General features: G+C 56.8%; 50 protein-coding genes and 1 pseudogene (1 of these 51 running past the window's edge). 35 read left to right on the forward strand and 16 right to left on the reverse strand.

Features of this window, described 5'->3' with window-relative positions; genetic code table 11:
• Nucleotides 1-468: 468 nt before the first annotated feature.
• On the reverse strand, nt 469-1932 hold the full coding sequence (locus GDH07_RS00005; protein WP_152896419.1) for an SEL1-like repeat protein: 1464 nt from the start codon (nt 1930-1932) through the stop codon (nt 469-471).
• 245 nt (nt 1933-2177) lie between these two features.
• Between GDH07_RS00005 and GDH07_RS00010 the strand changes: the two genes are divergently transcribed.
• The gene (locus GDH07_RS00010; RefSeq protein WP_152896420.1) at nt 2178-2408 is read left to right on the forward strand and encodes a hypothetical protein; all 231 of its coding nucleotides are present in this window, start codon (nt 2178-2180) and stop codon (nt 2406-2408) included.
• Between the two features lie 10 nt (nt 2409-2418).
• Here the strand turns inward: GDH07_RS00010 and GDH07_RS32205 are convergent, their stop codons facing one another.
• The 11 genes and pseudogenes from GDH07_RS32205 to dnaA form a co-directional block, all read right to left on the reverse strand.
• Nucleotides 2419-3465, reverse strand: a complete 1047-nt coding sequence (locus GDH07_RS32205) for a hypothetical protein (RefSeq protein ID WP_178124001.1) — start codon at nt 3463-3465, stop codon at nt 2419-2421.
• Nucleotides 3466-3563: 98 nt separating this feature from the next.
• Nucleotides 3564-4265, reverse strand: a complete 702-nt coding sequence (locus GDH07_RS00020) for a hypothetical protein (protein ID WP_152896421.1) — start codon at nt 4263-4265, stop codon at nt 3564-3566.
• 244 nt (nt 4266-4509) lie between these two features.
• Nucleotides 4510-5220, reverse strand: a complete 711-nt coding sequence (locus GDH07_RS00025) for a YgjP family zinc-dependent metalloprotease (protein ID WP_152896422.1) — start codon at nt 5218-5220, stop codon at nt 4510-4512.
• A 13-nt stretch (nt 5221-5233) separates the two neighbouring features.
• Nucleotides 5234-8518, reverse strand: a complete 3285-nt coding sequence (locus GDH07_RS00030; RefSeq protein WP_152896423.1) for a type I restriction endonuclease subunit R — start codon at nt 8516-8518, stop codon at nt 5234-5236.
• A gap of 3 nt (nt 8519-8521) precedes the next feature.
• Nucleotides 8522-8674 (reverse strand): annotated as a pseudogene (locus GDH07_RS00035) (LOTUS domain-containing protein); the annotation flags it as partial.
• A gap of 49 nt (nt 8675-8723) precedes the next feature.
• Nucleotides 8724-10034: a restriction endonuclease subunit S gene (locus GDH07_RS00040; protein ID WP_152896425.1), complete on the reverse strand. Its 1311-nt coding sequence runs from the start codon at nt 10032-10034 to the stop codon at nt 8724-8726.
• Nucleotides 10031-11641, reverse strand: a complete 1611-nt coding sequence (locus tag GDH07_RS00045) for a type I restriction-modification system subunit M (RefSeq protein WP_152896426.1) — start codon at nt 11639-11641, stop codon at nt 10031-10033. Before GDH07_RS00045 ends, GDH07_RS00040 begins: the two co-directional genes overlap by 4 nt.
• 258 nt (nt 11642-11899) lie before the next feature.
• Nucleotides 11900-14317 (reverse strand): DNA topoisomerase (ATP-hydrolyzing) subunit B, encoded by a 2418-nt coding sequence (gyrB, locus tag GDH07_RS00050; RefSeq protein WP_053137799.1) that lies wholly within the window; start codon nt 14315-14317, stop codon nt 11900-11902.
• Nucleotides 14318-14321: 4 nt separating this feature from the next.
• Nucleotides 14322-15425, reverse strand: coding sequence for a DNA replication/repair protein RecF (gene recF / locus GDH07_RS00055; protein WP_022638828.1), 1104 nt, complete (start codon nt 15423-15425; stop codon nt 14322-14324).
• 20 nt (nt 15426-15445) lie between these two features.
• Complete coding sequence (gene dnaN / locus GDH07_RS00060) at nt 15446-16549, reverse strand: DNA polymerase III subunit beta (RefSeq protein ID WP_022638827.1); 1104 nt, start codon at nt 16547-16549, stop codon at nt 15446-15448.
• 38 nt (nt 16550-16587) lie between these two features.
• Nucleotides 16588-18129: a chromosomal replication initiator protein DnaA gene (gene dnaA / locus GDH07_RS00065; RefSeq protein WP_053137797.1), complete on the reverse strand. Its 1542-nt coding sequence runs from the start codon at nt 18127-18129 to the stop codon at nt 16588-16590.
• Nucleotides 18130-18695: 566 nt separating this feature from the next.
• On the opposite strand from dnaA, the gene rpmH reads away from it, so the two are divergent.
• The 31 genes from rpmH (at nt 18696) to GDH07_RS00220 (ending at nt 50120) form a co-directional block, all read left to right on the forward strand.
• Entirely contained in the window at nt 18696-18830 is a 135-nt protein-coding gene (gene rpmH, locus GDH07_RS00070) for a 50S ribosomal protein L34 (protein ID WP_003213577.1), read from the forward strand.
• A gap of 16 nt (nt 18831-18846) precedes the next feature.
• Entirely contained in the window at nt 18847-19248 is a 402-nt protein-coding gene (gene rnpA / locus GDH07_RS00075) for a ribonuclease P protein component (RefSeq protein WP_343038207.1), read from the forward strand.
• Nucleotides 19241-19486: a membrane protein insertion efficiency factor YidD gene (yidD, locus tag GDH07_RS00080; protein WP_083235628.1), complete on the forward strand. Its 246-nt coding sequence runs from the start codon at nt 19241-19243 to the stop codon at nt 19484-19486. Before rnpA ends, yidD begins: the two co-directional genes overlap by 8 nt.
• A 2-nt stretch (nt 19487-19488) precedes the next feature.
• Complete coding sequence (yidC, locus tag GDH07_RS00085; protein ID WP_085594006.1) at nt 19489-21189, forward strand: membrane protein insertase YidC; 1701 nt, start codon at nt 19489-19491, stop codon at nt 21187-21189.
• Between the two features lie 79 nt (nt 21190-21268).
• Nucleotides 21269-22639: a tRNA uridine-5-carboxymethylaminomethyl(34) synthesis GTPase MnmE gene (mnmE, locus tag GDH07_RS00090; protein WP_022641995.1), complete on the forward strand. Its 1371-nt coding sequence runs from the start codon at nt 21269-21271 to the stop codon at nt 22637-22639.
• A gap of 627 nt (nt 22640-23266) precedes the next feature.
• Nucleotides 23267-25159 carry a tRNA uridine-5-carboxymethylaminomethyl(34) synthesis enzyme MnmG gene (gene mnmG, locus GDH07_RS00095; protein ID WP_343038043.1) on the forward strand — a complete coding sequence of 631 codons (1893 nt, stop codon included), beginning with the start codon at nt 23267-23269 and terminating at the stop codon, nt 25157-25159.
• Nucleotides 25156-25800: a 16S rRNA (guanine(527)-N(7))-methyltransferase RsmG gene (rsmG, locus tag GDH07_RS00100; protein ID WP_022641993.1), complete on the forward strand. Its 645-nt coding sequence runs from the start codon at nt 25156-25158 to the stop codon at nt 25798-25800. Before mnmG ends, rsmG begins: the two co-directional genes overlap by 4 nt.
• Nucleotides 25801-25818: 18 nt before the next feature.
• Complete coding sequence (locus tag GDH07_RS00105; RefSeq protein WP_031320775.1) at nt 25819-26616, forward strand: ParA family protein; 798 nt, start codon at nt 25819-25821, stop codon at nt 26614-26616.
• Nucleotides 26617-26625: 9 nt separating this feature from the next.
• Nucleotides 26626-27498, forward strand: coding sequence for a ParB/RepB/Spo0J family partition protein (locus GDH07_RS00110; RefSeq protein WP_022641991.1), 873 nt, complete (start codon nt 26626-26628; stop codon nt 27496-27498).
• 148 nt (nt 27499-27646) lie between these two features.
• Entirely contained in the window at nt 27647-28054 is a 408-nt protein-coding gene (locus tag GDH07_RS00115) for a F0F1 ATP synthase subunit I (protein ID WP_152896427.1), read from the forward strand.
• 16 nt (nt 28055-28070) lie between these two features.
• On the forward strand, nt 28071-28943 hold the full coding sequence (atpB, locus tag GDH07_RS00120; RefSeq protein ID WP_053137789.1) for a F0F1 ATP synthase subunit A: 873 nt from the start codon (nt 28071-28073) through the stop codon (nt 28941-28943).
• A 132-nt stretch (nt 28944-29075) separates the two neighbouring features.
• Nucleotides 29076-29333 carry a F0F1 ATP synthase subunit C gene (gene atpE, locus GDH07_RS00125; RefSeq protein ID WP_002555987.1) on the forward strand — a complete coding sequence of 86 codons (258 nt, stop codon included), beginning with the start codon at nt 29076-29078 and terminating at the stop codon, nt 29331-29333.
• A 57-nt stretch (nt 29334-29390) separates the two neighbouring features.
• A complete protein-coding gene (locus GDH07_RS00130; RefSeq protein WP_053137783.1) occupies nt 29391-29861 on the forward strand; it encodes a F0F1 ATP synthase subunit B in 471 nt (156 codons plus the stop codon).
• A 12-nt stretch (nt 29862-29873) separates the two neighbouring features.
• Nucleotides 29874-30410, forward strand: coding sequence for a F0F1 ATP synthase subunit delta (locus GDH07_RS00135; RefSeq protein WP_053137780.1), 537 nt, complete (start codon nt 29874-29876; stop codon nt 30408-30410).
• A 21-nt stretch (nt 30411-30431) separates the two neighbouring features.
• Nucleotides 30432-31976, forward strand: a complete 1545-nt coding sequence (gene atpA, locus GDH07_RS00140) for a F0F1 ATP synthase subunit alpha (protein ID WP_053137777.1) — start codon at nt 30432-30434, stop codon at nt 31974-31976.
• Nucleotides 31977-32026: 50 nt separating this feature from the next.
• Nucleotides 32027-32887: a F0F1 ATP synthase subunit gamma gene (gene atpG / locus GDH07_RS00145; RefSeq protein ID WP_031320767.1), complete on the forward strand. Its 861-nt coding sequence runs from the start codon at nt 32027-32029 to the stop codon at nt 32885-32887.
• Nucleotides 32888-32914: 27 nt separating this feature from the next.
• Nucleotides 32915-34291, forward strand: coding sequence for a F0F1 ATP synthase subunit beta (atpD, locus tag GDH07_RS00150; RefSeq protein ID WP_047290153.1), 1377 nt, complete (start codon nt 32915-32917; stop codon nt 34289-34291).
• 45 nt (nt 34292-34336) lie between these two features.
• Nucleotides 34337-34762: a F0F1 ATP synthase subunit epsilon gene (locus GDH07_RS00155; RefSeq protein ID WP_011064380.1), complete on the forward strand. Its 426-nt coding sequence runs from the start codon at nt 34337-34339 to the stop codon at nt 34760-34762.
• A gap of 114 nt (nt 34763-34876) precedes the next feature.
• Entirely contained in the window at nt 34877-36244 is a 1368-nt protein-coding gene (glmU, locus tag GDH07_RS00160; protein WP_152896428.1) for a bifunctional UDP-N-acetylglucosamine diphosphorylase/glucosamine-1-phosphate N-acetyltransferase GlmU, read from the forward strand.
• 146 nt (nt 36245-36390) lie between these two features.
• The gene (locus GDH07_RS00165; protein ID WP_022641984.1) at nt 36391-37164 is read left to right on the forward strand and encodes a DeoR/GlpR family DNA-binding transcription regulator; all 774 of its coding nucleotides are present in this window, start codon (nt 36391-36393) and stop codon (nt 37162-37164) included.
• A gap of 10 nt (nt 37165-37174) precedes the next feature.
• Complete coding sequence (gene glmS, locus GDH07_RS00170; protein ID WP_152896429.1) at nt 37175-39007, forward strand: glutamine--fructose-6-phosphate transaminase (isomerizing); 1833 nt, start codon at nt 37175-37177, stop codon at nt 39005-39007.
• Nucleotides 39008-39744: 737 nt separating this feature from the next.
• Nucleotides 39745-41271, forward strand: coding sequence for a B12-binding domain-containing radical SAM protein (locus GDH07_RS00175; RefSeq protein WP_152896430.1), 1527 nt, complete (start codon nt 39745-39747; stop codon nt 41269-41271).
• Nucleotides 41272-41358: 87 nt separating this feature from the next.
• Nucleotides 41359-42267: a GHMP family kinase ATP-binding protein gene (locus GDH07_RS00180; RefSeq protein WP_343038046.1), complete on the forward strand. Its 909-nt coding sequence runs from the start codon at nt 41359-41361 to the stop codon at nt 42265-42267.
• Nucleotides 42268-42269: 2 nt separating this feature from the next.
• Nucleotides 42270-43223, forward strand: a complete 954-nt coding sequence (locus GDH07_RS00185) for a GDP-L-fucose synthase family protein (RefSeq protein ID WP_152896431.1) — start codon at nt 42270-42272, stop codon at nt 43221-43223.
• Nucleotides 43216-44049 (forward strand): transketolase, encoded by an 834-nt coding sequence (locus GDH07_RS00190; protein WP_152896432.1) that lies wholly within the window; start codon nt 43216-43218, stop codon nt 44047-44049. Before GDH07_RS00185 ends, GDH07_RS00190 begins: the two co-directional genes overlap by 8 nt.
• Nucleotides 44046-45017 (forward strand): transketolase family protein, encoded by a 972-nt coding sequence (locus GDH07_RS00195; protein ID WP_218584723.1) that lies wholly within the window; start codon nt 44046-44048, stop codon nt 45015-45017. Before GDH07_RS00190 ends, GDH07_RS00195 begins: the two co-directional genes overlap by 4 nt.
• Nucleotides 45018-45052: 35 nt before the next feature.
• Entirely contained in the window at nt 45053-46207 is a 1155-nt protein-coding gene (locus GDH07_RS00200; protein WP_152896433.1) for a DegT/DnrJ/EryC1/StrS family aminotransferase, read from the forward strand.
• Between the two features lie 3 nt (nt 46208-46210).
• On the forward strand, nt 46211-46924 hold the full coding sequence (locus tag GDH07_RS00205; RefSeq protein WP_152896434.1) for a sugar phosphate nucleotidyltransferase: 714 nt from the start codon (nt 46211-46213) through the stop codon (nt 46922-46924).
• Between the two features lie 81 nt (nt 46925-47005).
• The gene (locus GDH07_RS00210; RefSeq protein ID WP_152896435.1) at nt 47006-47944 is read left to right on the forward strand and encodes an NAD-dependent epimerase/dehydratase family protein; all 939 of its coding nucleotides are present in this window, start codon (nt 47006-47008) and stop codon (nt 47942-47944) included.
• A 36-nt stretch (nt 47945-47980) separates the two neighbouring features.
• The gene (locus GDH07_RS00215; protein WP_152896436.1) at nt 47981-48790 is read left to right on the forward strand and encodes an ABC transporter permease; all 810 of its coding nucleotides are present in this window, start codon (nt 47981-47983) and stop codon (nt 48788-48790) included.
• Nucleotides 48780-50120: an ABC transporter ATP-binding protein gene (locus tag GDH07_RS00220; RefSeq protein WP_152896437.1), complete on the forward strand. Its 1341-nt coding sequence runs from the start codon at nt 48780-48782 to the stop codon at nt 50118-50120. Before GDH07_RS00215 ends, GDH07_RS00220 begins: the two co-directional genes overlap by 11 nt.
• Nucleotides 50121-50144: 24 nt before the next feature.
• Here the strand turns inward: GDH07_RS00220 and GDH07_RS00225 are convergent, their stop codons facing one another.
• From GDH07_RS00225 to GDH07_RS00240, 4 genes are all read right to left on the reverse strand, one after another.
• Entirely contained in the window at nt 50145-51101 is a 957-nt protein-coding gene (locus tag GDH07_RS00225) for a hypothetical protein (RefSeq protein ID WP_152896438.1), read from the reverse strand.
• Nucleotides 51098-53248 (reverse strand): glycosyltransferase family protein, encoded by a 2151-nt coding sequence (locus GDH07_RS00230; RefSeq protein ID WP_152896439.1) that lies wholly within the window; start codon nt 53246-53248, stop codon nt 51098-51100. The genes GDH07_RS00225 and GDH07_RS00230 overlap by 4 nt, the downstream gene beginning before the upstream one ends.
• A gap of 128 nt (nt 53249-53376) precedes the next feature.
• Nucleotides 53377-54483 carry a CgeB family protein gene (locus GDH07_RS00235; protein WP_152896440.1) on the reverse strand — a complete coding sequence of 369 codons (1107 nt, stop codon included), beginning with the start codon at nt 54481-54483 and terminating at the stop codon, nt 53377-53379.
• Between the two features lie 45 nt (nt 54484-54528).
• Entirely contained in the window at nt 54529-55500 is a 972-nt protein-coding gene (locus GDH07_RS00240) for a hypothetical protein (protein ID WP_152896441.1), read from the reverse strand.
• Nucleotides 55501-56189: 689 nt separating this feature from the next.
• Here GDH07_RS00240 and GDH07_RS00245 point away from each other — a divergent pair.
• From GDH07_RS00245 to GDH07_RS00255, 3 genes are all read left to right on the forward strand, one after another.
• Complete coding sequence (locus GDH07_RS00245; protein ID WP_022641983.1) at nt 56190-56510, forward strand: hypothetical protein; 321 nt, start codon at nt 56190-56192, stop codon at nt 56508-56510.
• Between the two features lie 70 nt (nt 56511-56580).
• Nucleotides 56581-57483 carry a LysR family transcriptional regulator gene (locus tag GDH07_RS00250; protein WP_053137766.1) on the forward strand — a complete coding sequence of 301 codons (903 nt, stop codon included), beginning with the start codon at nt 56581-56583 and terminating at the stop codon, nt 57481-57483.
• 126 nt (nt 57484-57609) lie between these two features.
• Nucleotides 57610-57671, forward strand: the beginning of a protein-coding gene (locus GDH07_RS00255) for a glutathione S-transferase family protein (protein ID WP_152896442.1). 568 nt of this gene lie beyond the right edge of the window; the window shows 62 of its 630 coding nt (coding positions 1-62); it begins with the start codon at nt 57610-57612; the stop codon falls past the right edge of the window.

A 57671-nucleotide genomic window follows, 5' to 3' on the forward strand; every position in this document is an offset into this window, starting at 1 on the left:
ATGCTGCTGGAACAGAACGACGAGTGGTGCCTGCAACGACGTTACATGCAACTGGAGGCCTTCGAGGCGGTCAGCGATAATCCACAGGCCAAGCTGTCGGCCGTGATCAACTAAACGGCAAACTCAGCGGTCAAGACCATGATGAGTTACACCACTTCCTGGGACACGATCCGCCCAGGCGAGAGATGGGCGGAACACACCGGCTAATTCGGCGACACCCAACCATTCCGATGACCGAAAACTATCGTTGATCAAGCCATCCGACCCACGCAAGCGCACCGTCCAGCGCAGCCCGAAGAAGAACACTGAGCGCCTGCCGAAGACCACGACCATGGCTTTAGCCTTTCGCAAGGCGAAGGAACGCCAAGGCCATTCCTCCTGACCTATAGTTTCAATTGAAAAGCCCCGTTCCAGTCATGCAGACGAGAGGAACGTGGTGAGATCGCTCATTGGAACCTGCAGAAAACCTTATACTGCTGCAGAACGTACGGTTCTATACAACTCCAAGTATTCTGCGATGGTGCTTTCCGCTGATTCTAGCTGCAACGCCGAAAGCTTCTGGGCTACCACGTTAAGCAGCTTACCGAATCCTTTCATATAGCATCGATTCTTCACAGAGAGCGAGAGCCAGATATAGGCGCTCTGATAATCCTGCGGAACCCCCTCACCGTTCTTGTACAAACCTCCTAGGACGTACTGAGCATGGGCATTCCCCTGCTCAGCGGACTTGCGGTACCACGTTGCCGCCTCTGCAAAGTCCTGCGGCACGCCTCGCCCTTTTTTGTAAAGACGCCCAAGCGTGTACTGAGCATACTCATCTCCCTGCTCAGCAGCCTTTCGGTACCAGACGGCAGCCTCTACGAAGTCTTGCGGGACACCTCGACCTTTCGCATACAGCGCCCCAAGAGCATCTTGGGCGAGTTCACTTCCCTGCTCAGCAGCTTTACGGTACCAGACAGCGGCCTTTGAAAAATTCTGGTGGGTAATTTTGCCGCTTTCGTAAACATCGCCTAGCGCATACTGAGCCCAAGCCGATCCCTGTTCGGCAGCCTTGTGGTGCCAAACAATTGCCTCTGCGAAGTCCTGAGGCACACCTTGGCCATCTGAATACAAGCGTGCCAGCGCGTCCTGAGCCGAAGCATGACCTTGCTCTGCCGCTTTGCGATACCAGGCTGCCGCTTCCGCGAAGTCCCGTGAACAAGGTTCACCTTTTTCGTATAGACGGCCTAGCGCGTATTCGGCCGAACAGTTCCCCTGGTCAGCGGCTTTCTTATACCAACCCTCCGCCTTCACCGCGTTCTGCTTGACGCCATCGCCTTTCTCGTAGAGCTTGCCGAGGGCAAGTTGGGCCCAGCTGTATCCTTGCTCGGCGGCTTTGCGATACCAAGCACCCGCTTTTTCAAAGCTTTGTCGAACACCGCCTCCTTTCTTGTACATGTCACCGAGGGAGTGCTGGGCAAAAACATAGCCTTGTTCTGCGGCTTTACGGTGCCAAGTAGCTGCTTTCAGCAGATCCTGCGCGACGCCTTCACCCTCTTCGTAAAGGCAAGCCAGGGCATGCTGCGCCTCCGCAAGGGTCTGTATGGCGGCCCTCTGGTACCACATTGCCGCCGTTTCAAGATTTTGTGAAACGCCTTCGCCCTTGGTGTACAGATCGCCCAATGCATACTCGGCCCAGTCGACGCCCTGCTCGGCGGCCTTGCGGTACCAGCTGGCCGCTTTCGCCAAATCCTGCGGCACACCTTGCCCGCTCTCATAAAGGCGCCCCATGGTGTATTGAGCCCAGCCATGGCCCTGCCTTGCGGCTTTGCGGTACCAGCCAGCCGCTTTCTCAAGGTCTGGCGCGACACCTTCACCACATTCGTACAAGCTACCTAGGCTGTATTGGGCAGCAGCATCCCCCTGTTGGGCGGTTTGGCGAAGGCTGTTCACGAATGATCGCTCCCTGATCCGATTAAAAGGTGCTCTCGCAAAGGCTCAAGCGACAAGTCGCAAAATGCTATCACGCGTTTGGGGCGTTGGCGTCGAATGCCGGCGTGTAATTGGACGTTATGGTTAATCCGCCCACACACCTGACCCAAGATCGGTGACCACTCGGACTATGGTGGTCACCGTCCTCCAGCCCTGCGCTATACCAGAACCCTGGCGATTGGTTTGACGCGAGAGCAGGGAGTTCCATGAAAAGAGCCATCGAGCAGGACACGTTGCAGGCACTGGCCGAGACGGGTGCCGCACAAGAATTTCGCGTACTGCGTGAGGGCGAGACCTGGCGCCTGGAGCTGCGCCTCGGGGTGAAATGGCTGCCGGTGCGCTCGCGGCGCGAGCCGGTGAGACTCTGGCGCTCTCTGACGGCAGTGGGGCGGTTCTGCGCGGGGTTGGGGATCAAAGCGCTGACGGTGGAGCTTTGATCCAGCGACGCTACCGCTGGCGTGCCCGCCAAAGCTCCTCGATGTCGAGATTGTCCATGGCCTCGCGCATACGTCGGAAAGCATTGTCCGAAAAGCGCGGGATCTTGGTAGATCCAAACTCGAAGACGTGACGACAGGTCACGTCCGCATCTATCCCCAAATGAGCTCGCAACACCCGAGCCTTAGGCTGGGTTAGCCCAAGCTTCTGAGCCAAGTCGGCTGCCCCCAGGTAGAACTTCTTCTGGAGATCCAGCTCACGCACAGCAGCCGCGTCGGCAGGGTCATCACCGCCGATATAGCGCACAGGGGCGCCTTCCTTCCTGGAGAAATGAACGACTAGGTTCACCCCTTCACCATCAGTGCGCGTACCCACAGTGGAGAGTCGAGGAAAAACCTCAAGGATGTCTTGCCCTGCACGCACTGCCCGCTCGATACGGTCGATGTCGCGCTCGGATATGAAAACCTCCTCCACAGCAATCGACTCCATGGCGAGCAGGGAACGAATCCGTGCACGAGCTTCGTCGCGATGCCGCCGACCAGGCTCTAGCAACTCCCGGATCAAGCGATATTCACGATCTACCAGGAACTCGAAATCTCCTGGGGGCATGGTCGAGACCGGCAGAACCCGAGCGGGGATGTGCTTTATCAGGACATCCTCCAGGGCACGCTGAAGGTAGGCATCAAAAGCCGTGATCAATGCTCGCGTGTTGAGATACAGCAGATCCTCGGCGACGACGACGAACCAATGCTGAGCCGCATCGCGCAAGCTATCAATCGCACGCATTGCACCGGCTTCCTCTGCCGTCAGACCAAAGTGCGCGGTGCAGAGCCCAAGGCATTTATCGAAACTAATCGAACGCCCTGCCTCTTTGTCGAAGACCTTGGCTTGGTTCTGCACCAGCACGGCCTTCAGCAACATCTCGCAAGCATGCTGGAGGTGCAGCAGTACCGTAGTGATACGCCCATCGTCATCGAAGCTATTAAACGCCTGCATTCCCGTACGGAGAGAGCAGAGAGCCTTGCCTTTCAGAGTGCGTGCATCCCGAACAAGCTTCATCGTCCATTCCTTTGAGCTGTTATGAACTCACCTAGGCTTCAGCTTTGCCTAAAGTTATTATTTTCTGGCGTTCATCATCAGCTGTAGAGATTATCCTGCTAAGTTCTTTGCCTGAATGTATCCGTCATTTTTCTGATGAGCTGATAGTATTCTCCTCGCCCAACAACTGCTTCTTGGGATAGATCAATCTCTAGATTTGTTAGCATAATCGCTGGATCTATTATGTAATGGCTGGCCTCCATATATCTTCTGATAGCCGGAATAATCCAAAAAGCCGGATAGAAATGGATAATACTGTTACCAGCTTTCTGAATCATTCCTACCCATTCAACCTGGTTGGCCTTAGGCATCAGGTTTGACACTATTCCGCCACTCATACCATTTAGCATGGCGTGCGTCTTCTCTCCGTGGAAGCGCAGAATGGGGGTTGAACCATCGAAATCACAGCTCCCATAGGTGATGTGCTTATTGAGCACCGTAGAGCAGTTGTAGTCATCACCATAAGGGTACTCAATCGGGTTCTCGTCTATCGGATAACCGGAGACAACAAGAATCATCCCCTCGTATAAATTTCTTACTGGAACACCTTTCGGTGCATTAGGAGAGTCGAGATCAATAAATGTATTTGGATAACGGAAGAGTGATGCCAACTCGATCAAAACAATATCTTGCATGTCGATATTTGGTATATCTTCTTTGATTAATTCCCCTATGCGCCAGCCTCGCATTGGAAACCCAAGATCCTCGGAACCTGCCCACCCTCTGTCAGAATAAAGATGGGTAAAAAAAAGGCGATTCATTCTGTGCGATCTCGTAGTGAGCATCTATAACGTGCTGCGCCGTCAGCAGAAAGAATTTCTCATGGTATTTAATAAGAATACCTGTCCCACCAAAATTGTAGACGGTATCTGCATAATAACGGCCAAGCTCCTCCATGGACTGAGAGCAATGGGTGAAGATCAATCTTCTAGCGGACTGAACCACATTGCTATGTGTAGTCTTCTCATAAAAACGACTTAACTTTCGTACCGGGATTTTCATCACCTACACCGCATCCCCAAACACAGCCCGTTCCAACACCTGATGCTGCCTCTGCCAGTTCGGCATATGGCTGGCCACCAGCGCCCAAAAAGCCTTGGTATGGTTCTTTTCCACCGTATGGCAAAGCTCATGGACGATGACGTAGTCCTGCACGCTGGCCGGTAGCTCCATCACCCTAGGATGAAACTCCAGGATGTGGTTCGCATCGCAGCTCGCCCAACGGCTTTGGAAATGACGGATACGTACCCCCGCAGCCAGGAGTCCAGTCTCGCGTTGCCAGTGGCGAACACGTAGCGGCAGCTTCTCGTGCGCCCGATCCCTATAGAACCGCTCCAGCAAAGGCATCAGTGCGTCGGGATGAATACCTAAACCATCAGGGTTATCAACAATGAAGCGTGACGCAGTGAAGGCCAGCCGAGGCTTGAGGGCATCTGGCGCATGACGAACTTCGGTGTAATAGGTGCGTCCTGCATAACGCAGGCGACTGCCGGTCACGATGGGTTCGCTGGCAAGGGGCTGATTCACCTGGGCCAGCTTTTCACGAATCCAGCGCGCACGACGCAGCACCAAAGCCTCTTGCTCAAGCTCATCCACCTGCGGCCCACGCAATAGCACGGGACGACCCCGTTCCACGGTCACGTAATGGCGCTTGAGTTTGCTATCAAGCTGGAAGTACCACTCGATAGCTGTTTGGCCGTAATTCAACACAGGCATAGGTGGCGTCGCTTCAGTTTTTCAGCAAGATATCGAAGATACGCTTGGCGTGATCACGCGCCACTGAGCGCTCCCAGCCTGCCAGGGGCATCAATACCCCGCGCAGGTGGTCTCTGAAATCAGGATGCGTATCCGGCATTTTCTTCCAGTTTTCAGTCGCCAGCGCACGGTTCAGCATTTCATCTTCGAACAGCTTGGTCGTTGCCACTCTTGCCGTGTCCTCGGTCAGTTGGGCGGCAAGGTAGTGGTAGACCGCCGAGTGTGCAGGCTTTTCAAAGCCGGTTTTGTCCTTGTCCTGAATTCGCTGGCTGAACAGCTCCAGTTGCTCCAGAAACTTGACTTGGGTAATACGACCTGCCTTTTCCTCTTCCAGCAGCTTTTCCAGCTCCTCGGCGATCTTGTCGAAGAATGCTGGATCCTTGTCCTTACCGGTGACGATGGTTTGCTTGAGCTGGTTTTTCATCACCAGAGCGCGGCTACCGGGGCTCGCCAGTTTCTTCAAACGCTCCATATCACTGGCATCCAGAATCGACACCTCATGACCCAGCAGGCTCTTAGCCGGGCTGGCCGCGATGTACTCATCCAGCAGCTGTTGCAACAGCGCGGACTCCAGTTTGGTGATGCGTTCCTTGTAGGTATTACCCGGCAGTTTGTCGCGCAGCATCAGGCGAATCTCACCTAGCAGGGTGAAATATGGCTTGAACGGTACGCCACGGACATCCGGCAGGATGATGTCTACTGAGCGGTTGAACTGCTTCACCAAATCGAGGAACTCTTCGACCATGTCCAGTCGGGTGGCAGGATCAAGGAAGCGCTCGGCGTCGTCTTTGTAGGCCTCGCGCTGCGCCACCGGGTCATGCTTTTTCGGCAGCAACTTGAGGATGCGGTCGAGTGTGGCTTGCAGCTTGGGCAGTTCGGTCTCAACACCTTCCCATACCTGCGAAGGCTTCACCTCGCCGCCGTAAATTTTCAGCGCGTGATCAAGGTGATCGACCACCCCGTGGTAATCCACGATGTAGCCGGCATTCTTGCCAGGCAGGGTGCGGTTCACCCGTGCGATGGCCTGCAACAGGGTGTGTTCTTTTAACGGCTTGTCGAGGTACATGGTGCCGACAATCGGGGCATCCCACCCAGTCAGCAGCATGTCAGAAACGATGATCAGCCCGACATTGTTCGCCTGCGGCTTACCATCAAGCCCTTTACTTTCTTCCCCGTAGGGCAGGGGAAACAGCTTGCTGACAAAGTTGCCGATTTGCTCGGATGGCATGGCCACCGGGATCTTTCCAGCTTTCACCTCGGCCTTGACCCGCTCCTCGATGCTACGAATCTTGTCGGCCTCTATCTCGTACTCTGCCGCCTCTTCCATGGCAGAAGCGCCCGTGCGGGAAGAGGTGATGCTGGCCAAGGATATAACTACCTTGCTGTCAAAAGTGGGCAGCCCTTTGTTCGCCCGTTCGACCATGATCGCATCGAGCAAATCCTTATAGCGCACCGCCATGTCGCGGCCATCGCACACCAGCATGGCCTTCAAACCTTTGGCTTTTACGTTACTGAGAAAGTGCTCAACCAGATGCTCGGCAACCTGCTCCATACGGTCACCGGCCTGACGCCAGCGGCGCAACAGCTCACGCTTCAACTCGTGCTGGCGAACTTCACTCTGATCGGCAAATTGCTCTTTGAACGCGGCATCCAGCTCCGTATTGGCCGACAGCGCCACCCAAGCATCCTGGTATTTGATCGGCAGGGTTGCGCCATCCGCCACAGCTTCATGCAGGCGGTATTCGTCGATGTATTCACCACCGCCAAACTCACCCAGCGTGTGTTTGTCCTCTTGCAGCAGCGGCGTACCGGTGAAGGCGATGAATTTGGCGTTAGGCAAACTGGCGCGCATAAAGGCCGCGAGGAAGTCATACTGACTACGGTGAGCTTCATCGACCAGCACGTAGAAGTTGGGCTTGGTGCTCAGTACTCGGAAGTGCACCTTCTCCCGGCTAATCTCTTCCCACTTGGCCTTTATCGGAGCACCGTTCTCATCCACCGCCAGGTGGTGGACATTGCGCTCATGCACGATGAAGAAGTCCTTTTCCTCACGAATCCGCCGGTGACGAGTCACTTGCAGGGCATCATCTTCTTCGTCCGGAGTCTCAGCGGCCTGCTCACTGGGCTGATCGTTCTCCTGGAACTTTTGCACAGTGCTGGTGAACACGCTGCCGTAGTCGTTGGACAGCATCTTCAGCAAGCCATCAACCGACACGGCCTGGATGGCGTTAATGCCCACCGCGTGGAAGGTGTCGAATATCTGCTTATCGAGGTCTTTACGGTCGGTCAGTACCAGCACTGTAGGATTGTTCAAACCCGTGCTATCGGCACGCAGCATGCGCGCGAGCAGGGCCATGGTCAGTGACTTGCCGCTACCCTGGGTGTGCCAAACGACGCCGCCTGAAGGTTTCGGGGCGCACAGACGATCCACCGTTTTGCGCACGGCACGCCATTGCTGGTAGCGCGGCAGCTTCTTCACTGTCTTGCCGTCGCGGGTTTCGAACAGCACAAAATGGGTGATCAGTTGCAGAAAGCGGCTCGGCACGAACAAGGCCCACAGGAGACTGTCCTGCTCACTTGGCGCTTCTCCTAACAGGGCGGTAACAGCGGCAGTCTCCAGCGCCTGCAACCGATAGCGGGCGTAATAGGCAGGCTTGGTTAGGATCGCCCCATACAGCCCTTCACGCCGATTAAGCCCAACACAGACTTGGTTGAATACAAACTGGGTAGGGAAGGTGCTTTGATAGCCATCCAACTGGCCCAAGGCTTCGTCCAAACGGTGATGGCTGGCTTTGCATTCGATGATAGCGAGCGGCAAGCCATTCACAAACAACAGCAGGTCTGGGCGGAAAACATCCCCATCTGCATTGCGCCCCACGTACTGATCGACCACATGGAAGTCGTTGTTGCTGGCATCACTAGCATCGAAGAAGCGCACGCTGCGCGGCTTGCCCTCGACATCCTTCACTTGGATGTCCGAACGATGCACCACCTGTTCCCAGAACGCTTTGTTGCCAGGCAACAGATCATCATTGACGCGCTTACGCAGCTCGATCAGCGCCGCGCTGATACCACCGGGGGCGCTCGCCAGCCATGGGTTGAGGATGAGCAACCGAGCCTGCAACACATCGTCCAGTACCGGAGCCAGGTGACGATGTTCAACCTCCACCTGGCTACCGGGCAGATGGGTGTAACCCAACTTGATCAGCCAATTGATGGCGGGCAGCTCGACCCCGACCTTCTCAGGTGACTGGCTCATTGCTTACTCCTGTTCCTTTGAGGTTTCCCTCGGACGACTGCGATACCAAACCACCGTAGCGCCGTTATCGGCTTGGCTTTGCTTACGAATTTCAAACTGCTGCGACTCATGGATGACATGACGCCAGCTTCCGCAGCCATAGCGCTTAGGCGTCTGCGGGCAATCCATTGAGGGCAGGAGGATGGTTTCGTCCATGAATTTAAACTCAGGCAGTTCCAGTAGGCCTATCGAGTTTGACCCGCCATTCGCCGGTTAGCAGTTTTTGCATCAGGCCACGTTTGAGATTTTGATACTCAGATTGCTTCCTTCGCAGGGCATTAGTTTTCTCTTCGATGGATGCCAATATCTCGGCTATTCGCTGCTGCTCTGCGAGCGGAGGGAGAGGAATCCGCTTTTTCAGCCAGTCCTTAGGTTTGAAGAGAAACTTCTCGATGTCCACACCCTGGCTACAAACAAGAAATAGCTTTGCATATTTCAGTAGCTGAACCAGATAGTTAAAAAAGGTTACGTCAAAGCCTTCTTTTGCCTGGAGCACAAGGTACTCGTTTGAAACCAACGCACCTGCAAGGTGCTCGGGAACAATGCCACACGCACCATGGACAATCTGTCGCTCAGATATAAGAAAGTCACCCGCCTCAAGAAGATATTGATTCTTGACCTTAATGTCCGCGCCAGCCAACTCGTCCCTAAGATCGACCCCAGCGTGGCGCCGCCTCACTGTCACTCTCCGGTAGAGCTGATCGTCCGCCATTTTGATGGGGCGTTCTACAATGCTTAACGCTTCACCAATTTCCTTTACAGACCATCGAGTAGGAATCGCGCCCAATTCACTGTCCTTGAACTCGGTATGCGGAATCCAACGACCAGTAACATCTTGAGTTCCCATACCCCGGCTGAACAGAGTTTGCATCAAGCCCTGCTTCAGGGTCAGGGTGCCTTCAATCTGGCGCGCAATTACATCTAGCTTGTCGTCTACAGCCGTAAGGATTGCAGCGATTTTTTGTTGCTCGGGGAGTGATGGTTGCACAAACGGCAGGGATTGAAGCTGCCCCTGATTTACAGATGGCACAGCTCCATCCTGAACCATCTTTCCAAGATCTACCGTTTGCAGATGGTAGTAACAAAAAATTGGGTCAATGTGGCGGGGGATTGCAGCCATCAGATTGTTATCAATGGCCGTCTTTCGAGTAAGAATCCGACGACGATTCGATAGTAATGCAGCACCTACCTTCGCGAACACCACAGATCCAGCCTCAAATAGAGTCGCCTTTATTTCCTTATTAGCGCCCGCATCAATCCAGTGATTCGCGTCTCTGATGAATTTTTGGTTTGCTAAAAGGTTAAAGTCGCTAACCTTTATAAACGGAAAATCACCAGAATCCTTCCCTTGGAATTTTTCTTTGAAGGCGTTGCCTCCACGAAAGTCTACGACTTTACCTAAGGTTGTTTCTGTCCAACCTTGTGGAGTCCTAACTGACTTAGACTTCTGATAGCCCAGCTTCCCTGCTGTACTCATCCCTCGGCCTCCAGCAGCTCCAACTCCACCAGATAACCATTCAATCGCATATCAATTTGAGCCTCTTCCTCGGCCAGAGTCGCCAGTTCTGCCAAAGTAGCGGCCATATCTACAGTTGCTTCGGTCTCGCCGTTGTCGATATATCGCGAGATATTGAGGTTGCCGTCGTTGCTACGAATTTCGTCCAGCGTAACCACTCGGCAGTAGTTATCGACTTCAGCCTGTTGTTCAAATGCCATCTTGTGGGTGCTGACAATGCGTGTAATATCTTCAACGCGCAGGCTGTTCTGGGCCTTACCTTCTATGTAGTCACGACTGGCATCTATGATGATGACCTTACCCTTGAGCGAAGCGGGTTTCTGCTTGTTGAGGATCAGCACGCAAGCCGGAATACCGGTGTTATAGAACAGAGCAGAGGGCAGGCCAACAATAGCTTCAATCAAGTCACCTAGCTGGTTGCCACTCGCGGCGTCGGTGCCAAACAGCATTCCCTCGCGAATCTTGCCTTCTTCGCCGCTACGGAACAGCACACCGTGCGGCAGGATAATGCCCATGCGCCCATCGGCCTTTAGACTAGCCAGCATATGCTGGGCAAATGCAAGATCAGCATAGCCCCGTGGCGGGATGCCATAGACCAAGCGACCATAAGGGTCACTGACCTGCTTGTAGTTGGGGGCCTTGGGCTTCTTGCCACTGTCTTGCTCGTTCTCGTGACTCAGTTCCAACGGCGCCCACCAGGATTTTGCCGAGAACGGCGGATTGGCAATCACCCGGTCGAAGGTCTTCAGGTAATCGCCGTCGAGGTGCCTGGGCTCGACCAAGGTGTCTCCGCGCTCAATGGAGGCATGCATGTTGTGCAGGTAAAGATTGAGCTTGGCGATAGCCCAGGTGCCTAAGTTCTTTTCCTGCCCGAACAACAGCACATTAGGCTTGCCCATCAGGGTGCCATTGGGCAAAGCTGAAACATGGTGAGCGCTCTCTACCAGCATGCCGCCGCTTCCGCAGGTGGGGTCATACACACTATGACCCGGCTGCGGGTCAATTAGCTCAACTACCAACTGCACCACGGCCTTGGGCGTATAGAACTCGCCACCTTTTTTTCCGGCATCGTCGGCAAATTGCTTGATCAGATACTCGTAGGCATCGCCCAGCATGTCGGCCTTGTACAGGTCGTCATTGCCCAACTTGTACTGGTTAAAGTGGCGCAGCAGACGCTGCAAAGTGGCATCCGACAGCACCCTCTTATCGCCGTACTGTGTAGCAGTCAGCACATGTTGCAGATCAGGGTTATTGGCCTCTATGGTCGCGAATGCCTTGTCGAGGGCTTCGCCAATATTCTCAGTGCGAGATATCAGATCGAACCAACGGGCACTAATCGGAAATTTGCCCCATTTGTCCTCAATTTCATCCTGAGCATCGCCAAAGCTCAGACCTTCGTCCTTCATCAGCTTGGCAATGCGCTCTTCGAACACATCGTTGTAACGTTTGAGGAAGAGGAGGCCGAAGATGTAGTTCTTGAAGTCAGAGGAGTCGATGGAACCGCGCAGGATGTTGGCGGATTCCCAGAGCCAGGACTCCAGCGTTTCGAGTGACAGCTTGTCAGCCATGGGTAAATCAATCCCTATACAAAGCACTACGCCCAGTACCTGGCGATTGCTGCCATGACTCCTGAGCGCATCAGAAAAATGTGGGATCTATTCTACAAGTCGACGCCACTTGAAGCCCGAAAAATCAATTCCTCCTGAACGACAAAACCCCGGCAGACCTTTCAGTCAACCGGGGTTTGAGGACAGCAGGCAATTAACTTTGGCCTAACCCTCTAACTTTGGCCGAATGGGCAAATAACTTTGTCCACCTACACCTGATCAGAAGTCCAGGTTGGACACCGCCAGGGCGTTGCTTTCGATGAAGTCGCGACGAGGTTCGACCGCATCACCCATCAGGGTGTTGAAGATCTGGTCGGCGGCGATGGCGTCTTCCACAGTGACCTTGAGCATGCGGCGCATGGTCGGGTCCATGGTGGTTTCCCACAGCTGGTCAGGGTTCATCTCGCCCAGACCTTTGTATCGCTGGATGGTGTGGCGCTTGGTGCTTTCGGCCATCAGCCAGTCCAGGGCTTCCTTGAACTCGGTCACTGGCTTCTTGCGCTCGCCACGCTGCACGTAGGCGCCTTCATCCAGCAAGGTGCTCAGCTGAGCGCCAAGGGATACGACGGTCTTGTAGTCATTGCTACCGAAGAAGTCGCGGTTGAAGGTGACGTAGCTCGACAGGCCGTGGGAAATCAGCTCGACCTCTGGCAGCCAGAGATTACGCTCGCGGTCTTCGCGCAGGCTGGCCTTGTAGACCAGGCCCGACTTCTCGGAGTTACGCAGGCGGGCGTCGTACTTGGCCAGCCATTCCTGCATGGCGGCGTGGTCGGACAGTTGCTCCAGGCTCACTGGCGGCAGGTAGATGAAGTGCTCGGTCAGCTCCTGTGGGTACAGACGCGACAGGCGCTTGAGGGTCTTCATCACCATGCGGAAGTCGTTGACCAGGCGCTCCAGGGCTTCGCCGGAAATACCAGGGGCGTCTTCATTCAAGTGCAGGCTGGCATCTTCCAGAGCCGACTGGGTCATGTAGTCTTCCATGGCGTCGTCGTCTTTGATGTATTGCTCTTGCTTGCCTTTCTTGACCTTGTACAGCGGCGGCTGGGCGATATAGATGTAGCCGCGCTCGATCAGCTCCGGCAGCTGGCGGAAGAAGAAGGTCAGCAGCAGGGTACGGATGTGCGAACCGTCGACGTCAGCATCGGTCATGATGATGATGTTGTGATAGCGCAGCTTGTCGATGTTGTACTCTTCACGCCCAATGCCACAGCCCAGGGCGGTGATCAGGGTGCCGACCTCCTGGGAAGAGATCATCTTGTCGAAGCGGGCCTTCTCGACGTTGAGGATCTTGCCCTTGAGCGGCAGGATCGCCTGGGTCTTGCGGTTACGGCCCTGCTTGGCAGAACCGCCCGCGGAGTCACCCTCCACCAGGTAGAGTTCGGACAGCGCTGGATCCTTCTCCTGGCAGTCAGCCAGCTTGCCTGGCAGGCCGGCGATATCCAGGGCGCCTTTGCGGCGGGTCATTTCACGAGCCTTGCGCGCGGCTTCACGAGCCCGGGCTGCGTCGATCATCTTGCCGACCACCAGCTTGGCTTCGTTGGGGTTTTCCAGCAGGAAGTCGGAGAAGTACTTGCCCATCTCCTGCTCGACCGCGGTCTTCACTTCGGAAGACACCAGCTTGTCCTTGGTCTGGGAGCTGAACTTCGGATCCGGCACCTTCACCGAGATGATCGCGGTCAGACCTTCACGGGCGTCGTCACCGGTGGTGGCGACCTTGTGCTTCTTGGCCAGGCCTTCCTGTTCGATGTAGTTGTTCAGGTTACGAGTCAGGGCCGAACGGAAGCCCACCAGGTGGGTACCGCCGTCGCGCTGGGGAATGTTGTTGGTGAAGCACAGCAGGCTTTCGTTGAAGCTGTCGTTCCACTGCAGGGCGACTTCCACGCCGATGCCGTCGTCACGCTGGACGTTGAAGTGGAATACCTGGTTCACCGCAGTCTTGTTGGTGTTCAGGTATTCGACGAAGGCGCGCAAGCCGCCCTCGTACTTGAACAGCTCTTCCTTGCCGGTGCGCTCGTCCTTGAGGACGATGCCGACGCCGGAGTTGAGGAAGGACAGTTCACGGATCCGCTTGGCCAGGACATCCCAGCTGAAGTGGATGTTCTTGAAGGTCTCGGCCGAAGGCTTGAAGTGGATCTGGGTACCGGTGGTCTCGCTGTCGCCAACGATCTTCATCCGCTCCTGGGGTACGCCATGGACATAGGTCTGTTCCCAGATCTTGCCGCTACGACGTACGGTGAGCACCAGCTCCTCGGACAGGGCGTTCACCACCGACACACCCACGCCGTGCAGGCCGCCGGAAACCTTGTAGGAGTTGTCGTCGAACTTACCGCCGGCGTGCAGTACGGTCATGATGACCTCGGCTGCGGAAACGCCTTCTTCCTTGTGCACATCCACCGGGATACCGCGACCGTTGTCGCGTACGGTGATGGATTCGTCCGGGTGGATGATGACGCTGATGTCGTCGCAATGGCCGGCCAAAGCTTCGTCGATCGAGTTGTCGACCACCTCGAACACCATGTGGTGCAGACCGCTGCCGTCATCGGTGTCGCCAATGTACATACCGGGACGTTTGCGTACGGCATCCAAACCTTTCAGCACCTTGATGCTGTTCGAGTCGTACGTATTTTCTTCGCTCATGCCTTCACTCCCGATGGTCGTGGGTCTGGGTGATACGGCCTTGTTCCACGTGGAACAAAGCAACTGGCGTTTCCGTCTGCCAGCCTTCCCTCAATAATTCGTGGTCTACACAGGTGATGAACACCTGGCAGCGTAAGTCTTCCAACAAGCGGCAAAGTGCGCGGCGGTGCTGCTCGTCCAACTCGGACGGCAAGTCGTCCACCAGATAAATACACTGACCGCGGCGGGCCTGGCTGACCAGGTGCCCCTGGGCGATGCGCAAGGCGCAGACCACCAGCTTCTGCTGGCCCCGGGACAAGATGTCCGCGGCGTTGTGTCCACCTAGGCGCAAGCGCAAATCAGCGCGTTGCGGGCCGGCCTGGGTATGGCCCATTTGCTGATCACGGTGCAGGGCGGTCGCGAGGACTTCACTCAGCTCGCGGTCCTTGTCCCAGCCACGGTAATAGCTAAGCGTCAGGCCCTCGAGCTCCAGCAGTTCGCTCAAGGTCCGCTCAAAGACTGGTTTCAAGGCTTTGATATAAGCGCGGCGGTATTCATCGATTTCAGCGCTGGCCTGGCACAGTTCCCGGTCCCAGGCCGCTTGCGAAGCGGCGTCAAGTGTACCATGCCGCAGCCATGAGTTCCGCTGCCGCAGGGCCTTCTGCAAGCGCTGCCAGGTGGACATGAAGCGAGGTTCCACATGGAACACTCCCCAATCCAGGAACTGTCGGCGGATCTTCGGCGCCCCTTCCAAGAGACGGAAGCTGTCGGGGTTGATCAACTGCAATGGCAGGATTTCCGCCAACTGCGCCGCGCTGCGGGCATTCTGGCCGTCGATGCGGATCTGGAATTCCCCCTGGCGGTCACGGGATATCCCCAGGTTGCTGTGCCCTCCCTCGGATAACTCGACCTGGCCGAATACCGTGCAAGCCAGCTGCTCGTACTGGATTACCGGTAACAGGCGCGCACTGCGAAACGAGCGGGCGAGCCCCAGCAGGTGGATGGCTTCCAGCACGCTGGTCTTGCCACTGCCGTTGGCGCCGTAAAGGAGGTTGATGCGGGGGGAGGGGGAGAAGGTCACCGGGTGCAGATTGCGCACCGCGGTGACCGAGACGCGACTGAGGGACATCTAGCTTCTGCTGAGCATGATTACAGGCGCATCGGCATGACAACGTAAGCCGAGTCGTCGTTGTCGGACTCTTGCAGCAGTGCACTGCTGTTGGAGTCGGACAGGATCAGGCGAACCTGCTCGGTGGTCATCACGCCCAGCACGTCCAGCAGGTAGCTGACGTTGAAGCCGATTTCCAACGAGCCTCCGTTGTACTCCACGCCTACTTCTTCTTCCGCTTCTTCCTGTTCCGGGTTGTTGGCCTGGATCTTCAACTGACCGCTGGCCAGCTGCAGGCGAATACCGCGGTACTTCTCGTTGGAGAGGATCGCGGTACGGCTGAAGGCCTCGCGCAGGACCTGGCGGTCACCCAGTACCAGCTTGTCGCCGCCTTTGGGCAGCACGCGCTCGTAGTCCGGGAACTTGCCGTCCACCAGTTTGGAGGTGAAGGTGAATTCACCGGTGGTGGCGCGGATGTGATGCTGGCCCAGGACGATACTGACGTTGCCATCCGGCTCGGTGAGCAGGCGGGCCAGCTCCAGGATACCCTTGCGCGGCACGATCACCTGGTGACGATCTTGCTGGCCGATGTCGGCCTGCATCGAGCACATGGCCAGGCGGTGACCATCGGTGGCCACGGCGCGGATGATCCCGGCGGAGACTTCCAGCAACATGCCATTGAGGTAGTAGCGCACGTCCTGCTGGGCCATGGCGAAGCTGGTGCGTTCGATCAAGCGGCGCAGCTTGCTCTGCTCCAGCTGGCAGGTCAGGGAGCCTGGGCCTTCTTCCACGGTAGGGAAGTCGTTGGCCGGCAGGGTCGACAGGGTGAAGCGGCTACGGCCGGCCTTCACCACCAGCTTCTGCTCGTCGACCTTGATGTCGATCAGGGCGTCGTTGGGCAGGCTCTTGCAGATGTCCATCAGCTTGCGCGCGGGAACGGTAATTTCCCCTTGCTCGGCTGGTTCTTCAAGTTGCACGCGACCGACCAGTTCGACTTCCAGGTCGGTACCGGTCAGCGACAACTGCTGGCCTTCGACAACCAGCAGCACGTTGGAAAGCACCGGCAAGGTCTGGCGGCGTTCGACGACGCCGGCGACCAGTTGCAGGGGTTTCAACAGGGCTTCGCGTTGAATGGTGAAATGCATGGTCTAGTCCCTTGCCTTAATAAGCTGCGTTGGAATCATCAAGTGGTCAGGGTACGCAGCAGGTTCTTGTAGTCCTCGCGGATGTCCGCGTCGGATTCCTTAAGTTCATTGATCTTGCGGCAGGCGTGCAGGACCGTGGTGTGGTCGCGACCGCCAAACACATCGCCGATTTCCGGCAGGCTGTGGTTGGTCAGTTCCTTGGACAACGCCATGGCCACCTGGCGCGGGCGGGCGACAGAGCGCGAACGCCGCTTGGACAGCAGATCGGAAATCTTGATCTTGTAGTACTCGGCGACGGTACGCTGGATGTTATCCACAGACACCAGCTTGTCCTGCAATGCCAGCAGGTCCTTCAGGGATTCGCGAATCAGCTCGATGGTGATATCGCGGCCCATGAAGTGCGAGTGGGCAATCACCCGCTTGAGCGCGCCTTCCAGTTCACGGACGTTGGAACGGATCCGCTGGGCGATGAAGAACGCCGCATCGTGAGGCAGCTCGACCTTGGCCTGGTCGGCCTTCTTCATCAGGATCGCCACCCGGGTTTCCAGCTCCGGCGGTTCTACCGCCACCGTCAGGCCCCAGCCGAAGCGGGACTTGAGGCGCTCTTCCAGACCCTCGATCTCCTTCGGATAACGGTCGCTGGTGAGAATCACCTGCTGGCCGCCTTCAAGAAGGGCGTTGAAAGTGTGGAAGAACTCTTCCTGGGAACGTTCTTTTCGCGCGAAGAACTGGATATCGTCGATCAGCAGTGCGTCCACCGAACGGTAGAAGCGCTTGAATTCGTTGATGGCGTTGAGCTGCAACGCCTTGACCATATCCGCCACGAAGCGCTCGGAATGCAGGTACACGACCTTGGCATTCGGGTTCTTCTTCAGCAGGTGGTTACCCACAGCGTGCATCAAGTGGGTCTTACCCAGGCCGACGCCCCCATAAAGGAAGAGCGGGTTGTAGCCATGCTTGGGGTTGTCCGCTACCTGCCAGGCCGCAGCACGGGCCAGCTGGTTGGACTTGCCCTCGACGAAGTTCTCGAAAGTGAAGGTGCGATTCAGGTAGCTGGTGTGCTTGAGCGCGCCTTCCACCTGGACGGTGCGCTGTTCGGTGCGTACCGGAGCCTGTTGCGAACTGGCTCCCGCCATGGGGTCGAAGCTGTCTCGAGAGGGTTCTTCGCTGGTTTCCTCGGCCTTCTGCTCGACGGCCTTCTTGGCCGGGGCAGGAGTCGGTGCCGGAGCTGGCGCAACAGGCTCGGCAGCCGCTTTGGCCGCAGCAGCTGCCTGCAACGCCTGGGAAGCAGCTGCAGCCAACGGCGCATTGGGCGCGGCGCGCGGAGCCGAGCTGCGCTTGCTGCCTATTAATAAGGAAAGAACCGGCGCCATACCGTTGCCGTGTTCATCCAGCAACTCGAGCACGCGGCCCAGGTACTTTTCATTGACCCAATCGAGAACGAAACGATTCGGTGCGTAGACACGCAACTCGTCGCCTTCGGCTTCGACCTGTAGCGGACGGATCCAAGTGTTGAATTGTTGGGCAGGCAGCTCATCACGCAGAAGCTCCACGCACTGCTGCCAAAGTTCCACTGACACGGATATCCCCTGAGTTGAAAGCCGGTGAGGCAAAAACAAGCGGCCATTGTAACGGTCAGCCGTCCACTTATCCACATGTAGCGTGTCGCCAGGGCACTAAGAATCAATGCCTTAACCCGAATAAACACGACCAGCGGTATGTGCATAAGCTCTGTGGATAACCAGGCTTGAGATCTATGCACAACTCGGGGTCAAACCCAGTGGATAAATCGTCTGTGGATAACAAGCTTTTCCGCACACAGCTTTTCCGCCCTCGCAGCACAGGTAAAGCACGGTTTCTCAACCGTGTTGTCATTCTCTGTACAGTACGAAATAGAAGGGCTTAAGCTAGTTATCCACAGATAGGGCCTTGCTAAGCTTTTATAAGCTCTACAGAAAAGCTTTAATACTTTCCTTCTCTATTTTTATATCTGGCTGGACCTGGTCCACAAGCCCGAAATCCGGACATACATAGATAAAGGAAACCTTGGTTGGAAATTGACCTAGAGGCTTGCTTTCTCTAGAATCGCCGATCTCTTAAAACGGGGGCCATTCCGGCCCGTTGTGGACGAACCAGGTAACACGACATGAAACGTACTTTCCAACCAAGCACTATCAAACGCGCTCGTACCCACGGTTTCCGTGCTCGCATGGCCACCAAGAACGGTCGTGCCGTCCTGTCGCGTCGTCGCGCCAAAGGCCGTGCACGTCTGGCAGTTTGATAATCCGGCACTGGAGGTGAGTCAGGACTTCAGTCGGGAAAAGCGTCTGCTTACTCCTCGACACTTCAAGGCAGTCTTTGACTCCCCTACCGGCAAGGTTCCGGGGAAAAATCTCCTGCTCCTTGCTCGCGACAACGATCTTGATCATCCCCGCCTGGGGCTCGTGATCGGAAAGAAGAGCGTAAAGCTCTCCGTTGAACGCAATCGTCTCAAGCGTCTGATGCGCGAATCGTTTCGTCTTCACCAGGATTCACTGGTTGGATGGGATATCGTTATCGTCGCGCGCAAAGGTTTGGGCGACGTAGAAAACCCTGAATTGATCCAGCATTTCGGTAAACTCTGGAAACGCCTGGCCCGTAACAAGCCGGCATCCGTAGTCAAATCCGAAACTGTAGGGGTAGACAGTCCCGATGCGTAAACTGGCACTCGTTCCGATCCAGTTTTACCGCTATGCCATTAGTCCTCTGATGGCCGACCACTGTCGTTTTCACCCCAGTTGTTCCTGCTATGCGTTGGAAGCCATCGAAACCCATGGCCTTCTGCGCGGTGGTTGGCTGACCTTTCGTCGTTTAGGTCGCTGTCATCCATGGAATCCCGGTGGTTATGACCCGGTTCCACCTATCCCCACCTCCCGTTCTTCTTCGATGGCCGAGTAATCATGGATATCAAACGCACGATCCTGATCGTCGCCCTGGCAATCGTGTCCTATGTCATGGTTCTGAAATGGAACCAGGATTATGGCCAGGCTGCCCTGCCGACTCAGAATGTTGCTTCCAGCACGACCACCCCGGGCTTGCCGGACACGCCAACCGGCACTCCAGCCGCCAATGACGACATTCCGCGTGCGGCCAGCGATACCGCTGCACCTGCCGAAGTGCCAGTGGCTGCAAGCAAAGATCTCATCCAGATCAAAACGGATGTGCTCGACCTCGCCGTCGATCCACAAGGTGGGGATATCGCACAACTGCGCCTACCTCTGTACCCACGTCGCCAGGACCATCCGGAAATTCCTTTCCAGTTGTTCGACAACGGCAACGAGCGGACCTACCTGGCCCAAAGCGGCCTGATCGGCAGCAACGGCCCGGACGCCAATCCGGCTGGCCGACCGATCTACTCCTCGGAGAAGAAAAGTTATCAACTGGCTGACGGTCAGGACCAACTCGTGGTCGACCTGAAGTTCAGCAAGGACGGCGTCAACTACATCAAGCGTTTCACCCTCAAGCGCGGCCTGTACGACATCACCGTTTCCTACCTGATCGACAACGAAAGTGCACAACCCTGGACTGGTGCGATGTTCGCCCAGCTCAAGCGCGACGCCAGTTCCGATCCATCCTCCAGCACCGCCACCGGCACTGCGACTTACCTGGGCGCCGCCCTGTGGACAAGTTCCGAGCCGTATAAAAAAGTGTCCATGAAAGACATGGACAAGGTGAACGAGGACAAGAGCAAGGCCCCGATCACTGAAAGCGTACAAGGTGGCTGGGTAGCCTGGCTGCAGCACTACTTCGTGACCGCCTGGATTCCGCCAAAGGGCGAGAACAACCAGGTACTGGCGCGCAAGGACAGCAAAGGCAACTACATCATTGGCTACACCGGTCCTTCGATCACCGTAGCTCCTGGTGCCAAGCTCGAGACCAGCGCCATCCTGTATGCCGGTCCGAAGAGCCAAGCCGTCCTGAAAGAGTTGTCCCCAGGTCTGGAACTGACCGTGGACTACGGTTTCCTGTGGTTCATTGCCCAGCCGATCTTCTGGCTGCTGCAACATATCCACAGCCTGGTGGGTAACTGGGGCTGGTCGATCATCTTCCTGACCATGCTGATCAAGGGCATCTTCTTCCCGCTGTCGGCTGCCAGCTACAAATCCATGGCCCGCATGCGTGCAGTAGCGCCGAAGTTGGCCGCGCTGAAAGAGAAGTTCGGTGACGATCGCCAGAAGATGTCCCAGGCGATGATGGAGCTGTACAAGAAAGAGAAGATCAATCCGCTGGGCGGCTGCTTGCCGATCCTGGTCCAGATGCCGGTCTTCCTGTCCCTGTACTGGGTACTCCTGGAAAGCGTGGAAATGCGCCAGGCGCCGTTCATGCTGTGGATTACCGACCTGTCGATCAAGGATCCGTTCTTCATCCTGCCGATCATCATGGGCGCCACCATGTTCATCCAGCAGCAGCTGAACCCGACTCCGCCGGATCCGATGCAGGCCAAGGTGATGAAAATGATGCCAATCATCTTCACCTTCTTCTTCCTGTGGTTCCCTGCTGGCCTGGTGCTGTACTGGGTAGTGAACAACTGCCTGTCGATCGCCCAACAGTGGTACATCACCCGTAGGATCGAAGCTGCTACCAAGAAAGCAGCGGCCTGACCTACTCTGTGGATAACCACACAAGACGCCCCCTAGTGGGGCGTTTTGCTATCTGTCACTTTTGTCTGGATGTCTGGTTATGAATGTCCCTCGTGAAACCATCGCCGCCATCGCCACCGCCCAGGGACGCGGTGGCGTGGGCATCGTGCGGATCTCCGGGCCGTTGGCGGCAACGGCTGCCGCGGCCATCAGCGGCCGTGAACTCAAGCCGCGGTTTGCCCATTACGGAGCCTTTCTCGGCGGGCAAGGTGAAGTCCTGGACGAGGGCATTGCCCTGTATTTCCCGGGCCCTAACTCCTTCACTGGTGAAGATGTACTGGAGTTGCAGGGCCATGGCGGCCCCATCGTCCTCGACATGCTCCTGCAACGTTGCCTGGAACTGGGTTGCCGGCTGGCCAGGCCCGGGGAGTTCAGCGAACGCGCCTTCCTCAACGACAAGCTCGACCTGGCCCAGGCCGAGGCGATCGCCGATCTGATCGAGGCCAGTTCTGCACAGGCGGCCCGCAATGCCCTGCGCTCGCTGCAGGGGGCTTTCTCCCAGCGCGTACATCACTTGACCGAACAACTGATCGCACTGCGCATCTATGTCGAAGCCGCCATCGATTTTCCCGAGGAGGAAATCGACTTCCTTGCCGATGGCCATGTACTCGGCATGCTCGATGCTGTACGCGAGGAGTTGTCCACAGTACTGCGCGAAGCCGGGCAGGGCGCCTTGCTGCGCGATGGCATGACCGTGGTGATTGCCGGTCGTCCGAATGCCGGCAAGTCGAGCCTGCTCAATGCCCTGGCCGGTCGCGAAGCGGCCATCGTCACCGACATCGCCGGTACTACCCGGGACATCCTGCGCGAACATATCCACATCGATGGCATGCCGCTGCATGTAGTGGATACCGCTGGCCTGCGGGATACCGAGGACCAGGTGGAAAAAATCGGTGTCGAACGAGCGCTCAAGGCCATTGGTGAAGCCGACCGAGTATTGCTGGTGGTCGACGCTACTGCCGCCGAGGCGGTCGATCCCTTCGCCTTGTGGCCCGAGTTCCTGCAGCAGCGCCCGGATCCGGCCAAGGTCACCCTGATTCGCAACAAGGCCGACCTGAGCGGCGAACCCATCGCCCTGGAAACCTGTGAAGACGGCCATGTCACCATCAGCCTCAGTGCAATGGCCGCAGGCCCGGGCCTGGAATTGTTGCGCGAGCACCTGAAGGCTTGCATGGGATATGAACAAACCTCCGAAAGCAGCTTCAGTGCACGCCGCCGGCATCTGGAAGCGCTGCGCTACGCCAATGCGGCGCTGGAGCATGGCCGGGCCCAGCTGACCCTGGCTGGTGCGGGCGAATTGTTGGCCGAAGACCTGCGTCAGGCCCAGCAATTCCTCGGAGAAATAACCGGGGCCTTCAGCTCCGACGACTTGCTGGGACGAATCTTCTCCAGCTTCTGTATCGGCAAGTAATCCTGCCCCTCCCTACCCGGCCAACAAGGCCGGGTAGCGCCTGTAGACCGGCACCTGCTCGCCCTGTCTACGGCGTTTCCTACCCCCGTGCGGTTATCCCGGTGCCTCCACTCATATGCCAAAGGCATCTGGGTTGCCCTGCAATTTTTCGATCCATACCTCTGGAAAGGCTTGCGCTCTGAGCTCTAGCGCATCGACGAGGCATTTTTCTGTGGATTAAGCCCTGTGAATAACTGCCCTTCAGCACAGTTGATAACCCAGCCTCAAAGCTGAGGAGAATCGGCTCTGTGGATAAGCAGCACATTAATCCACAGGCTTAAACCGGTTATCCAACGGCCTCCATGATACCTAACCACAGAGTTTAAAATCTCTGTACACCATGAAAATAAAGGCTTGTAGAAATCTATCCACAGATAGGCAGGGGTATAAGAATAAACATAAAAACAAGGTTTTAATAAATTTCTTTCTTTTTAATTTCTATTGTCCGCTGGTCATCCACAGCTGGTTAAATTTTGTGCAAAGGGTTCTTTAGAAAGGTCGAAGTCCCTATACTTGCCGCCTTGGTCCAGAAACCAACCCAACAACCATTCCTAATTACTCCTACTTGAAGCAGGCACGAGGTGCGTGGTGGATTTCCCTTCCCGTTTTGAAGTGATCGTCATCGGCGGCGGTCATGCCGGTACCGAGGCAGCACTTGCATCAGCACGCATGGGGGCAAAGACCCTGTTGCTGACGCATAACGTGGAAACCCTCGGAGCCATGAGCTGCAATCCCGCGATCGGCGGGATCGGCAAGAGCCATCTGGTCAAGGAAATCGACGCCCTGGGCGGCGCGATGGCCATGGCTACAGATAAAGGCGGCATCCAGTTCCGTGTATTGAACAGCCGCAAAGGCCCGGCAGTACGTGCGACCCGGGCCCAGGCCGACCGCATCCTGTACAAGGCTGCGGTACGCGAGATTCTCGAGAACCAGCCGAACCTGTGGATATTTCAACAGGCGGCGGACGACCTGATCGTCGAGCAGGATCAGGTCCGTGGTGTAGTGACCCAGATGGGCCTGCGTTTCTTCGCCGATTCGGTGGTATTGACCACCGGGACCTTCCTCGGCGGACTTATCCACATCGGATTGCAGAACTACTCCGGCGGTCGTGCTGGTGACCCACCTTCGATTGCCCTGGCACAACGCCTGCGGGAACTGCCACTACGGGTCGGGCGCCTGAAAACCGGTACCCCACCGCGTATCGATGCCCGTTCCGTGGATTTCTCGGTGATGACCGAGCAGCCGGGCGATACGCCCATCCCGGTGATGTCGTTCCTGGGTTCCAAGGAACAGCATCCGCGGCAGATCAGCTGCTGGATTACCCACACCAATGCGCGCACCCACGAGATCATCGCGTCGAACCTCGATCGTTCGCCGATGTACTCCGGGGTCATCGAAGGCATTGGCCCGCGCTACTGCCCATCGATCGAAGACAAGATCCACCGCTTTGCCGACAAGGAAAGCCACCAGGTCTTCATCGAGCCCGAAGGCCTGACCACCCACGAGCTGTACCCGAACGGGATATCCACATCTCTGCCGTTCGATGTGCAGTTGCAGATCGTGCAATCGATCCGGGGCATGGAAAATGCCCATATCGTGCGCCCGGGCTACGCCATCGAATACGACTATTTCGACCCGCGGGACTTGAAGTACAGCCTCGAGACCAAAGTCATCGGCGGTCTGTTCTTCGCTGGCCAGATCAATGGCACTACCGGTTACGAAGAAGCTGGCGCACAAGGCCTGCTGGCCGGGGCCAACGCGGCATTGCGTGCCCAGGGCAAGGACAGCTGGTGCCCGCGTCGCGACGAAGCCTACATCGGGGTGTTGGTCGATGACCTGATTACCCTGGGTACCCAGGAACCGTACCGCATGTTCACTTCGCGGGCGGAGTACCGCCTGATCCTGCGGGAAGACAACGCCGATTTGCGCCTGACCGAAAAAGGTCGCGAGCTGGGCTTGGTGGATGACGTGCGCTGGGCGGCGTTCTGCAAGAAACGCGAGGGCATAGCCCTGGAAGAACAGCGCTTGAAGTCCACCTGGGTTCGCCCCGGTACTGAGCAGGGCGATGCGATTGCACAAAAATTCGGCACACCGCTGACCCACGAGTACAACCTGTTGAACCTGCTGAGTCGTCCGGAGATCGACTACGCTGGGCTGGTCGAAGTGACCGGGCATGGCGCGGAGGATCCACAGGTGGCGGAACAGGTCGAGATCAAGACCAAGTACGCCGGCTACATCGATCGCCAGCAGGATGAAATCGCTCGTCTGCGGGCCAGCGAGGACACCAAGCTGCCTGTGGATATCGATTACGCCACCATCTCCGGCCTGTCCAAGGAGATCCAGGGCAAGCTGGCCGCGACCCGTCCGGAAACCCTGGGCCAGGCATCACGGATTCCGGGCGTGACTCCCGCGGCCATTTCCCTGTTGATGATTCACTTGAAAAAACGCGGCGCCGGCCGTCAGTTGGAGCAAAGCGCTTGAGTTCACTGGTCACCTCGCAACACGCGGATGAATTATCCACAGGCGCCCGCCAACTCGGTGTCGAGCTGAGCCCGGCCCAGCATGAATCGCTGCTGGGCTACCTCGCGCTGCTGATCAAGTGGAACAAGGCCTATAACCTGACCGCCGTGCGCGATCCCGATGAAATGGTTTCGCGTCACTTGCTCGACAGCCTGAGCGTGATGTCGTTCATCGAGGACGGCCGCTGGCTGGATGTGGGCAGTGGCGGCGGGATGCCGGGTATTCCCCTGGCGATCCTGTTTCCCGGATCCCAGGTCACCTGCCTGGACAGCAACGGCAAGAAGACCCGCTTCCTGACCCAGGTCAAACTCGAGCTCAAACTGGATAACCTGCAAGTTATCCACAGCCGGGTCGAGGCCTTCACTCCTGAACAGCCTTTCAACGGGATCATTTCCCGGGCGTTCAGCAGCATGGAGAACTTCACCAGCTGGACCCGCCACCTTGGGGACAGCGATACACGCTGGCTGGCAATGAAGGGCGTCCATCCCTCTGATGAGCTGTTAGCATTGCCGGCAGACTTCCACCTCGATAGCGAACACGCCCTGGCCGTACCCGGTTGCCAAGGCCAACGCCATCTGCTGATACTGCGCCGCACGGCATGATTGGGAACACAAGCAAGAATGGCTAAGGTATTCGCGATAGCGAACCAGAAAGGTGGTGTGGGCAAGACCACCACCTGCATCAACCTCGCGGCATCCCTGGTAGCGACCAAGCGCCGGGTGCTGCTGATCGACCTTGATCCACAGGGCAACGCCACCATGGGTAGCGGTGTGGATAAACATGGCCTGGAAAACTCGGTCTACGACTTGCTGATCGGCGAGTGCGACCTGGCCCAGGCCATGCACTTCTCCGAACACGGCGGCTACCAGCTGTTGCCGGCCAACCGCGACCTGACCGCGGCGGAAGTGGTCCTGCTGGAAATGCAGATGAAGGAAAGCCGGCTGCGCAGTGCCCTGGCCCCGATCCGCGAGAACTATGACTACATCCTGATCGATTGCCCGCCGTCGCTGTCGATGCTGACCCTCAACGCCCTGGTGGCTGCCGATGGCGTCATCATCCCCATGCAGTGCGAGTACTACGCTCTGGAAGGCTTGAGCGACCTTGTGGATAACATCAAGCGCATCGGCGAACTGCTCAATCCCGAGCTGAAGATCGAAGGCTTGCTGCGTACCATGTTCGACCCGCGCCTGAGCCTGATGAACGATGTTTCCGCACAGCTCAAGGAACACTTCGGCGATCAGCTGTACGACACCGTGATCCCGCGCAACATCCGCCTGGCCGAAGCTCCGAGCTACGGCATGCCGGCATTGGCGTACGATAAACAATCCCGCGGCGCACTGGCCTACCTGGCCCTGGCCGGCGAGATGGTTCGCCGGCAACGTAAACAAGCGCGCATCGCAGCCGCCCAGCCAACTTAAGGAATCCCCATGGCCGTCAAGAAACGTGGTCTCGGACGTGGACTGGATGCACTGTTGAGTGGTCCGACTGTCAGCGCCCTGGAAGAACAAGCCGCGCAGATCGACCAGCGTGAACTGCAACACCTGCCGCTGGACCTGATCCAGCGTGGCAAGTACCAGCCTCGTCGGGACATGGACCCACAGGCCCTGGAGGAACTGGCGAATTCGATCAGGACCCAGGGTGTGATGCAGCCCATCGTGGTGCGTCCCATCGGCGCCGGTCGGTTTGAAATCATCGCCGGTGAACGCCGTTGGCGCGCCAGCCAGCAGGCTGGCCAGGAAACCATTCCGGCGATGGTCCGCGATGTGCCCGATGAAACCGCCATTGCCCTGGCGCTGATCGAGAACATCCAGCGCGAAGATCTCAATCCCATCGAGGAAGCACTGGCCCTGCAGCGCCTGCAGCAGGAGTTCCAGCTGACCCAGCAACAAGTTGCCGAAGCCGTGGGCAAGTCCCGCGTCAGCGTGGCCAACCTGCTGCGCCTGATCTCCCTGCCCGAGGTGATCAAGACCATGTTGTCCCATGGCGACCTGGAAATGGGACATGCCCGCGCATTGCTCGGATTGCCGGAAAATCAACAGGTTGAAGGGGCGCGACACGTTGTCGCACGAGGCCTGACGGTGCGTCAGACCGAGGCCTTGGTTCGCCAGTGGCTCAGCGGCAAGCAAGAGCCTGCTGAACCGGTCAAGCCCGATCCGGATATCGCCCGCCTGGAGCAGCGTTTGGCCGAGCGCCTAGGCTCTGCGGTGCAGATTCGCCACGGCAAGAAGGGCAAGGGGCAACTGGTGATCGGCTACAACTCCCTGGATGAACTGCAAGGCGTCCTCGCTCACATCCGTTGAAACATTTCCTTGTGTAGCGCGCAGTCGGAAATCACTACCCGGCAGTTGAATAGGGGCTGAACCGCCCCTATACTCTGCGCGCATTTTGTCGGCACAAATTATGCCAAGTCACAGAATTCTGGCAGCCGACCCTTGAGGAGCAAGAGTGATGGAAACCCGCACGCCAAACCGCCTGCCGTTCCATCGCTTGGCGGTTTTCCCGGTTCTACTGGCTCAGTTGGTCATTTTACTGATAGCCGCTCTGGCGCTTTGGCAATGGCGTGGAGTCGTAGTCGGATATTCAGGCCTTTGCGGAGGACTGATAGCCTTGCTACCCAATGTGTATTTCGCTCACAGGGCATTTCGGTTTTCCGGCGCCCGAGCGGCCCAAGCCATCGTCCGGTCTTTTTATGCCGGCGAGGCGGGCAAATTGATTTTGACGGCAGTGCTGTTCGCGCTGACGTTTGCAGGTGTGAAGCCTTTGGCGCCGTTGGCAGTATTCGGCGTCTTCGTGCTGACCCAGCTGGTCAGCTGGTTCGCTCCCCTGCTAATGAGAACAAGACTTTCGAGACCTTAGGGCGTTTGAGGCAACCATGTCAGCAGAAACAACCGCTTCGGGCTATATCCAGCACCACTTGCAGAACCTGACCTTCGGTCAGCTACCCAATGGGAGCTGGGGCTTTGCCCACTCCGCAGCAGAAGCCAAGGAAATGGGCTTCTGGGCATTCCACGTCGATACCCTCGGCTGGTCTGTCGCACTGGGTGTGATCTTCATTCTTCTGTTCCGCATGGCGGCCAAGAAGGCGACTTCCGGTGTGCCGGGCGCTTTGCAGAACTTCGTCGAAGTGATGGTCGGCTTCGTCGATGGCAGCGTGAAGGACAGCTTCCACGGTCGCAGCCCGGTCATCGCACCGCTGGCTCTGACCATCTTCGTCTGGGTGTTCCTGATGAACGCCATTGACCTGGTTCCTGTGGACTGGATCCCGCAACTGGCGATGCTGATTTCCGGCGACCCGCACATTCCATTCCGTGCCGTTTCCACCACTGACCCGAACGCTACCCTGGGCATGGCCCTGTCGGTATTCGCGTTGATCATCTTCTACAGCATCAAGGTCAAGGGCATCGGCGGCTTCATCGGCGAACTGACCCTGCATCCGTTCGGTAGCAAGAACATCCTGGTCCAGGCCCTGCTGATTCCAGTGAACTTCCTGCTGGAGTTCGTGACCCTGGTGGCCAAGCCAATCTCCCTGGCACTGCGTCTGTTCGGCAACATGTACGCCGGCGAGCTGGTGTTCATCCTGATTGCCGTGATGTTCGGCAGCGGCCTGCTGTGGCTCAGCGGCATGGGTGTGGTTCTGCAATGGGCGTGGGCTGTGTTCCACATCCTGATCATCACCCTGCAGGCGTTCATCTTCATGATGCTGACCATCGTCTACCTGTCGATGGCTCACGAAGAGAATCATTAAGACCAGTCTCGACTAGTCTGATGTCCCTCTCGTTGCGGCGGGAGGGGCCCATCTCGGGCACGATGAAACGATTTGTTTTACCGCTTTAATCTAAAAAACCTAAACCATACGACGTAAAAGTCGGGAGGAAAGATGGAAACTGTAGTTGGTCTAACCGCTATCGCTGTTGCACTGTTGATCGGCCTGGGCGCACTGGGTACCGCAATTGGTTTCGGCCTGCTGGGCGGCAAGTTCCTGGAAGGCGCTGCGCGTCAACCAGAAATGGTTCCAATGCTGCAAGTTAAGATGTTCATCGTTGCCGGTCTGCTCGACGCCGTAACCATGATCGGTGTTGGTATCGCTCTGTTCTTCACCTTCGCGAACCCCTTCGTTGGTCAACTCGCTGGCTAATCACTCGAGTATTCGAGTTGATTGGTGTGACGGACAACGAACGAGCGAGGTGTTGGCGTGAACATTAATGCAACCCTGATTGGCCAGTCCGTTGCGTTCTTAATTTTTGTACTGTTCTGCATGAAGTTCATTTGGCCTCCGGTCATTGCAGCTCTGCACGAACGTCAAAAGAAGATCGCGGATGGATTGGACGCTGCCAGCCGAGCAGCTCGTGACCTGGAACTGGCCCAAGATAAAGTGGGTCAGCAACTGCGCGAAGCCAAAGCTCAGGCAGCTGAAATCATCGAGCAAGCCAAGAAGCGCGGTTCTCAGATCGTCGACGAAGCCCGTGAACAGGCCCGTGTCGAAGCTGAACGTGTGAAGGCTCAGGCTCAGGCCGAGATCGAACAGGAACTGAACAGCGTCAAAGACGCGCTGCGCGCCCAACTGGGTAGCCTGGCAGTCAATGGTGCAGAGAAGATCCTGGGCGCCACAATCGATCAAAACGCGCACGCAGACCTGGTTAACAAACTGGCTGCTGAAATTTAAGCGAGGGCGATCATGGCAGAACTGACCACGTTGGCCCGACCTTACGCTAAGGCGGCCTTCGAGCACGCTCAGGCCCACCAGCAGCTGGCCTCTTGGTCAGCCATGCTCGGCCTGGCTGCAGCGGTGTCACAAGATGACACCATGCAGCGCGTGCTTAAGGCCCCGCGACTGACGAGCGCAGAAAAGGCCAACACTTTTATCGAAGTGTGTGGCGACAAGTTTGATGCACAGGCACAGAATTTCATTCAAGTTGCCGCCGAGAACGACCGTCTCCTGCTGTTGCCGGAGATCTCCGCTCTGTTCGACCTGTACAAGGCCGAGCAAGAGAAGTCGGTGGACGTGGATGTGACCAGTGCTTTCGCATTGAACCAAGAACAGCAAGACAAACTCGCCAAGGTTCTCAGTGCACGGCTCGGCCGGGAAGTGCGCCTGCACGCTGCGGAGGATGCCAGCCTGATTGGTGGCGTCGTGATCCGCGCCGGCGACCTGGTTATCGATGGCTCGATTCGCGGCAAACTCGCGAACCTTGCCGAAGCATTGAAATCTTGAGTTTGAAGGGGCAGCAGAGCAATGCAGCAACTCAATCCTTCCGAAATAAGTGAAATTATCAAGGGCCGCATCGAAAAGCTCGATGTGACCTCCCAAGCCCGTAACGAAGGCACTGTCGTCAGCGTTTCTGACGGCATCGTGCGGATTCACGGTCTGGCCGACGTAATGTACGGCGAGATGATCGAGTTTCCGGGCGGCGTCTACGGTATGGCCCTCAACCTCGAGCAAGACTCTGTAGGTGCCGTAGTACTGGGCGCATACACCACTCTGGCTGAAGGCATGAGCGCCAAGTGCACCGGCCGCATCCTCGAAGTTCCAGTTGGTAAGGAACTGCTGGGTCGCGTTGTCGACGCACTGGGTAACCCAGTCGACGGTAAAGGTCCGCTGAACAACACCGAGACCGACGCGGTCGAGAAAGTTGCTCCAGGCGTGATCTGGCGTAAGTCGGTAGACCAGCCTGTACAGACTGGCTACAAGGCTGTCGATGCCATGATCCCAGTCGGCCGTGGCCAGCGTGAGCTGATCATCGGTGACCGTCAGATCGGTAAGACCGCTCTGGCGATCGACGCGATCATCAACCAGAAAGACAGCGGCATTTTCTGCGTCTACGTAGCGATCGGTCAGAAGCAATCGACCATCGCCAACGTGGTTCGCAAGCTGGAAGAAAACGGCGCCCTGGCCAACACCATCATCGTGGCCGCCAGTGCTTCGGAATCGGCTGCCCTGCAGTTCCTGGCTCCGTACTCCGGTTGCACCATGGGTGAATACTTCCGCGACCGCGGTGAAGACGCGCTGATCGTTTATGACGATCTGTCCAAGCAGGCCGTGGCTTATCGCCAGATCTCCCTGCTGCTGCGCCGTCCACCAGGCCGTGAAGCCTACCCAGGTGACGTGTTCTATCTCCACTCCCGTCTGCTGGAGCGCGCTTCCCGCGTTTCGGAAGAGTACGTAGAGAAGTTCACCAATGGCGCAGTGACTGGCAAGACCGGTTCCCTGACCGCCCTGCCGATCATCGAAACCCAGGCTGGCGACGTTTCCGCGTTCGTTCCGACCAACGTGATCTCCATCACCGACGGTCAGATCTTCCTGGAATCGGCCATGTTCAACTCGGGCATCCGTCCTGCAGTTAACGCCGGTGTTTCGGTATCCCGTGTAGGTGGTGCCGCTCAGACCAAGATCATCAAGAAGCTGTCCGGTGGTATCCGTACCGCCCTGGCTCAGTACCGTGAACTGGCGGCATTCGCCCAGTTCGCTTCTGACCTGGACGAAGCGACCCGTAAGCAACTTGAACACGGTCAGCGCGTTACCGAGCTGATGAAGCAGAAGCAATACGCGCCAATGTCCATCGCTGACATGTCGCTGTCGCTGTATGCCGCTGAGCGTGGGTTCCTGACTGACGTCGAAATCGCCAAGATCGGTAGCTTCGAACAAGCGCTGATTGCTTACTTCAACCGCGATCACGCCGACCTGATGGCGAAGATCAACGTGAAGGGTGACTTCAATGACGAAATCGACGCTGGCCTCAAAGCCGGTATCGAGAAGTTCAAGGCCACCCAAACCTGGTAAGCCGCAGCGGGAGCCGCAAGGCTCCCGCTTGCTAACCTGATAGGTGTTACATGGCAGGCGCAAAAGAGATTCGCAGTAAGATTGCGAGCATCAAAAGCACGCAAAAAATTACCAGCGCCATGGAAAAAGTGGCGGTCAGCAAAATGCGCAAGGCACAAATGCGCATGGCAGCTAGCCGTCCTTATGCGGAGCGCATCCGCCAGGTTATTGGTCATCTGGCCAACGCCAACCCGGAATATCGTCACCCGTTCATGATCGACCGCGCCATCAAGCGCGTCGGTTACATCGTGGTGAGCAGTGACCGTGGTCTGTGTGGTGGCTTGAACACCAACCTGTTCAAGGCCCTGGTCAAGGACATGGCGGTAAACCGCGAACAAGGCGTCGAGATCGATCTGTGCGTGGTCGGTAGCAAGGGTGCGGCCTTCTTCCGCAACTTCGGCGGTAACGTCGTTGCAGCTATCAGCCACCTGGGTGAAGAGCCGTCGATCAATGACCTGATCGGCAGTGTCAAGGTGATGCTGGATGCTTACCTGGAAGGCCGGATTGACCGCCTGTCCGTGGTATCCAACAAGTTCGTCAACACCATGACCCAGCAGCCGACCGTGGAGCAGTTGATTCCACTGGAGGCAACCCCGGATCAAGAACTCAAGCACCACTGGGACTATCTCTACGAACCGGATGCCAAGGAGCTGCTGGACGGCTTGATGGTCCGTTACGTGGAGTCGCAGGTCTACCAGGCGGTGGTCGAGAACAACGCAGCTGAACAAGCCGCGCGGATGATTGCAATGAAGAACGCCACCGACAACGCCGGTGATTTGATCAGCGATTTGCAGCTGATCTACAACAAGGCGCGTCAGGCTGCGATCACCCAAGAGATCTCGGAAATCGTCGGCGGCGCTGCCGCGGTTTAACGGTTCAAATATTCAGAGGATCCAGCTATGAGTAGCGGACGTATCGTTCAAATCATCGGCGCCGTTATCGACGTGGAATTTCCACGCGACAGCGTACCGAGCATCTACGACGCCTTGAAGGTTCAAGGCGCCGAAACCACTCTGGAAGTTCAGCAGCAGCTGGGCGACGGCGTGGTTCGTACCATTGCGATGGGCTCCACCGAAGGCTTGAAGCGCGGTCTGGACGTCAACAACACTGGCGCAGCCATCTCCGTACCGGTCGGTAAAGCGACCCTGGGCCGGATCATGGACGTACTGGGCAACCCAATCGACGAAGCCGGCCCGATCGGCGAAGAAGAGCGCTGGGGTATCCACCGCGCCGCTCCTTCCTTCGCAGAACAGGCAGGCGGCAACGACCTGCTGGAAACCGGGATCAAGGTAATCGACCTGGTTTGCCCGTTCGCCAAGGGCGGTAAAGTAGGTCTGTTCGGTGGTGCCGGTGTGGGCAAGACCGTAAACATGATGGAACTGATCCGTAACATCGCCATCGAGCACAGCGGTTATTCCGTGTTCGCCGGTGTGGGTGAGCGTACTCGTGAGGGTAACGACTTCTACCACGAGATGAAGGACTCCAACGTTCTGGACAAGGTTGCCCTGGTCTACGGTCAGATGAACGAGCCACCAGGAAACCGTCTGCGCGTAGCGCTGACCGGCCTGACCATGGCCGAGAAGTTCCGTGACGAAGGTAACGACGTTCTGCTGTTCGTCGACAACATCTATCGTTACACCCTGGCCGGTACCGAAGTATCCGCACTGCTGGGCCGTATGCCTTCGGCAGTAGGTTACCAGCCGACCCTGGCTGAAGAGATGGGCGTGCTGCAAGAGCGCATCACTTCGACCAAGCAAGGTTCGATCACCTCGATCCAAGCGGTATACGTACCTGCGGACGACCTGACCGACCCGTCGCCAGCGACCACCTTCGCCCACTTGGACGCCACCGTCGTTCTGTCCCGTGACATCGCTTCCCTGGGTATCTACCCAGCGGTAGACCCACTGGACTCGACTTCCCGCCAGCTGGACCCGAACGTGATCGGCAACGAGCACTACGAGACCGCTCGCGGCGTTCAGTACGTACTGCAGCGTTACAAAGAGCTGAAGGACATCATCGCGATCCTGGGTATGGACGAGCTGTCGGAAGCCGACAAGCAGTTGGTATCCCGCGCTCGTAAGATCCAGCGCTTCTTGTCGCAGCCGTTCTTCGTGGCTGAAGTCTTCACTGGTTCTCCAGGTAAATACGTTTCCCTGAAAGACACCATCGCAGGCTTCAAAGGCATCCTCAACGGTGACTACGACCACCTGCCAGAACAAGCGTTCTACATGGTCGGCGGCATCGACGAAGCGATCGAGAAAGCCAAGAAACTGTAATCCCGGCGCCCGGCAACGGGCGCTAATTTAGGTTGAGGCAAGCAGATGGCTATGACAGTCCATTGCGATATCGTCAGCGCGGAAGGGGAAATCTTCTCCGGTCTGGTGGAGATGGTGGTTGCGCACGGTGAACTGGGTGATCTTGGTATCGCTCTGGGTCACGCACCGCTGATCACCAACCTGAAGCCAGGTCCGATCCGCTTGATCAAGCAGGGCGGGGAAGCCGAGGTGTTCTACATCTCCGGTGGTTTCCTCGAGGTTCAGCCGAACATGGTCAAGGTTCTTGCCGACACCGTGCAACGCGCTGCCGACCTGGACGAAGCCTCCGCTCAGGAAGCCGTCAAGGCTGCTGAGAAGGCCCTGAATGAAAAAGGCGCAGATTTCGACTACGGATCTGCCGCCGCACGTCTGGCCGAGGCCGCAGCCCAGCTGCGTACCGTCCAGCAGATCCGCAAGAAGTTCGGCGGCTAAGCCGCAGGCTTTCTGTGTGATTGATTAAAAAGGGTAGCCTCGGCTACCCTTTTTATTTTCCGCATTCTCCCCTCTAGGTCACACTCGCGGACCACCCAGGATTGGTAGCCAGTCATGTCTCTCGAAATCGTTATCCTCGCAGCAGGCCAGGGCACTCGCATGCGCTCGGCACTGCCCAAGGTCCTTCATCCGGTCGCTGGCAACTCCATGCTCGGGCATGTTATCCACAGCGCTCGCCAGCTCGATCCACAGCGCATCCACGTGGTGATCGGCCACGGCGCGGATGCAGTGCGCGAGCGCCTGGCCGCCGACGACCTGAATTTCGTGTTGCAGGACAAGCAACTCGGCACTGGTCATGCAGTGGCCCAGGCCGTGCCTTTCATCCAGGCCGATACCGTGCTGATCCTCTACGGCGACGTGCCGCTGATCGAGGTCCAGACCCTGCAGCGCCTGCTCAAGCAGGCCGGCCCCGAGCAACTGGGCCTGCTCACCGTCGAGCTGGACGACCCTACCGGCTATGGGCGCATCGTGCGTGACGCCAATGGCAAGGTCGCCGCCATCGTCGAGCAGAAGGACGCCAACCAAGCCCAGCGCGCCATCACCGAAGGCAATACCGGCATTCTCGCCGTGCCGGGCAAGCGCCTCGGCGATTGGACCAGCCGTCTTTCGAACAACAACGCCCAGGGTGAGTACTACCTGACCGACGTGATCGCCATGGCGGTCAGCGATGGCCTGGAGGTTGCTACCGAGCAGCCCCTGGACGCCATGGAAGTGCAGGGCGCCAACGATCGCAAGCAACTCTCGGAGCTGGAGCGCCACTGCCAACTGCGCTCCGCCCGCCGCCTGATGGCCGAGGGCGTGACCCTGCGCGATCCGGCGCGCTTCGATGTGCGTGGCGAGGTGACGGTTGGGCGCGACGTGCTGATCGATATCAACGTGATCCTCGAGGGCCGGGTGGTCATCGAAGACGACGTGGTGATCGGCCCCAACTGCGTGATCAAGAACAGCACCCTGCGCAAGGGCGTGGTGATCAAGGCCAACAGCCATATCGACGGCGCGGTGATGGGCGAGGGCAGCGATGCCGGCCCGTTCGCCCGCCTGCGGCCCGGCAGCGTGCTGGAGGCTCGCGCCCATGTGGGTAACTTTGTCGAGTTGAAGAACGCCCACCTGGGCCAGGAGGCCAAGGCCGGTCACCTGAGCTATCTGGGCGATGCGGTGATCGGTGCGCGCACCAACATCGGTGCCGGCACCATCACCTGCAACTACGATGGGGTGAACAAGCACAAGACGGTGATGGGCGAAGACGTGTTCATCGGCTCCAACAACTCCCTGGTGGCGCCTGTGGATATCTCTTCCGGGGCCACTACCGCCGCCGGTTCCACCATCACCCAGGATGTCTCGCCAGCGCAGCTGGCCGTGGGCCGTGCGCGGCAGAAGAACATCGATGGCTGGAAGCGACCGCAGAAAATCAACAAGGACTGAGGTTATCCACAAGCACGGATGACCCATGCAGCATCAACCGGCCCCTGCACTTGAACAGCAAGGGCCGGTTTTTTATGCGCTAATGCTTGACGAAGTTTCGATCATGGGTTTTTATTGCCGACGTTATCTTTCGAATCGAAACTTAAATGCTCATATCGAAACGCAACACTCCCCAGCGCCGTCACAACATCCTGGCCTTGCTCAATGAACAAGGCGAGGTGAGTGTGGATGAGTTGGCCAAGCGTTTCGAAACCTCTGAAGTTACGATTCGTAAGGACCTGGCGGCCCTGGAAAGCAATGGCCTGTTGCTGCGCCGTTATGGCGGGGCGATCACCATGCCCCAGGAACTGGTCAGCGACCTCGGCCAGCCAGTGTCCCGCCACAAGCAAGCCATTGCCCGGGCGGCGGTGCAGCGCATTCGTGAACATGCGCGGATCATCATCGACAGCGGCAGCACCACCGCGGCGATGATCCCGCAGTTGGGCCAGCAGCCAGGCCTCGTGGTCATGACCAACTCGTTGAACGTGGCCAATGCCCTGAACGAACTGGAACACGAGCCGGTGCTGTTGATGACCGGCGGCACCTGGGACCCGCACTCCGAGTCCTTCCAGGGCCAGGTGGCCGAGCAGGTCCTGCGCTCTTACGACTTCGACCAACTGTTCATCGGCGCCGATGGCATCGACCTGGCCCGTGGTACCACCACCTTCAACGAATTGCTGGGCCTGAGCCGAGTGATGGCCGAGGTGGCCCGCGAAGTTGTAGTGATGGTCGAATCCGACAAGATCGGCCGCAAGATTCCCAACCTGGAGCTGCCGTGGAGCAGCGTCCATACCCTCATTACCGACGATCGCCTGCCTCTCGAGGTCCGCGACCAGATCCAGGCCCGCGGCATAACTCTGATTTGCGCGGCTGTCAGCTAGGAGAAATACCATGTGTGGAATTGTTGGCGCCGTTGCTGAACGCAATATCACCGCCATTTTGCTGGAAGGCCTCAAGCGCCTCGAATACCGCGGCTACGACAGCGCCGGCGTGGCGGTTTTCACCAATACCGGCAAGCTCGAGCGCATGCGCCGTCCGGGCAAGGTGGCCGAGCTGGAGCAAGCCCTGGCCGGCGAGCCGCTGGTGGGCCGCCTGGGCATCGCCCACACCCGTTGGGCCACCCACGGCGCGCCTTGCGAACGCAATGCCCACCCGCATTTCTCCGGCGATCTGGCGGTGGTGCACAACGGCATCATCGAGAACCACGAAGCCCTGCGTGAACAACTCAAGGGCCAGGGCTACGAGTTCACCTCGGACACCGATACCGAAGTCATCGCCCACCTGCTGAACCACAAGCTCAAGGACCTGGGCGACCTGACCGTGGCCCTCAAGGCTACCGTCAAGGAACTGCACGGTGCCTATGGTCTTGCCGTGATCAGCGCCAGCCAGCCGGATCGCCTGGTGGCGGCCCGTAGCGGCAGCCCGCTGGTGATCGGCCTGGGCCTGGGGGAGAACTTCCTGGCATCCGACCAACTGGCCCTGCGCCAGGTCACCGACCGTTTCATGTACCTGGAAGAAGGCGATATCGCCGAGATCCGCCGGGACAGCGTGCAGATCTGGGACATCGGCGGCAAGGCCGTGGAACGCGAGGCGGTGCAGTACCGCGATGGTGCCGAAGCGGCGGACAAGGGCGAATACCGCCACTACATGCTCAAGGAAATCCACGAGCAGCCATCGGTGGTGCAGCGCACCCTGGAAGGCCGCCTGAGCGCCAACCAGGTACTGGTCCAGGCCTTCGGTCCACAGGCCGCCGAGTTGTTCGCCAAGGTGCGCAATGTACAGATCGTCGCCTGTGGCACCAGCTACCACGCCGGAATGGTCGCCCGTTACTGGCTGGAAGAACTGGCCGGCATCCCCTGCCAGGTGGAAGTCGCCAGCGAGTTCCGCTACCGCAAGGTGGTGGTGCAGCCCGACACCCTGTTCGTGACCATTTCCCAGTCCGGCGAGACTGCCGATACCCTGGCCGCGCTGCGCAACGCCAAGGAGCTGGGCTTCCTCGCCAGCCTGGCGATCTGCAACGTCGGCATCAGCTCCCTGGTGCGTGAATCGGACCTGACCCTGCTGACCCAGGCCGGTCGCGAAATCGGCGTGGCCTCCACCAAGGCCTTCACCACTCAGCTGGTGAGCCTGCTGCTGCTGACCCTGTCCCTGGGCCAGGTACGTGGCACCCTGGCCGCCGGTGTCGAAGCCGAACTGGTGGAAGAGCTGCGGCGCTTGCCGGTCCGCCTCGGCGAAGCCCTGGCCATGGACAGCGTGGTGGAGAAGACCGCCGAGCTGTTCGCCGACAAGCACCACACCCTGTTCCTCGGTCGTGGCGCCCAGTACCCGGTAGCGATGGAAGGCTCTTTGAAGCTCAAGGAGATTTCCTATATCCACGCCGAAGCCTACCCGGCCGGTGAGCTCAAGCACGGCCCTCTGGCCCTTGTGGATAACGACATGCCGGTGGTCACCGTGGCGCCGAACAACGAACTGCTGGAGAAACTCAAGTCCAACCTGCAGGAAGTCCGCGCCCGTGGTGGCGAGCTGATCGTGTTCGCCGACGAGAAGTCGGGCATGGCCAATGGCGAAGGCACCCATGTTATCCACATGCCGCACATCCACGACATCCTATCGCCAATCCTCTACACCATCCCGTTGCAGCTGCTGTCCTACTACGTAGCCGTGCTCAAGGGCACCGACGTCGACCAGCCACGCAACCTGGCCAAGTCGGTGACCGTGGAGTGAGTTATCCACAGCCGCTCAGTGCCTGTGACTGTATGGAATAGCAATTGCTACATACACGTAAGCCCCCGTATTTACGGGGGTTTTCCGTTTATGGACCAAGCTGTGACAATCGTAAGCGCGAATGCGAGTTGGTCTTGCGAAATGGTCGATAGTCTCATCAATACTTCAACCTCACTTGCCTGGTGGAGAAGTGTTTCTTCTAGTTTCCTCAACTGTTCTTGGTCGGCGTGGGTATTTTGAACCTTTTTCCCGGGACCTCTGTCTCTACGAACACCTGACCTTGTCATTGTTTGGTAGCGTCATTTTGTTATCGTCTAATTGAGATGGGGGATTCCCCTACAAGCATTATCAGTGCTTGCAAGGTGTGCTTGATGTGGTAGCGTTCAAAAGCACTACCTCAGCGAGAATGCTAGTCATTGGCACTGTCTGACACTCGGAGTTACATCGAATGGATGACTTGGAGCGCATGGAGTGTCCGGTCGTATAGGCATCTATTCGGATGGCTTATCGGATAACGAAGGACCTGTCGCCCTGGGAAGTGGACGCTGTGGGGGGCGCTACATTGCCCAAAGCTGCTGGATGTTCCGAGAGAGTAGGCATGCAGATCAGCTAATCGCTGAAGGCGAGATTTGAAGTTCTTAACCCATTCAAACCGTTCGTGGAGTCTAGCTATAACCAAACTTGGTGTAGCCCCACGGTAGTCATTTCAGTTCACAAGACAGGATCACCTGGCACATATGGATGTATTGTTTGTTACGCCAGACTCATCAGCCAAGGCCTATCAAGGTTTGGCCGATGTATATTCTGCAATTGAACCGCCGACATGGTCGCTGCTTCTGGCTGAATCATGTCGCAGTCTTGGGTTCTCGGCAGCAATCCTTGATTGCGATGCTTTGAGGCTGACCCTCGAGCAGGCTGTACTGAACATCGAGGCCTATCAGGCGCGCCTGGTGGTATTTGTCGTTTATGGGCAAAACCCCAATTCCGGCACTACAAGCATGATTGGAGCTCTTGAGCTAGCCAGCGCGCTCAAAGAACAGTCCTCGGCATTCAAGACCTGTTTTGTCGGCTCCCATGTCAGCGCCTTGCCCCAGGAAGTCCTGGCACATTCCTGCGTCGATATAGTTTTGCTCAATGAAGGTGTCTACGCTCTGCACTCGTTGCTCAGGAGCAACTTGGGCAATGACCTTCCCACTATCAAGGGTATTGGTTATAAGCAATCCGGCCCGGCAAATTTCCCCATGCCGATGCTCAATCCACCGGAGCGCCTGGTTCCCCAGGAGCGCATGGACATCGACCTGCCGGGATACGCGTGGGATCTGTTGCCCTATAAAGAGCGTCCCCTGGATCTGTATCGCGCACACTTCTGGCATGCAGGTTTCGACCACGGCAACCGCACACCTTTCGCTGCGATATACACATCGCTGGGCTGCAACTTCGGTTGTAACTTTTGCATGATCAACATACTCAACCGGACCGACAACTCCGATGATGTCGATGCTGCGAGTTTTCGAGGCATGCGTTTCTGGAGCCCGGCTTGGGTCATGCGCGAAATGGAGAAGCTGGCCAGACTTGGCGTGCACACTCTGCGTATTAGTGACGAAATGTTCTTTCTTAACCGCAAGTTCTACCAGCCGATTCTGGAACAGGTTATAGAGCGTGAGTTCAACTTCAATATGTGGACGTATTCACGGGTCGATACTGTCCGTCGCGACGCTCTCGAGACTTTCAAGAAGGCAGGTGTGAACTGGTTGGCGCTGGGGGTAGAGGCAGGTAACCAGGTAGTGCGCCAGGAAGTTTCGAAGGGCTCGTTCAAGGAGGTCAACATTCGGGATGTTTGCAATGGTATCCGGGACGTGGGCATCAATGTAATCAGCAACTTCATCTTCGGATTCCCCGACGACACCTTCGAAACCATGCAGGAGACGTTGAATTTAGCCGTCGAGCTGAATTGTGAGATGACCAATATGTACCCTTGCCAGGCACTGCCGGGAAGCCCTATGCACAGGATCGCTCGGGAGAACGGCTGGAAGTTGCCATCCCGATACGAGGGCTATGCCTTTTTATCCTATGAGTGCGAGCCACTGCCGACCAAGTACCTGTCGGCAGCCGATGTATTGAAATTCCGAGACGAAGCCTGGCAGCACTACTTTACCAACCCTGTATATCTGGACCTGGTCCAGGAGAAATTCGGCTTGATGCAGCGAAACAACATCGAAGAGATGACTCGCATAAGGTTGAAACGAAAACTGCTTGGGGACTAGCCAGTGATATTGACTCGCACACCATACCGAATCTCCTTTTTTGGGGGAGGTACTGATTATCCTGGGTGGTATCGAAACGAAGGGGGCGTGGTCCTTTCCACTTCGATCGACAAGTACTGCTATATCAACTGTCGTCATCTTCCGCCGTTCTTCGATCACAAGTACCGAATCGTCTATTCGGCAATCGAGAACGTGATGGACCCGAGCGAGATTCAACATCCCTCGGTGCGCGAAGTACTGCGCTACATGTGCTGCGATCAGGGCCTGGAAATTCATCACGACGGTGATTTGCCCGCACGCTCCGGATTGGGCTCAAGTTCATCGTTCACCGTCGGACTTCTACATGCCCTGAAGGCGCTCAAGGGAGAGCAGGTTTGCCATGACTCTCTGGCGAAGATGGCTATTCACGTCGAGCAGAACCTGATCAAGGAGAGTGTAGGGTCCCAGGATCAGATTGCCGCGGCTTACGGTGGTTTCAACCGTGTCGATTTCCATCGGAGCGGCGATTTCAGGGTTACGCCGATCATCCTGCCCAATGAGCGCCTGGAGCACTTGCAGGACCACTTGATGCTGTTCTTCACCGGCTTTTCCCGTATTGCCTCAGAGATCGCCAAGAGCCAGATCCAGAACATCTCGACCCGTCACAGCGAGCTGACACAAATCATGCAGATGGCGGATGAAGCGCTGTCGATATTGCAGTCTTCTGGTTCGCTTGATGACTTCGGTGCTCTGCTGCATGAGGGGTGGTGCCTGAAAAAGACCTTGTCGAATCGAATCAGCAACCCGGACCTGGACCATATCTATGAAGCGGCCCGTTCGGCTGGAGCGATTGGGGGCAAGTTGCTAGGGGCAGGCGGTGGTGGTTTCATGCTGTTCTTCGTCAAGCCTGAACTGCAGCGACAGGTTCACGAGTGCTTGCAGGATCTGATTCATGTGCCATTTCGGTTCGACAACTCGGGAAGCCGCGTGGTCCTTTATCAGCCCAACGGATTTTGAGCATGTCGCAACCTCTTTCCCAGCACGCACGGATTTATATCGCCGGGCATCGTGGCATGATCGGCTCGGCTTTCCTCAGGCAGTTCAGAGCGGCGGGTTTCAACAACCTGATTCTGCGAGAACATCGAGAACTGGAGCTGACCGATTCATTGGCCGTTGATGCCTTTTTCGCCGAGCAACGTCCGGAGGTAGTGATCCTCGCGGCAGGCAAGGTGGGAGGTATCGTTGAGAACCTGACCTACCCGGCTGATTTCATCACTTGCAATTTGGCGATCCAGAGCAACGTTATCCAGAGTGCTCACCGTTACGCTGCCAAACGTCTGCTGTTTTTCGGTTCTTCCTGCATGTACCCCCGCGAGTGCCCGCAGCCTATGGCTGAAGACGCACTGCTCAGTGGGAAGCCGGAGACTACTAGTATTGCCTACGCCGTGGCGAAGCTGGCGGGACTCCACATGTGCCTGGCTTACAACAGGCAGTATGGAGAACAGCGTTTCATTCCTGTAATCCCGAACAGCGTGTACGGCCCCAACGATAATTTCGATCCGCAATCAGGGCACGTGTTGTCGGCACTGATCAATCGCTTCCACCGCGCGGTAGGGGACGGTGATCTTGTCACGACACTCTGGGGTAGTGGTCAGCCACGACGTGAGTTTCTCCATGCTGACGATCTCGCGAACGCTTGCCATCTGTTGCTGACTACTGAGCTTTCAGATGTCGAACTCCCCATCAATATCGGTTCTGGCTACGACCTGTCGATCCGCGAACTGGCCCAGCTGATCGCTCGGGTCGTGGGTTATCAGGGCGATATCAGCTGGGATACCGGACGACCGGACGGCACCATGCGCAAGTTACTCGACAGCTCTCGTCTGGCCACCCTGGGGTGGCAACCGGGTATTGAGCTGGAAGCTGGTATCCGTCAAACCTATGCCTCTTTTCTGGAGAGCGGCCATGCATGACATCGAACCGGCATTTGCCGCGAAACTTTCGGAAAAAGCAGACTGGGTCTGGCGTGAAACCCTGAAGATTCACCAGCGCTCGCCCGAAACGCGGGTTGCGTCGTCCCTATCTCCGATCGAGCTTTTCGTGACGCTTTACTACGGAGGCTTCCTGCGCCAGAAACCGACTGAACCGCTCTGGCCTGGCCGTGACCGCTGCATCATCAGCAAAGGCCACGGTTCCCTGTGCATGTATCCGATCCTCGCCGACCTGGGATTTTTCCCAGCCACCGAGCTTGAGCGCGTTTGCATGGCAGGCAGCTTTCTGGGTGGTATCCCGGATCCGGTGATTCCGGGTTACGAGACCATCAACGGCTCATTGGGCCATGGCGTAGGTGTAGGGGCCGGCATGGCGCTGGCATTGAAACGGCTAGAGCACGATCAACGCGTCTACGTTGTCACGGGAGATGGCGAATTGCATGAAGGCTCGAACTGGGAGGCCTTCATGTTCGCTGCACAGCATCGCCTCGACAACCTTACGGTTCTGGTGGACAACAACCAGATCAGCATGCTCGGGGCCACCGACGAAATAGTTTCCCATCGTGACCTGGAGGCCAAGTTCAACGCCTTTGGCTGGCAGGCGCAGGTCGTGAATGATGGCCACTCACCGCAAGCAATCGCCAAGGCATTGAATATCAGCCGCGCCAACGACCAGGGGAAACCTCAGGCCATCATCGTCAATACGCGCAAAGGCCATCGCGTGCCGGGGCTCGAGAGTGCGCCGTTGTCGCATATCACGCCGATCGCACCAAACCTGATTGAGCAATTGCTGGGGAATGGACAATGAGTGAGATGCAGCCACAACCAAAACCACGCGCTATGCGTGATACGTTGCTCTCCTCGATCCTCGAGGCCATGGAAGGTGGCGATGTGTTTTTCGTCACCGCGGACTTTGGCTCCCCGGTGCTCGACCATATCCGCGAGCGTTACCCGCACCGCTTCGTCAACGTGGGCATCGCCGAACAGAACATGATCAACGTAGCTGCCGGCTTGGCATTGGAAGGGTTCAAGGTGTTCGCCTATGCGATTGCTCCTTTCATCACCATGCGCTGCTTCGAGCAGATCCGCGTCAACTTGGGCCTGCTGTCCACCGCGCGCCCACTCAATGTCACTTTGATCGGAGTCGGGGCCGGCTATAGCTATGTGGTCTCTGGTCCCACCCACCAGTGCTATGAAGACCTTACTCTGATGCGAAGCCTGCCGAATATGCAGGTATTCTCTCCAGCCGATCAGGTGACATCCGGCATGTTGGCTCACCAATGCCTGGAGCGGCCCGGTATCAAGTACTTGCGACTGGATGCCCAGGTGCTACCCGTTATCTATGATCAGGCACTGCCGGATTTCAGCCGGGGTTTCCATGTACATGGAGAGGATGGTGCGCTTTGCCTGATATCGACCGGCTATATGACCCAGACCGCGCTGCACGTAGCCAGCGATCTGGCAGGGCAGGGGATCAAGGTCAACGTGGTGGATCTGTTCGATCTCAGCCTGTTCGATGAACAAGCCTTGGTGGCCCTGCTTCGGCAATCCCCCGGTGTCATTTCACTGGAGGAGGGTTTCCAGGGCGCTGGCGGACTGGACGCTCTACTGTTCAACCTACTGTCCAAACACATGCCTACCAAGCCATTTCTGAATATCGGCGTAACGCCGGAATATCGATTCGAGCTAGGTGACCGGCAAACCCTACATGAGCAGGTGGGGATCGGCCGACAGGCGGTCACCCAGAAAATCCAGGACTTCTACCAATCACTTTGACTACGGAGCATCCGTTGACGATGAAATACCCTCTGATGCGTAACAACATCTTGCGCGAGGACCTGGATGCGGTGATCGAACACCTGCGCCAGGATGACCCCAAGCTGACCCACGGTGAGAACGTCAGAGCCTTCGAACAAGAATGGTCGAAATGGCTTGGAGTCGAGTACAGCGTATTTGTGAACTCCGGCGCTTCGGCGAACCTGCTCACCATGGCTTTGCTCAAGCTCCGCTACCCGGAGGGCGGTGAAGTGGTGGTACCAACCCTGACCTGGGTTTCCGATATTGCCAGCGTGCTGCAGAACGGCTTCACTCCAGTCTTCGTCGACATCGATCCACGTACGCTGTCGATGGCACCGGACCAGATCCTGAGCAAGCTGAATGAGCGTACCCGTGCCGTATTCCTCACCCACGTGCAAGGATTCGACGGAATCGATGATGAGGTGATGCAGGAGCTGGAGCGCCGTGGCATTCCGCTGATCGAGGATGTGTGTGAATCACATGGTGCCGAACATAACGGTCGCCGCCTGGGTAGCCTGGGCTGGGTGTCCAACTTCTCCTTCTACTATGCCCACCACATGAGCACTATCGAAGGCGGGATGATCTGTACCAATGATCCACTGGTCTATCAGCAGGCACGCATGCTGCGTTCCCATGGCATGGTGCGTGAGTCCGATGATCCTGAGTTCCGCTCCCAATATCAGCAGGCGAACCCCGAGCTGAATCCGGACTTCATCTTTGCCTTCCCTGCATTCAATACCCGCAATACGGAAATCGGCGGCATCCTCGGACGCATGCAGCTCAAGCGACTGTCCGCCAACGTTGAGCGTCGGACGCAGAACCTCCAGCGCTTCCTCAGCCGTATCGACCCCAAGAAGTACCGGACCGACTTCAAGCTGGAAGGCTCAAGTAACTATGCGTTCAACCTTATCCTGCGTGAGCCTGATGATGAGCTAGTACAGAAGCTAATGGCTCACATGAAAGAGGGCGGCATCGAGTTTCGCAGAGGTAGCGCCGGCGGCGGCAACCAAGTGCGTCAGCCTTACCTCAAGGGCATCGTGCCGGAAGGCTTCCATCGCGAGTTTCCAGAGACGGAGCACGTCCATTTCTATGGGTTCTATATCGGCAACTTCCCCGACTTGCGGGACGAGGAAATCGATGACCTGTGCCACTTCCTCAATAGCGTGTAACTCATGGCAGTCACCACAGCAGTGATTCTGGCTGGTGGCCTGGGGACACGCTTGCGCAGTGTGGTGTCGGAGGTACCCAAGCCAATGGCTCCCATTCAAGGCCGCCCGTTCCTCGAATGGCTGATGGACTATTGGATCGGCCAGGGCATCAGCCGTTTCATCCTGTCGGTCGGCTACCTGGGGCACTCCATCAGTGAACACTTCGGCAATACCTATCGTACGGCCGAAGTGGATTACGCGATCGAGCATGAGCGTCTTGGGACCGGCGGTGGCCTGCTGCTAGCGACATCGAAGCTGAGGGATGAAGAAGCATTCCTGGTTCTCAATGGCGATACCTTCTTCGCCGTGCAATTGGCAGCCCTGGATAGTTTTGCCAGGCAAGAGAACTCTGACTGGACCTTATCGCTGTTTCGAGCTGCCGAGGCGAACCGCTACATGGGACTCGAGCTGGACGATGAGCGGCGCATCAGATCATTGGCCTCACAGCGTGGGGTACCAGGTTGCCTAGCCAATGGTGGCGTCTACTGGGTGCGTCGCAGCAGCCTAGCCCGCCTTCCATTCGCGCAGGGCACAGCGCTATCGCTGGAGGATGAGTTGCTACCGGAACTACTGGATTGTCGCGCAACGCTAAAAGGCTTTGCCGCCGATGGTGCATTCATCGATATCGGCATTCCCGAGGACTATCACCGCGCCTCGAGCGTGCTGACAGGTATTTGATAGGGCGATGGGTCGGCCTGAATCCCAGGCCGGCTTCATCTTGCTCTGACATGTTTCATGTACAGGAGAAGGACACAGACGATGGGCTACAACATTCTTGTAACTGGCGGTGCAGGCTATTTGGGGTCGACGCTGGTGCCAGCTTTGCTGGATGCAGGGCATAACGTCACCGTGGTGGACAACTTCCTGTTCAAGCAGGCGAGCTTGAACCATGTGTGCCACGCACCGAACTTTTCCGTGGTGAAGGGCGATATTCGCCTGGAAAGCGTAATGAAGCCACTGCTGAGCAAAGCAGATGTGGTCATTCCACTGGCTGCGCTGGTTGGTGCTCCGATGTGCAACGCCGATCCGGTTGGTGCTTCGAGCATCAATCACGATGCAATTGCCATGATGCTTCGCCTCTTGTCTCCTGAACAGGTGGTGCTGATGCCGACTACCAATAGCGCCTATGGAACAGGGGATGCAGAAAACTTCTGCAACGAGGAATCGCCGTTGCGGCCAATCTCGCAATATGCCAAGGAGAAGGTCGAGGTTGAAAAGCTATTGATGGAGCGTGAAAACGCTATCAGCTTCCGCTTGGCCACTGTTTTCGGCATGTCGCCACGGATGCGCACCGATCTTTTGGTCAACGATTTCACTTATCGCGCGGTCCATGATCGTTTCGTGGTGCTGTTCGAGAGCGGCTTCAAGCGTAACTACATCCATGTGCGCGATGTGGCGCGAGTTTTCCTGCACGGCCTGGAGAACTTCTCGTCCATGGCAGGGCAGATATATAACGTCGGTCTTTCGGACGCAAACATCTCCAAGCGTGAACTGTGCGAGCGTATCCAGCTGCAGATACCAGACTTCGTATTTATCGATGCCCCAGTCGGCAAAGACCTGGATCAGCGTAACTATGTGGTATCCAATGCCAAGCTGGAGGCCACTGGCTACCTGCCGACCATGTCTCTTGATGACGGCATCCGCGATTTGATCAAAGGTTTTACAATGATCAAGAATATGGTCTACGGCAACGTTTGACATACTCCGCAGCCTCGACAAAGGAAGGATTTACCTTTGGTTAGCCACCTCTCGGCGAAGCAACTGTTGCGCAATATCCTCCGCCATCGCTCCATGATTCAAGCCTTGGCTATGCGAGAGTTGCAGAGCCGCTATATCGGAACTCTGGGCGGAATGCTGTGGGCGGTTGCCCATCCGCTGGCGATTGTTGTGGTGTTCTACTTTGTCTTCGCGGTTGGCTTCAGGGCACAGGCTCCCGTAGATACACCCTTCATTCTGTGGTTTGTCTGCGGGTTGGTGCCCTGGTTCTTCTTCAGCGAGATTCTGCAATCCATAACCCATTCGATCACCAGTAATACCCACTTGGTGAAGAAGACCGTCTTCCCTACGGAAATACTTCCGCTAGTTCACCTGGTATCGGGCTTGATCCCTCACGTGATTTTTCTAGCGGTCCTGTTGGTCGTGATGCTGCTCTACAAAGTGCCGCTGTTGCCTGAGCGCCTGCTGTTCGTCTACTTCCTGCTTTGCACCTGCGCTTTGCTGCTGGGGTTGGGTTGGATGCTGGCGGCGTTACAGGTTTTTTATCGGGACATAGGCCAAGCTTTAACGATCTTGATCAATCTCTGGTTCTGGAGCACTCCTATCGTCTGGTCGCCGCAGATCATGCCGCCTGCCATAGCCGAATGGATGGTCTACAACCCGATGAACTACATCGTGCAGGGCTACCGGGGCACGCTGATCTTCCCGACAGTTACCTGGCCACCACTGGATCAGACGTTGGTCTTCTGGAGCTTCACGCTTGTTGTGTTGTTCTTGGGAGCCTTTATCTTTCGTCGATTGAAGCCGGAATTTGCGGATGTCCTCTAATAGCATGGCAAACGATACAGTGATTTCCGTGCAGCACGTATCAAAGAAGTTTCGACTGTTTTCCTCGGCACGGGAGCGTTTGATAGAAGGGCTTCACCCACTACGCAAGCAGTACCACAAGGAGTTCTGGGCTCTCCAGGATGTTTCCTTTGATGTGAGCAAAGGCGAGTTGATTGCCGTGCTTGGGCGCAACGGCTCGGGCAAGTCCACGTTATTGCAGATCATCTGCGAAGTGATGCAAGCCACCAAGGGCAGTGTTTCGGTAAACGGCAAGATATCTGCGTTGTTGGAGCTGGGTGCAGGTTTCAACCCTGAGTTCACGGGGCGGGAGAACGTCATTCTCAACGGATCGATCATGGGCTTCAGTCGCCGTGAAATGGAGGCGAAGATGCCTTCTATCGAAGCGTTCGCGGAGATTGGCGAACACTTCGATCAGCCAGTGAAGACCTATTCATCGGGTATGTTCGTACGGGTGGCTTTTGCTGCAGCGATACATGTGGAGCCTGAAATCCTGATCGTCGATGAAGCATTGAGCGTCGGCGATGCGAAGTTCCAACATCGTTGCTTTCAGCGTATTCGAGAGTTCGTGGATCAGGGGAAGACCATCCTGTTCGTCTCCCACAGCATCGACACGGTATTGCGCCTATGCCATCGCGGGCTGGTAATTGAACAAGGGCGGGTATCTTTCGATGGACCGATAGTTGCTGCCGTCAATCATTACCAGAACCTACTGTCTGGAAAAGTGGCACTGTCACATGAAGATGAAGATGAAGACGAGAACGGTACGTCCCCTGATGAACAGGTATTGGAGGCCGGAGGAAGTGTACCGTCGCTTTTGCTTGATGGTGGAACGAGCGATGTAATTCGCAATAAACCTACCTATAACGCTCATGAAGTCCGATTGGGAAGTGGCGAAGTACAGATCATCGATTTCGAGATATTAGCAAACGGTAAAAAAGATCCGATCACCATTCCCACAGGGCAGACGATTGAACTGCTAATCAAGATTCTTTTTCACAAGAAACTCGAAAATGTTTCCGCTGGCCTGGCAATCGTCTCCCTCGATGGAACCTACGTATTCGGCACCAATATGCTGATGCTTGAAGCTCCTCTGCTTTCCGCCGAGGAGGGGGAGTGTCGGGTTGTGAAGTTCTCTCTACATACCGGTTTGGTTGGGGCTGAGTACTTCCTGGATCTCGGCTGCACTCAGGCGACCCCCGAGGAGGACCGTTATCTGGACGTAAGGCGATCCCTGGCGTGTCTCACATTCGCCCGCACTCCAGGTATCGTAGGTTTCGCTGACATGCAGGTCAGGCATGAGGTTCTATGAGCCTCGTGCTCCCCTGAAGAGTTTTCACGACAGCCACTTCCTTTCAAGCAGCGCCCAGTACTCGATCAGGTCCGCAGGGAAACCGTGCTCGTCGGTGAAGTTAGCCTGCATGGTTTGATATCGCTCGTGGGCGATAGCATATGAATCAGGCCAGTTGCTCAGCAGCTCGCCTAAACGCTGCGGCAGTTGCGCCTCATCCAACTGAAAACAACAGTGCGATATAGCCGACGTATCCCGGCTGCCAATCGATACAGTTGCCCGCCCACAGCGTAATGCCGCGATGATTCGCATCAATGACAACCAGCGCCAATCAGGTCGCTGGGGAATGTTCAGCACAATTCGTGCTGTCGTATTCAGCTGATCGCGACCTTTGCGAGGCAGGAAATGCGTCGTGTGCGTCAACGAATGGCTCGCCGAGAGATTGGTTAGTATCTGTTTGCGAAAAGCGGTCAACGCACCAGTAAAAACAAAATCATATTGAGGGGCGTTGATGTCAGGTTCCACGCGCGCTAAAGACGGAAAGGGCAGTGCACGAACCGGTATGCCCGGGAACATCCTCTCGGATCCAATCAACTGCGGAAGGTCTCCCAGAACCCACAATGCCCGTAGGCAAGGCAAGCAGTCCATGAGGTTCTTGATACGTGCCACCTGGGTGACAGGGTGCATGTAGTCGTTGTCGTTCCATAACGGTTCACCGTGAATGAACAGCTCCCCGCCCTGTAGATCCAAGTGCTCGGTCATGATGAGCGCAACTCTTTTTCCTGTGCGTTCACAGAAATCGATCAGCGTCTGGCTGGTGGCTTCGGAAAAGTTCTCGATCACGACATTCAAGGCATCGAGTCTCGGTTTCCTGCTCATCGAAACACGATAGCCATGCTGTTGCATGATCAGGAAAAAGAACTCTACCTGGTCACTGATACCTGCCAGTGGATGGTTGTAGACCCATAGATGGATATGCGGCAGTTTCTTTCCGTTGCTCATCGTGTGCTCTCTAAGATCGCAGCCTTGACGGTATCGACAGATAGACCCGAATGCGTACAACTGTAAAACCCCGCATGAACTCGGGCGATGTCAAAGTCTCCCTCCGACTCCGGTATTGCATAGAAGACATTGGCATAGCGAACGAGATTGAAGCCCCCTATCCCTTTCTCCAGCAGTTCCGTGTCATCTCCCCCCGGGAGTTCCTCTACCTGCCGCAACAGGTCTTTGAGACTACTTCCTACCAGACATGGATCGTACTTTCCGGCCTGGGCATACATAGGGATGAACTCACCTGCCGCGGGCGAAACACCATAGAACATGTGCCCATGCCGAATGATATTTAGCCCCTTGACGTTTTCGGCGATCAATTCGATATCCACCGACATAGCAGCTCTCTTCTGCTGCTCGATCACTACCTTGCCAGGCGTTATCAAACGCTTTGCCCGTCGCAGCAACTGCAGCGACACCGAGGCGGCAGAAAACAACCAGGGGAAAGGCATCAACGCTTTAGCCACGTAAGCGACCAGGCGACTGGGTTGGCGACTGGTGAACTCGGCATGTGGTGCTGCCAGGTAGCATCCACTCAAGCCCTTTATGCTACCGGCGAAGCTCAGCGACGGTGCCTCTTCGTCGATGTACTCCGCAACGGGTGACCAGTGATGCAATGCGGTAGATCCATCGACAGGGGTGAAGATCAAGCAGCCGCCCAGTTCAGTAACGCGGCCGCTACCAGCATCGAGCCGCATGACAGGTTGAGTTGCGCTAGTGAAGAGGCGCGACCAATCCTTGTTGCCTGCAAGGCATCGATTCAACTCAGGCCACTCGTGAGCATCTATGCCGTTCTTGTTAAAAGACGGCGACTCTTGGTAGCAGCGTTGAACCTGTCCCCAGAAGTCCTGGCTGAAACTTGGGCCCGAGAACGAGTCACGTGCCTTGGATAAGGCGGCATGCTGCAGCGAGAGATATTCCTCGGGATGGCTCAACAACCTTCCTATCCGGTCAACCAGTTGTTCAACCAGGTCATCCTCCAGCTCAATGTTGCGCTGGAAGCAGTTGAACATGAGCCCTGTTTCTGCATCGTGTAGCCAGTTAGCGGCACGTATGCCGCGAAGTACCACACCGTCGAGGTTATCCGTCACGTAGCGATCCGTTCCGACTGTGTCTGAAACGATAGGGATAGCACCTGCGGCCATGGCCGACATTATTGATACCGAATGCAAGGACATACTTGGCAAGAACAGAAAGTGAGAAGCTTGCATCAATGAATCGAGCTCAGACTCACTGAGATAGCTCTCTATCCATATGACGCTCTTACCCTCATGCCTGCGTAACCACTCCAGATCGACTCCATATTCAGCAAGTTCGAGGTCGGCAGGTCGGGCGCAGCGCATGATGAGGCGCCCCTCGCCCGGCTCAGGGAAGAGCCGCTGCCAATAACGCAAGGCAATATGGCCGCCACGCAGGGAGAAATTCCTGGGATTCTGGTTCGCCGAGTTGACGAATAGAAAGATCGGCGCTTGCAGATCACTTTTCTCCAGGTGTTCGGGTATCGACTCGCTGCCATACAGGCCAATTCGGGATGCATGGAGTTTCTTGTCAATGGTGGGCGACGAAAAGAAGCGGCTGATTTCGTCTAGAGTTTGTGGAATATGGGAGAAGATCCCCAAGCACAACGGGTGTTCAAAAATAGCGCTGTAGTGCTCACGCACTCTCTGCACTTCCAGCGAAGCGAACCCCTCGCTACCTTGATGCGCCAGCGGAAAGAATATGGGAGCGAAGGCCTCGCAGTGAAAAACGAACGGACGCTGGAAGCTGGGAAATGGAGCCGTATGGTGGAACTCGATATCCCCGGGCAGCAAGCGTGTCAGGCTGAAGTTAGATATTCCGAAGTGTCTGAAATACCCCTTTTCTACTGGATCGGACATCAACGGCGGTGCCGCGGAGTCTTTTGCCAACTCACCCAATAGTCGAGTTCTGAACGACTCCTCGCCACGGAGCTTCTGGGATAACTCAATGTTGTCCCAGGTGCTTACACTCACCCATTCCGGCCTTGACTCGAACAATGCGCGATACAGGGGATGAAAACCATTTAACGGTATGTAGTGAGTCAAGCTCCACGGTGCTGCAACTGACAACTGAGCGTTCATTCCTTTCTCCGCAACGAGTGCGCCCTACGCCTTGGTCATTAATAGCTTTCACTAGTGGCCAAGCGACCTTTGAGTCCAAGACAATTACGATTTGATTGCTATCCGCAGCAATTATCGAGCGCGAAGGCTCATTCTTTTCCTACCTTTTGGTACAAGCTCGACAGACTGTTGGAGTACAGGACGTTTTCCACACCATACAAGCTCTGCAGAACATGCGCCCCCAGCCTTACGTCGATCTCCCCGAGTGACTTCCTGAGTGAAAAGTACTCGTTTTCCCAACCAAAGAAGTTCCAGGTCGGATCCTCCCCGATCAGTACTGGTGGATAAAGCCTGATCTCGATGGTTTCAGCTTCAGAGACAGAATCGAATTGGCTGATGGTCTGCTCCAGCACCCGCTCCATGATCAGCGCCATCGGCATCTCGGTGCGGTAGCGCTCGAAAGCCAATTCGGCTTTTTTGTTCCATCCGGACTCCAAGATGTGCAGCGCATGTTCGTGGAACGGGATCGCTTCGGGGCAGATGCCTGCAATATCTCCTTGTCGAGTAGCGACGGGGACATACTCGGCAGCTACCGCCCGCTTCGCCATCATCAACCGTCCCAGACGCGTAGGAGAGGGTATCGGCCACTTGTCGGACTGTTTGAAGTTGAGGCCGACACGGCTATTGTTGATCAATTCCGCGATGCCTGAAGGAGAGAGCAGGTTACGAGGCCAGACTACTTTCGCATGCATCTGCAGTTGTTTAACCACCTTCTCCCGGTAGGGTGTTCTCAAGCCGAAGAAGCAGAAGTCGATATTTGGACTCTTGTTCAAGCTCGCCGGGACAAGCCGCTGCGAAAATCCAAGCTCGATGAAGGCCGTGGGGCAGAACTGCGAGTAGAACGGTACTGAACTTTCTATCATCGTCCAGATGAATTTCGCATGCCGGGCCACTTCGGAAAATGTGTTGAAGCGATTCGTCCACTGTTGATCGCTTCGCCAGTTGAAGCCATGCCCATCCGGTAACTCGGTCGCGATTATTCCGTATTCGATCCCGGAACGAAGCAGCTCTTCGATCATCCCAGGCTCGAAATACTCCCAGAACAGATTGATGGCAGACCGTTCCATGCTGGTTTCGGAGAACGTCACCTTGTGGCCGAGATCAAGCAAACCAGCCTCGAACCAGTCCGCCATATCGGTCAGCGTCGATCTACCTATCTTGTTGTGATTGGCGGTGCAAAAGTGGAACCAGGCCATGCCGCTTTCCTAAAAACTTGAATGGATCCGTGCTGTGTCGTGGGATCAACTGGACGACTTGGTGTTTCCTCCATTTCTGACTACGAACCGCAATAGCCCGTGGGCAGCGGAGTGGCGGAGCGTGAACCACACCCACAGATATGTCCGCCAGCGAAGAGGCAAGCCGAAATCGAGAAAGGTCCGCTTGAAGTAGAAGAACAATGAGCTCCGCCCCGGCAAACGAGGTTCATCGACCGCTGAGGTAGTTGAAACAGGTTCCTGTGGTCGTCCCTGAAGAGCATTGAGGAGTCGTTTTGCAGAGTCACGCCTGGAATTGCTCAACTGGATGAACACGGAGTCATCCTGAAAGCGACCTCGCGTCTTGTACGTCTCGTCGTAGGTAGCTTTGCCGGTTCGATAATGAAGATGCTCGAAAACCACATCATTCAAGTAGATGAAACGATCAAAACCTTGATGTTGCAGGCGTTTGAAAATATCGAAGAGGTGAACATCGATAAAGGCACCTGCATAGGCTGCTGGATAAGGGTCGACCAGCAGATCACAGGTTTTGCGTGAAAGTATCGGAAACGTTGCCAAGCCGCCTTTTTTTAGCAGGTCGTTGCAATAGCCAAGATAGATACGATCGGCAAAACGATCATGCATCGTACGCAGTTCACGATCCCAGCCAGTGGTACGCATCACCATGTCATCGTTGACCAGGACAATGATCTGCCCTTTGGAGGCCCGGTAGCATTGCGTGTTGTATGTGCCCATCGACTGTCGGGGCCCGATGATACATCGGGTATGCAAAGAGCCACCGTCTAGATGATGGCTCTCTACGTCATCGTCATCCACGTACAGGATCACTTCAATCAAATTAGGGGCTTCAGCGGTATCAATAATGCTTTTGAATAAACGCTTGACCAGTTCCGGTCGGCCTCGTGTCGGCAACAATAGTGAAATTAGAAGGGTTTCAGAAATAGCCGGTTTTGATTCTGGGATCGATGCATTCTTGGTAATGGGTAGCCTGGTCTCCACTTAATAACCCCTAGTAAGAGCTGCCGGCCAAAAGCAGACGATGGACTTTCAATTCATGAGGATTCAACGCGGCTCTGACTTTCAGCTCACGTTGCTCCGGACACCTATACCACAATCATTCGGACAGATAGTCGCGGCGCAGAGTCTTATTGTCAGTGCGAGGCAGAGTGTCGTCAATTTCTTAGCCTTGAGGTAGACGCTGATCAGCCGCGAATCTGGCAGTCGATGATGGACTTGGCTCGTGTTGGATTCCTGGCCAATTGAGGCTGCCCTATGCCGATAGACAATTCCAGGTCTCAAGGACGGTGTGCTCAGCCATTAGGGAAAAGTCCGCTTGTGGGCTGGGAAGTGCCTGTCGTAGCAGGCTTGAACCGGTCGATTCTCTAGGAAAAACACGCCCTCGCTGGCCAAGCGATCTGATCAGCTCCCTGGTGCGTGAGTCATACCTGACCCAGGCTGGACGCGAAATCGGCATGACTTCCGGACAAGGACCTCACCGTCAAACTTGCGAGTCTGTCGCTGACCCCTATCCCTGGGCCAGGGGCCCCCTGCGAGCCCTGCCAAAAGACCTGCTTGAGTGGCGCAGGATCGACTTACGCCGGGTTTTCGAAAAAACTAGGCAGCTTCACAGCTGTTGGCGCCCTGGCCTGCTCCGAGGTCGATACTTTTATCCAGCGGATGGAAAACCAATGAAGCTTCGCCTGATTCATGGATGGATAATCGTGCTGATCCTGGTTGTCCTGGGGCTGGGGACACTGACGCCGGTGTTGTCCAATGGCCTGTTGCTGCTGATGGATCGAGACAACTTCATTCCGGCGGAGTCCTCGATCTGGACCTTTGAACCGACCCTGATCAACCAGGGCTCTTCTTCCTATTGGTTGTACGGGGAGGATAGGCAGTACTACTTCTACTTTTCCTACGCTGAAGACCAGCCGTATAGGCTGATCGCCAAAAACAACCGGTGCCCGGGATTCCATCGGCACGATGTGCAGACCTGGTGCGCCCCCTGACGCCATGGCGGTGGATTATGCTGCTGGCTCGTGGCGCCCGTCGGTTGGGCGCCGTCATTCGAGATAGGCCATGGACAGATTTCAGGAAATGCAGGTGTTCGTCTGTGTCGCCCAGGAGCAGGGGTTCGCTGCCGCGGCGCGGCGCCTGAACCTGTCGGCGGCCAGCGTCACCCGGGCCGTGGCGGCCCTGGAGCAACGCATCGGCACCCAGTTGCTGGTGCGTACCACGCGCAACGTGCACCTGAGCGAAGCCGGGCAACGCTACCTGGAGGATTGCCGACGCATTCTCGCCGAGGTCCAGGATGCCGAGGCTTCGGCTGCCGGCATCCATGCCCAGCCCCGGGGCCAACTGAGCCTGACTGCGCCGGTGCTGTTCGGCGAACTCTTCGTCACCCCGCTGCTGGTGCGCTACCTGCAACGTTATCCACAGGTCAGCGTCAACGCCCTGTTGGTGGATCGGATGGCCAACATGGTGGACGAGGGCATCGACGTGGCAGTGCGCATCGGCGAGCTGCCGGACAGCGGCCAGCACAGTATCCGCGTCGGTGAGGTACGCCGGGTGATCTGCGCCTCTGCGGCATTCCTGGCCAACCATGGCCGACCGCAGCACCCCGAAGACTTGCGCCAGGCGCCGGTGATCGCTCCGTCTTCCATTGGCCAGGCGCGCAACTGGCAGTTCAACGTCGCCGGCCGCGCCTTGAGCATTCGCCCCGAGCCTCGCTTGCTGGTGAGCGCCAGCCAGGCCGCCATCACCGCCGCCAGCCTGGGGCTGGGCCTGACCCGGGTGCTGTCCTATCAAGTGGCCGACAAGGTCGCGGCAGGGCAGCTGGAAATCGTCCTCGAGGCCTTCGAGCAGCCTCCCTTGCCCATCCATGTGGTGTACCAGGGTGGGCGCAAGGCGCCGGCGCGGGTGCGCAGCTTCGTCGATTTCGCGGTACAGGCCCTGCGCGAGCATCCATCGCTCAATCCTTGAGCAAGATTGTTTCAGTCGATGAAATGATGGTTTGTGATTTCTGGTGATTCTGTTGTTTTTGCCCTGGCAGGAAGATAGCCCCTCCAGCGCGGCGCTTCGACCGTGCACCTGCCTGTGGAGTCGTCCATGTCCCAGCCCGCCATCAAGTTCTACAACTTTCCCCGCTCCGGCCATGCCCACCGTGTCGA

Origin of the sequence: Pseudomonas piscis (assembly GCF_009380155.1) — a bacterium.
GTDB lineage: Bacteria > Pseudomonadota > Gammaproteobacteria > Pseudomonadales > Pseudomonadaceae > Aquipseudomonas > Aquipseudomonas piscis.

Excerpts from the sequence above, each read along its gene's own strand:
- dnaN (WP_022638827.1), bottom strand. The coding sequence starts at position 16,549 with ATGCATTTCACCATTCAACGCGAAGCCCTGTTGAAACCCCTGCAACTG.
- atpG (WP_031320767.1), top strand. The coding sequence starts at position 32,027 with ATGGCAGGCGCAAAAGAGATTCGCAGTAAGATTGCGAGCATCAAAAGC.
- GDH07_RS00115 (WP_152896427.1), top strand. The coding sequence starts at position 27,647 with ATGGAAACCCGCACGCCAAACCGCCTGCCGTTCCATCGCTTGGCGGTT.
- yidC (WP_085594006.1), top strand. The coding sequence starts at position 19,489 with ATGGATATCAAACGCACGATCCTGATCGTCGCCCTGGCAATCGTGTCC.
- glmS (WP_152896429.1), top strand. The coding sequence starts at position 37,175 with ATGTGTGGAATTGTTGGCGCCGTTGCTGAACGCAATATCACCGCCATT.
- rpmH (WP_003213577.1), top strand. The coding sequence starts at position 18,696 with ATGAAACGTACTTTCCAACCAAGCACTATCAAACGCGCTCGTACCCAC.
- GDH07_RS00225 (WP_152896438.1), bottom strand. The coding sequence starts at position 51,101 with ATGAGCAACGGAAAGAAACTGCCGCATATCCATCTATGGGTCTACAAC.
- GDH07_RS00110 (WP_022641991.1), top strand. The coding sequence starts at position 26,626 with ATGGCCGTCAAGAAACGTGGTCTCGGACGTGGACTGGATGCACTGTTG.
- GDH07_RS00025 (WP_152896422.1), bottom strand. The coding sequence starts at position 5,220 with ATGCCTGTGTTGAATTACGGCCAAACAGCTATCGAGTGGTACTTCCAG.
- atpB (WP_053137789.1), top strand. The coding sequence starts at position 28,071 with ATGTCAGCAGAAACAACCGCTTCGGGCTATATCCAGCACCACTTGCAG.
- GDH07_RS00010 (WP_152896420.1), top strand. The coding sequence starts at position 2,178 with ATGAAAAGAGCCATCGAGCAGGACACGTTGCAGGCACTGGCCGAGACG.
- atpE (WP_002555987.1), top strand. The coding sequence starts at position 29,076 with ATGGAAACTGTAGTTGGTCTAACCGCTATCGCTGTTGCACTGTTGATC.
- GDH07_RS00030 (WP_152896423.1), bottom strand. The coding sequence starts at position 8,518 with ATGAGCCAGTCACCTGAGAAGGTCGGGGTCGAGCTGCCCGCCATCAAT.
- GDH07_RS00165 (WP_022641984.1), top strand. The coding sequence starts at position 36,391 with ATGCTCATATCGAAACGCAACACTCCCCAGCGCCGTCACAACATCCTG.
- GDH07_RS00210 (WP_152896435.1), top strand. The coding sequence starts at position 47,006 with ATGGGCTACAACATTCTTGTAACTGGCGGTGCAGGCTATTTGGGGTCG.
- GDH07_RS00175 (WP_152896430.1), top strand. The coding sequence starts at position 39,745 with ATGGATGTATTGTTTGTTACGCCAGACTCATCAGCCAAGGCCTATCAA.
- atpA (WP_053137777.1), top strand. The coding sequence starts at position 30,432 with ATGCAGCAACTCAATCCTTCCGAAATAAGTGAAATTATCAAGGGCCGC.
- GDH07_RS00185 (WP_152896431.1), top strand. The coding sequence starts at position 42,270 with ATGTCGCAACCTCTTTCCCAGCACGCACGGATTTATATCGCCGGGCAT.
- GDH07_RS00190 (WP_152896432.1), top strand. The coding sequence starts at position 43,216 with ATGCATGACATCGAACCGGCATTTGCCGCGAAACTTTCGGAAAAAGCA.
- GDH07_RS00200 (WP_152896433.1), top strand. The coding sequence starts at position 45,053 with ATGCGTAACAACATCTTGCGCGAGGACCTGGATGCGGTGATCGAACAC.
- yidD (WP_083235628.1), top strand. The coding sequence starts at position 19,241 with ATGCGTAAACTGGCACTCGTTCCGATCCAGTTTTACCGCTATGCCATT.
- GDH07_RS00105 (WP_031320775.1), top strand. The coding sequence starts at position 25,819 with ATGGCTAAGGTATTCGCGATAGCGAACCAGAAAGGTGGTGTGGGCAAG.
- atpD (WP_047290153.1), top strand. The coding sequence starts at position 32,915 with ATGAGTAGCGGACGTATCGTTCAAATCATCGGCGCCGTTATCGACGTG.
- GDH07_RS32205 (WP_178124001.1), bottom strand. The coding sequence starts at position 3,465 with ATGAAGCTTGTTCGGGATGCACGCACTCTGAAAGGCAAGGCTCTCTGC.
- recF (WP_022638828.1), bottom strand. The coding sequence starts at position 15,425 with ATGTCCCTCAGTCGCGTCTCGGTCACCGCGGTGCGCAATCTGCACCCG.
- gyrB (WP_053137799.1), bottom strand. The coding sequence starts at position 14,317 with ATGAGCGAAGAAAATACGTACGACTCGAACAGCATCAAGGTGCTGAAA.
- GDH07_RS00235 (WP_152896440.1), bottom strand. The coding sequence starts at position 54,483 with ATGGCCTGGTTCCACTTTTGCACCGCCAATCACAACAAGATAGGTAGA.
- GDH07_RS00040 (WP_152896425.1), bottom strand. The coding sequence starts at position 10,034 with ATGAGTACAGCAGGGAAGCTGGGCTATCAGAAGTCTAAGTCAGTTAGG.
- GDH07_RS00250 (WP_053137766.1), top strand. The coding sequence starts at position 56,581 with ATGGACAGATTTCAGGAAATGCAGGTGTTCGTCTGTGTCGCCCAGGAG.
- GDH07_RS00205 (WP_152896434.1), top strand. The coding sequence starts at position 46,211 with ATGGCAGTCACCACAGCAGTGATTCTGGCTGGTGGCCTGGGGACACGC.
- GDH07_RS00020 (WP_152896421.1), bottom strand. The coding sequence starts at position 4,265 with ATGAATCGCCTTTTTTTTACCCATCTTTATTCTGACAGAGGGTGGGCA.
- GDH07_RS00045 (WP_152896426.1), bottom strand. The coding sequence starts at position 11,641 with ATGGCTGACAAGCTGTCACTCGAAACGCTGGAGTCCTGGCTCTGGGAA.
- mnmE (WP_022641995.1), top strand. The coding sequence starts at position 21,269 with ATGAATGTCCCTCGTGAAACCATCGCCGCCATCGCCACCGCCCAGGGA.
- GDH07_RS00220 (WP_152896437.1), top strand. The coding sequence starts at position 48,780 with ATGTCCTCTAATAGCATGGCAAACGATACAGTGATTTCCGTGCAGCAC.
- glmU (WP_152896428.1), top strand. The coding sequence starts at position 34,877 with ATGTCTCTCGAAATCGTTATCCTCGCAGCAGGCCAGGGCACTCGCATG.
- GDH07_RS00245 (WP_022641983.1), top strand. The coding sequence starts at position 56,190 with ATGAAGCTTCGCCTGATTCATGGATGGATAATCGTGCTGATCCTGGTT.
- GDH07_RS00195 (WP_218584723.1), top strand. The coding sequence starts at position 44,046 with ATGAGTGAGATGCAGCCACAACCAAAACCACGCGCTATGCGTGATACG.
- GDH07_RS00230 (WP_152896439.1), bottom strand. The coding sequence starts at position 53,248 with ATGAACGCTCAGTTGTCAGTTGCAGCACCGTGGAGCTTGACTCACTAC.
- GDH07_RS00135 (WP_053137780.1), top strand. The coding sequence starts at position 29,874 with ATGGCAGAACTGACCACGTTGGCCCGACCTTACGCTAAGGCGGCCTTC.
- GDH07_RS00155 (WP_011064380.1), top strand. The coding sequence starts at position 34,337 with ATGGCTATGACAGTCCATTGCGATATCGTCAGCGCGGAAGGGGAAATC.